50 protein-coding genes and 1 other RNA gene (2 of these 51 cut by a window edge) are annotated in these 57,671 nt (G+C 38.6%); 14 read left to right on the top strand and 37 right to left on the bottom strand.

All coding sequences use genetic code 11. The annotated features are described in order from the left end of the window. The 4 genes in view from nspC to SKC37_RS03990 are tightly spaced (at most 51 nt apart) and all read right to left on the bottom strand, a layout consistent with a single transcriptional unit that may run on beyond the window. A protein-coding gene (gene nspC, locus SKC37_RS03975) for a carboxynorspermidine decarboxylase (protein WP_377980210.1) crosses the window boundary here: on the bottom strand, positions 1 to 710 show its 5' portion. It extends 460 nt beyond the left edge of the window; the window shows 710 of its 1,170 coding nt (coding positions 1–710); the start codon lies at positions 708 to 710; its stop codon lies beyond the left edge, outside the window. Further along, entirely contained in the window at positions 673 to 1,887 is a 1,215-nt protein-coding gene (locus SKC37_RS03980; protein WP_377980211.1) for a saccharopine dehydrogenase family protein, read from the bottom strand. Before SKC37_RS03980 ends, nspC begins: the two co-directional genes overlap by 38 nt. 51 nt (positions 1,888 to 1,938) lie before the next feature. Continuing rightward, on the bottom strand, positions 1,939 to 2,427 hold the full coding sequence (locus SKC37_RS03985; RefSeq protein ID WP_377980212.1) for a C40 family peptidase: 489 nt from the start codon (positions 2,425 to 2,427) through the stop codon (positions 1,939 to 1,941). After that, positions 2,420 to 5,743 (bottom strand): UvrD-helicase domain-containing protein, encoded by a 3,324-nt coding sequence (locus SKC37_RS03990; protein ID WP_377980213.1) that lies wholly within the window; start codon positions 5,741 to 5,743, stop codon positions 2,420 to 2,422. Before SKC37_RS03990 ends, SKC37_RS03985 begins: the two co-directional genes overlap by 8 nt. 103 nt (positions 5,744 to 5,846) lie before the next feature. Here SKC37_RS03990 and SKC37_RS03995 point away from each other — a divergent pair, with 103 nt between their 5' ends. From SKC37_RS03995 to SKC37_RS04010, 4 genes are read left to right on the top strand one after another with little or no spacing between them, the layout of a single operon-like run. Next, positions 5,847 to 7,496, top strand: a complete 1,650-nt coding sequence (locus SKC37_RS03995) for a CTP synthase (RefSeq protein WP_377980505.1) — start codon at positions 5,847 to 5,849, stop codon at positions 7,494 to 7,496. A gap of 6 nt (positions 7,497 to 7,502) precedes the next feature. Next, entirely contained in the window at positions 7,503 to 9,296 is a 1,794-nt protein-coding gene (gene yidC, locus SKC37_RS04000) for a membrane protein insertase YidC (protein WP_377980214.1), read from the top strand. Position 9,297: 1 nt separating this feature from the next. After that, complete coding sequence (gene hemL, locus SKC37_RS04005) at positions 9,298 to 10,581, top strand: glutamate-1-semialdehyde 2,1-aminomutase (protein WP_377980215.1); 1,284 nt, start codon at positions 9,298 to 9,300, stop codon at positions 10,579 to 10,581. Continuing rightward, entirely contained in the window at positions 10,523 to 11,566 is a 1,044-nt protein-coding gene (locus tag SKC37_RS04010) for a glycosyltransferase family 2 protein (RefSeq protein ID WP_377980216.1), read from the top strand. The genes hemL and SKC37_RS04010 overlap by 59 nt, the downstream gene beginning before the upstream one ends. Here SKC37_RS04010 and rfaD read toward each other — a convergent pair. Next, positions 11,547 to 12,512 carry an ADP-glyceromanno-heptose 6-epimerase gene (rfaD, locus tag SKC37_RS04015; RefSeq protein ID WP_377980217.1) on the bottom strand — a complete coding sequence of 322 codons (966 nt, stop codon included), beginning with the start codon at positions 12,510 to 12,512 and terminating at the stop codon, positions 11,547 to 11,549. The genes SKC37_RS04010 and rfaD overlap by 20 nt on opposite strands. 116 nt (positions 12,513 to 12,628) lie before the next feature. On the opposite strand from rfaD, the gene SKC37_RS04020 reads away from it, so the two are divergent. Then, positions 12,629 to 13,048, top strand: a complete 420-nt coding sequence (locus SKC37_RS04020; RefSeq protein ID WP_377980218.1) for a 6-pyruvoyl trahydropterin synthase family protein — start codon at positions 12,629 to 12,631, stop codon at positions 13,046 to 13,048. A gap of 2 nt (positions 13,049 to 13,050) precedes the next feature. Further along, the gene (gene lpxB / locus SKC37_RS04025; protein WP_377980219.1) at positions 13,051 to 14,133 is read left to right on the top strand and encodes a lipid-A-disaccharide synthase; all 1,083 of its coding nucleotides are present in this window, start codon (positions 13,051 to 13,053) and stop codon (positions 14,131 to 14,133) included. On the opposite strand, the gene SKC37_RS04030 is transcribed toward lpxB, so the two are convergent. The 8 genes from SKC37_RS04030 to SKC37_RS04065 form a co-directional block, all read right to left on the bottom strand. Continuing rightward, positions 14,109 to 14,681 carry a 1-acyl-sn-glycerol-3-phosphate acyltransferase gene (locus tag SKC37_RS04030; RefSeq protein ID WP_377980220.1) on the bottom strand — a complete coding sequence of 191 codons (573 nt, stop codon included), beginning with the start codon at positions 14,679 to 14,681 and terminating at the stop codon, positions 14,109 to 14,111. The genes lpxB and SKC37_RS04030 overlap by 25 nt on opposite strands. Beyond that, positions 14,671 to 15,303, bottom strand: coding sequence for an HAD family hydrolase (locus SKC37_RS04035; RefSeq protein WP_377980221.1), 633 nt, complete (start codon positions 15,301 to 15,303; stop codon positions 14,671 to 14,673). The genes SKC37_RS04030 and SKC37_RS04035 overlap by 11 nt, the downstream gene beginning before the upstream one ends. Position 15,304: 1 nt before the next feature. After that, positions 15,305 to 16,261 (bottom strand): acetyl-CoA carboxylase carboxyltransferase subunit alpha, encoded by a 957-nt coding sequence (locus tag SKC37_RS04040; RefSeq protein ID WP_223130712.1) that lies wholly within the window; start codon positions 16,259 to 16,261, stop codon positions 15,305 to 15,307. Positions 16,262 to 16,290: 29 nt separating this feature from the next. Beyond that, positions 16,291 to 17,715: an MBL fold metallo-hydrolase RNA specificity domain-containing protein gene (locus SKC37_RS04045; protein WP_377980222.1), complete on the bottom strand. Its 1,425-nt coding sequence runs from the start codon at positions 17,713 to 17,715 to the stop codon at positions 16,291 to 16,293. Positions 17,716 to 17,783: 68 nt separating this feature from the next. After that, positions 17,784 to 18,818 (bottom strand): DUF6807 domain-containing protein, encoded by a 1,035-nt coding sequence (locus SKC37_RS04050; protein ID WP_377980223.1) that lies wholly within the window; start codon positions 18,816 to 18,818, stop codon positions 17,784 to 17,786. Between the two features lie 69 nt (positions 18,819 to 18,887). Then, positions 18,888 to 20,561, bottom strand: coding sequence for a RagB/SusD family nutrient uptake outer membrane protein (locus SKC37_RS04055; protein ID WP_377980224.1), 1,674 nt, complete (start codon positions 20,559 to 20,561; stop codon positions 18,888 to 18,890). 11 nt (positions 20,562 to 20,572) lie between these two features. After that, positions 20,573 to 23,560, bottom strand: a complete 2,988-nt coding sequence (locus SKC37_RS04060) for a SusC/RagA family TonB-linked outer membrane protein (RefSeq protein WP_377980506.1) — start codon at positions 23,558 to 23,560, stop codon at positions 20,573 to 20,575. A gap of 271 nt (positions 23,561 to 23,831) precedes the next feature. Next, positions 23,832 to 24,401, bottom strand: coding sequence for an RNA polymerase sigma factor (locus SKC37_RS04065; protein ID WP_377980225.1), 570 nt, complete (start codon positions 24,399 to 24,401; stop codon positions 23,832 to 23,834). A 241-nt stretch (positions 24,402 to 24,642) separates the two neighbouring features. Here SKC37_RS04065 and SKC37_RS04070 point away from each other — a divergent pair, with 241 nt between their 5' ends. Next, positions 24,643 to 26,040, top strand: a complete 1,398-nt coding sequence (locus tag SKC37_RS04070) for an APC family permease (RefSeq protein WP_377980226.1) — start codon at positions 24,643 to 24,645, stop codon at positions 26,038 to 26,040. Here the strand turns inward: SKC37_RS04070 and SKC37_RS04075 are convergent. From SKC37_RS04075 to SKC37_RS04120, 10 genes are all read right to left on the bottom strand, one after another. Continuing rightward, positions 26,028 to 26,930 (bottom strand): alpha/beta hydrolase, encoded by a 903-nt coding sequence (locus SKC37_RS04075; RefSeq protein ID WP_377980227.1) that lies wholly within the window; start codon positions 26,928 to 26,930, stop codon positions 26,028 to 26,030. The two genes, SKC37_RS04070 and SKC37_RS04075, sit on opposite strands and share 13 nt — an antisense overlap. Then, entirely contained in the window at positions 26,927 to 27,841 is a 915-nt protein-coding gene (locus SKC37_RS04080) for an EamA family transporter (RefSeq protein ID WP_377980228.1), read from the bottom strand. The genes SKC37_RS04075 and SKC37_RS04080 overlap by 4 nt, the downstream gene beginning before the upstream one ends. A gap of 1 nt (position 27,842) precedes the next feature. Beyond that, positions 27,843 to 28,517: a tRNA (guanosine(37)-N1)-methyltransferase TrmD gene (trmD, locus tag SKC37_RS04085; protein WP_377980229.1), complete on the bottom strand. Its 675-nt coding sequence runs from the start codon at positions 28,515 to 28,517 to the stop codon at positions 27,843 to 27,845. Beyond that, complete coding sequence (rimM, locus tag SKC37_RS04090; RefSeq protein ID WP_130896766.1) at positions 28,507 to 29,043, bottom strand: ribosome maturation factor RimM; 537 nt, start codon at positions 29,041 to 29,043, stop codon at positions 28,507 to 28,509. The genes trmD and rimM overlap by 11 nt, the downstream gene beginning before the upstream one ends. Positions 29,044 to 29,107: 64 nt before the next feature. After that, a complete protein-coding gene (locus SKC37_RS04095) occupies positions 29,108 to 29,806 on the bottom strand; it encodes a 30S ribosomal protein S16 (protein WP_377980230.1) in 699 nt (232 codons plus the stop codon). A gap of 90 nt (positions 29,807 to 29,896) precedes the next feature. Then, an RNA gene (gene rnpB / locus SKC37_RS04100) (RNase P RNA component class A) lies at positions 29,897 to 30,251 on the bottom strand. Between the two features lie 21 nt (positions 30,252 to 30,272). Beyond that, the gene (locus SKC37_RS04105) at positions 30,273 to 31,529 is read right to left on the bottom strand and encodes a DUF4403 family protein (protein ID WP_377980231.1); all 1,257 of its coding nucleotides are present in this window, start codon (positions 31,527 to 31,529) and stop codon (positions 30,273 to 30,275) included. Between the two features lie 60 nt (positions 31,530 to 31,589). Further along, positions 31,590 to 32,336 (bottom strand): 3-oxoacyl-[acyl-carrier-protein] reductase, encoded by a 747-nt coding sequence (gene fabG, locus SKC37_RS04110; RefSeq protein ID WP_377980232.1) that lies wholly within the window; start codon positions 32,334 to 32,336, stop codon positions 31,590 to 31,592. A gap of 1 nt (position 32,337) precedes the next feature. Next, positions 32,338 to 34,911 carry an ATP-dependent Clp protease ATP-binding subunit gene (locus tag SKC37_RS04115; RefSeq protein ID WP_377980233.1) on the bottom strand — a complete coding sequence of 858 codons (2,574 nt, stop codon included), beginning with the start codon at positions 34,909 to 34,911 and terminating at the stop codon, positions 32,338 to 32,340. Positions 34,912 to 34,975: 64 nt separating this feature from the next. Beyond that, on the bottom strand, positions 34,976 to 35,572 hold the full coding sequence (locus SKC37_RS04120; RefSeq protein WP_377980234.1) for a WbqC family protein: 597 nt from the start codon (positions 35,570 to 35,572) through the stop codon (positions 34,976 to 34,978). A gap of 51 nt (positions 35,573 to 35,623) precedes the next feature. On the opposite strand from SKC37_RS04120, the gene SKC37_RS04125 reads away from it, so the two are divergent. Continuing rightward, a complete protein-coding gene (locus SKC37_RS04125) occupies positions 35,624 to 36,508 on the top strand; it encodes a lysophospholipid acyltransferase family protein (RefSeq protein ID WP_377980235.1) in 885 nt (294 codons plus the stop codon). Here the strand turns inward: SKC37_RS04125 and SKC37_RS04130 are convergent. From SKC37_RS04130 to SKC37_RS04150, 5 genes are read right to left on the bottom strand one after another with little or no spacing between them, the layout of a single operon-like run. Further along, positions 36,505 to 37,128 carry an L-threonylcarbamoyladenylate synthase gene (locus tag SKC37_RS04130; protein ID WP_377980236.1) on the bottom strand — a complete coding sequence of 208 codons (624 nt, stop codon included), beginning with the start codon at positions 37,126 to 37,128 and terminating at the stop codon, positions 36,505 to 36,507. The genes SKC37_RS04125 and SKC37_RS04130 overlap by 4 nt on opposite strands. A 5-nt stretch (positions 37,129 to 37,133) precedes the next feature. Continuing rightward, positions 37,134 to 38,048, bottom strand: a complete 915-nt coding sequence (locus tag SKC37_RS04135; protein ID WP_377980237.1) for a YihY/virulence factor BrkB family protein — start codon at positions 38,046 to 38,048, stop codon at positions 37,134 to 37,136. Further along, positions 38,041 to 38,454 (bottom strand): acyl-CoA thioesterase, encoded by a 414-nt coding sequence (locus SKC37_RS04140; RefSeq protein ID WP_377980238.1) that lies wholly within the window; start codon positions 38,452 to 38,454, stop codon positions 38,041 to 38,043. Before SKC37_RS04140 ends, SKC37_RS04135 begins: the two co-directional genes overlap by 8 nt. Before the next feature lie 2 nt (positions 38,455 to 38,456). Next, positions 38,457 to 39,491 carry an endolytic transglycosylase MltG gene (gene mltG / locus SKC37_RS04145; RefSeq protein ID WP_377980239.1) on the bottom strand — a complete coding sequence of 345 codons (1,035 nt, stop codon included), beginning with the start codon at positions 39,489 to 39,491 and terminating at the stop codon, positions 38,457 to 38,459. Between the two features lies 1 nt (position 39,492). Next, positions 39,493 to 40,572, bottom strand: coding sequence for an Ldh family oxidoreductase (locus SKC37_RS04150; protein ID WP_377980240.1), 1,080 nt, complete (start codon positions 40,570 to 40,572; stop codon positions 39,493 to 39,495). 89 nt (positions 40,573 to 40,661) lie between these two features. On the opposite strand from SKC37_RS04150, the gene SKC37_RS04155 reads away from it, so the two are divergent. Genes SKC37_RS04155 through SKC37_RS04165 form a run of 3 tightly spaced genes read left to right on the top strand, consistent with a single transcriptional unit; the run spans position 40,662 to position 45,319 of the window. Next, the gene (locus SKC37_RS04155; RefSeq protein WP_377980241.1) at positions 40,662 to 42,221 is read left to right on the top strand and encodes an FMN-binding glutamate synthase family protein; all 1,560 of its coding nucleotides are present in this window, start codon (positions 40,662 to 40,664) and stop codon (positions 42,219 to 42,221) included. Position 42,222: 1 nt separating this feature from the next. Next, the gene (locus tag SKC37_RS04160) at positions 42,223 to 44,088 is read left to right on the top strand and encodes an ABC-F family ATP-binding cassette domain-containing protein (RefSeq protein WP_377980242.1); all 1,866 of its coding nucleotides are present in this window, start codon (positions 42,223 to 42,225) and stop codon (positions 44,086 to 44,088) included. A 4-nt stretch (positions 44,089 to 44,092) separates the two neighbouring features. After that, positions 44,093 to 45,319 (top strand): type IX secretion system plug protein, encoded by a 1,227-nt coding sequence (locus tag SKC37_RS04165; RefSeq protein ID WP_377980243.1) that lies wholly within the window; start codon positions 44,093 to 44,095, stop codon positions 45,317 to 45,319. Positions 45,320 to 45,379: 60 nt separating this feature from the next. Here SKC37_RS04165 and ychF read toward each other — a convergent pair whose 3' ends face one another. Then, the gene (ychF, locus tag SKC37_RS04170) at positions 45,380 to 46,483 is read right to left on the bottom strand and encodes a redox-regulated ATPase YchF (RefSeq protein ID WP_377980244.1); all 1,104 of its coding nucleotides are present in this window, start codon (positions 46,481 to 46,483) and stop codon (positions 45,380 to 45,382) included. A gap of 90 nt (positions 46,484 to 46,573) precedes the next feature. After that, entirely contained in the window at positions 46,574 to 46,891 is a 318-nt protein-coding gene (locus SKC37_RS04175; RefSeq protein ID WP_130896782.1) for a DUF3276 family protein, read from the bottom strand. Between the two features lie 152 nt (positions 46,892 to 47,043). Between SKC37_RS04175 and SKC37_RS04180 the strand changes: the two genes are divergently transcribed. Beyond that, positions 47,044 to 47,562, top strand: a complete 519-nt coding sequence (locus SKC37_RS04180) for a septal ring lytic transglycosylase RlpA family protein (protein ID WP_377980245.1) — start codon at positions 47,044 to 47,046, stop codon at positions 47,560 to 47,562. A 2-nt stretch (positions 47,563 to 47,564) separates the two neighbouring features. Here SKC37_RS04180 and SKC37_RS04185 read toward each other — a convergent pair whose 3' ends face one another. Continuing rightward, on the bottom strand, positions 47,565 to 48,953 hold the full coding sequence (locus SKC37_RS04185; RefSeq protein WP_377980246.1) for a DUF4369 domain-containing protein: 1,389 nt from the start codon (positions 48,951 to 48,953) through the stop codon (positions 47,565 to 47,567). 40 nt (positions 48,954 to 48,993) lie between these two features. Here SKC37_RS04185 and SKC37_RS04190 point away from each other — a divergent pair, with 40 nt between their 5' ends. Further along, positions 48,994 to 49,740 (top strand): YdcF family protein, encoded by a 747-nt coding sequence (locus SKC37_RS04190; protein WP_377980247.1) that lies wholly within the window; start codon positions 48,994 to 48,996, stop codon positions 49,738 to 49,740. Here the strand turns inward: SKC37_RS04190 and pfkA are convergent. After that, positions 49,737 to 50,711 (bottom strand): 6-phosphofructokinase, encoded by a 975-nt coding sequence (pfkA, locus tag SKC37_RS04195; protein ID WP_377980248.1) that lies wholly within the window; start codon positions 50,709 to 50,711, stop codon positions 49,737 to 49,739. The two genes, SKC37_RS04190 and pfkA, sit on opposite strands and share 4 nt — an antisense overlap. Before the next feature lie 136 nt (positions 50,712 to 50,847). On the opposite strand from pfkA, the gene SKC37_RS04200 reads away from it, so the two are divergent. After that, positions 50,848 to 51,912, top strand: a complete 1,065-nt coding sequence (locus SKC37_RS04200; RefSeq protein WP_377980249.1) for a M42 family metallopeptidase — start codon at positions 50,848 to 50,850, stop codon at positions 51,910 to 51,912. Positions 51,913 to 52,054: 142 nt separating this feature from the next. Here SKC37_RS04200 and SKC37_RS04205 read toward each other — a convergent pair whose 3' ends face one another. The 5 genes from SKC37_RS04205 to leuC all read right to left on the bottom strand — a co-directional run. Next, positions 52,055 to 54,151, bottom strand: coding sequence for a S9 family peptidase (locus tag SKC37_RS04205; protein ID WP_377980250.1), 2,097 nt, complete (start codon positions 54,149 to 54,151; stop codon positions 52,055 to 52,057). A gap of 72 nt (positions 54,152 to 54,223) precedes the next feature. Beyond that, a complete protein-coding gene (leuB, locus tag SKC37_RS04210) occupies positions 54,224 to 55,297 on the bottom strand; it encodes a 3-isopropylmalate dehydrogenase (protein WP_377980251.1) in 1,074 nt (357 codons plus the stop codon). An 11-nt stretch (positions 55,298 to 55,308) separates the two neighbouring features. Beyond that, on the bottom strand, positions 55,309 to 56,802 hold the full coding sequence (locus SKC37_RS04215; RefSeq protein ID WP_377980252.1) for an alpha-isopropylmalate synthase regulatory domain-containing protein: 1,494 nt from the start codon (positions 56,800 to 56,802) through the stop codon (positions 55,309 to 55,311). 25 nt (positions 56,803 to 56,827) lie between these two features. Beyond that, a complete protein-coding gene (gene leuD, locus SKC37_RS04220) occupies positions 56,828 to 57,418 on the bottom strand; it encodes a 3-isopropylmalate dehydratase small subunit (protein WP_377980253.1) in 591 nt (196 codons plus the stop codon). A 21-nt stretch (positions 57,419 to 57,439) separates the two neighbouring features. Further along, on the bottom strand, positions 57,440 to 57,671 hold the 3' end of the coding sequence (gene leuC, locus SKC37_RS04225) for a 3-isopropylmalate dehydratase large subunit (RefSeq protein ID WP_377980254.1). The gene runs 1,172 nt beyond the window's last position; only the last 232 of its 1,404 coding nucleotides appear in the window; the start codon falls outside the window, past its right edge; its stop codon occupies positions 57,440 to 57,442.

The following is a 57,671-nucleotide window of genomic DNA, read 5'->3' on the forward strand; positions in this document are numbered from 1 at the left end:
ATCCCTTTTAATAATCCGATTAAATGATTGACATCGTAATCAGCTCGTGTAATCAAGTGTCCTCCTCCTAAATTTAACCATTTCAAAGAAGGTAATAAATCACCAAATTTCTCTTCAATTACCGCTAAAGTACGTTCTAATACAAATGAATCATTCTCACACAAAGTATGTGAATGTAATCCATCAATACCTGCCGGCAAATCCCCTAGATCAGAACGACGAATACCTAAACGTGAACCAGCCACACAGGGATTATACATATCTGTTTCTACTTCTGCATACTCTGGATTAATACGTAATCCACAAGAAATACCTGCAGCATGGGCCCTATCTTTATATTGATGATACTGATTCAGGGAATTAAAGGTAATATGGCCTGCATAAGAGGAGAGTTCTTTCCATTCTGCTTCTAAATAAGCTGGAGAATACACGTGAGGCTTCATTCCCATTTCCTCAAAAGCTAGACGAGCCTCATGCAAAGAACTCGCTGTAGCACCTGCTAAATATTGTTTTATTAATGGAAATTCATGGTAAAATGAAAACCCTTTTAATGCACAAATAATCTCAATACCAGCCTCCTGTTGAACTCGTTTCAAAAGATCTAGATTTGAAATCAACAAATTTTCCTCCAATACGTAACAAGGAGATGGAATCGAAGGATAATAAGTCATGTTAATATTCGTGAGGTAAAGTGATGTTATGTTGCTCATCCCATGGTAAACCATGAATGTTCAATAATTCCATAAATGGATCTGGGTTGAATTCTTCCACATTAAATACACCTGGAGCAAACCAAGAACCATCAATCATTAATGAAGCACCAATCATGGCTGGAACTCCTGTAGTATAACTAACCCCTTGTGCCTGTACTTCTTTGTAACAGTCTGCATGATGGCAGTTGTTCCAAACATAGTAGGTAGCATCCTTTCCATCTTTGATACCTTTGATTTGGCAACCGATAGAAGTTTGACCTGAATAATTTTCACCTAAGGTTCCTGGCTCCGGTAAAACTGCCTTAAGGAATTCCAAAGGGACGATATCCATTCCATTGAACTTAATAGGCGCAATAGAAGTCATTCCTACATTTTGAAGTACCTCTAAGTGCGTTAAATAAGCTTGTCCAAACGTCATCCAGAAACGAGCACGTTTCAACGTAGGAAAATTCTTTGTTAAAGACTCTAATTCTTCGTGGTAAAGAACATAAGATTCTTTCGGTCCTATGTTCGGGTAATCGATAGGCTTGTGAATAGACATCGGTTCAATCTCAATCCATTCCCCATTTTCCCAGTATTTACCTTTCTGCGTAATCTCGCGAATATTTATCTCCGGGTTAAAATTAGTAGCGAAAGCTTTTCCATGATCACCAGCATTACAATCAATGATATCCAAATAATGCATCTCATCGAAATAGTGCTTATTAGCATAAGCTGTGTAAACACCCGTAACACCTGGATCAAATCCACAACCTAATAAGGCCATTAAGCCTGCTTTCTTAAATTTCTCTTGGTAGGCCCATTGCCACGAATATTCGAACTTCGCAACATCTTTCGGTTCGTAATTCGCTGTATCTAAATAGTGAACACCAGCCTCAAGACAAGCATCCATAATCGTTAGATCTTGGTATGGTAAAGCCACATTGATAACTAAAAATGGCTTTTCTTCTTTGAACAAAGCCACCAATTCCGGTACATTATCTGCATCCACCTGACGTGTTTTCACGGCAGTTGGTAAACCGATCGCAGCACACTCAGCGGCAATGGCATCACATTTTGATAAAGTACGAGAAGCTAGAACTATCTCAGAAAAGGAAGCAGGATTCATCGCGCATTTCTTCACGACTACATTACCCACACCACCAGCACCAATAATTACAATTTTTTTAGACATAGCATTTTAAAAAGAAATGCAAAAATAGAACATCAATGGCTAAAAACCATATTAATTTTTAAATGGCCGTATAATTTTAACGATTCGATTTAGCCAATATTTTTGATTCAACTTGTCCTCTCTGACACCATATGTAGTGCTTGCATGAATAAAGGTAATGTCAGGATGATCTTTGGTCACTAAACCGACATGACTAATTAGACCGACTTTGCCCGTGGCGAAAAATACCCAATCCCCTATTTTAAGTTCATTAATGGAAATTTCTTCACCAAAATTAGCCTGATCTGCAGATACCCTAGGGATATTGACCTCATTTTTCAAATAAACAGTATATAATAGTCCTGAACAATCCATTCCCTTTTTGTCCATACCACCGAATTTATAGGGAACACCTTTTAGATTTTGTGCATCCTTAATGATAGATTTAATTTCTGCATGGCTATAAAAGGTACTAGGAGACCGATGAAAAATGCGCTTGACAAAAGAACAGGAATCTAAAAGAAGAAGAAGTACGCCGAACAGTAGAATACGTTTATACATAAACCAACTCTTTAGATTCTACATAAATTAATACCCCTTGACATACTTTGTGCCCCATAGAGACTAATGTTTGTTTGTATTTATTAATTTGATCATGATGGCTAGGAGTAGGCTTACCTGTTTTAAAATCAATCACCTGTAGGGCATCCCCTACTTTATTAACCCGATCAGGCCGAACAATACTTCCGTCAGGGCACAATAAATCTACTTCTTTAAAGGCCAATAAATCTTTATTAAAAAAAGTCTGAACCTCTTTCTCCTCGAGCAAGGCATCAACCGAAGAAACATCTAAGAATGTCTTAGATCGTATCGATGGCCAAGCCTCTATATCTGGAAGTTGAGCTAATAAATTATGTAATTGATTACCTATTTCTCTCTTTTTTGAAGCGGCTGTATATAAATCAGTAGGAGATGAATTGACACGTAAGGCTATTTTTGGTTGGTCATTATGTAAATGAATCTGTACATTTTTTATGGTATTTACATCCGCTTCATGTTCCAATTTAGGAATAAGTGCACTTGTTTCAAACGTATAATAAGCGGTATTCCAAGCGATTCCTGACTGAAGAAATTCAGGTAAATCTTCCTTAATACCCGATTCTAAAGCAAATTCATAGACTAATTTTCCTACAGAGTTATCGTAGGAGCTAATCGTCTTATTATGCATTTCTATTGTAGGAACAGATAATAACAAATGAAGCACTTGCTTAGGTCTAGTGGTGGCTACGTACAGCATATTTAATGCGTCCAAGAATATCGTTTCCTTTTCTCGTTGAACTTGTTCCGACAAAGTAGAAAATGCGGCTGGTTCAGAAGCGTTTACTCGTCCATATATGTGATTTAACCTATCCGAATTTTCAATTTCCAAATCCGTTAATTCCAACTCACTTAAATCATACCAAATTCTTTCATTATCTGCCGCGATGGTCCAATTAACAAAAGGTACGATGACCACTGGGTATTCTAAACCTTTGGATTTATGAATGCTCGAAATCGTTACTGCGTTTTCAGTTGATGCACTTGAAATGCAATAGGAATTACGGTTTTGATTAAAATGAGCTAAAAAATGACTCACTACCTTATCTTTCGTAAGGACATAGTCATTCAAGATATCCAAAAATTTCCAGAGGTATTCCTGGCCACTCGAATGATTTAATAGATCAAAGGCTGAAACTAATTCATATATCCACTTCAATAAATCAGAGAATACAGGGATAGAAAATCCTTTAGCAGAGAAATAACTGACAGCCTTTTCGTAAGCCCTAGTAGAATTTTGGTGATTTATAAAATCTAAATCTTCTTGACTAACCATCACTCCTTTAATCTCTCCAAATTGATATATCAATTCGTACAAAAACAAATTTTCATCCTCGTCGTCCTGCAAAGCCAAAAAAGACAATAAGAATCCGACTACCGGTGAATAATGTACTAAAAGAGAATCTGAGGAAATAACAGGCACACCTATTTCCTTTAAACGCAAAGCAATATACCGTGCATATTTGTTCTTCCGAGTTAATATGGCGATATCTCGTAATCTAAATCCTAGATTTACATTATGTTGAATAAGTTTATGAACTTGCTCAAACATGAATTCGTTCTCCGGTTCCGTAAATCCATACTTTTCCTCCGACTTTTCATAGACTATCAAATCCACATGACCGGTAAAATCAGTGGATGAGACTTTGGGATTTTGAGTTAAATTCGTTCCATATAATGGGGTAATAAGCGAGCATATATCAATTAGACTTTCTTGTCTGGTTAACGATTGATAAAAAGCATTATTGAATTCAACAATTTCCTTAGCACTTCGGTAATTATCACCTAGTGCTTTAGGGTTAATTTGATGTAATAAATACTCAAAACGCTGCTCATCGAGTGAATCTTCCTCAAACTGCGAGGAAACCAAAGAATAGTCTTGTGTAGCCAACGAAGCAATTAAACTAACTTCTCCACCTCTAAATTTATAAATAGATTGTTTTGCATCCCCCACCAAAAGACTTCGCTTACCTACGGAAGTCGCATTTTCTAACAAGGGCATAAAATTCTTCCATTGTAAAATGGAGGTGTCTTGAAATTCGTCAATAAAAATGTGAAAGTAACGATCACCCAATTTCTCATAAATAAAAGGTATGGGATCATTGGAGATCACATCATACACCCGTTTAGCAAACTCAGAAATAGGAATTGCTAAGTTCTCTTGCTGATACAACTGCATTTCGCGTTGTATCAGATTTAACAAGGCCATTTTCTTCAAATCTTTTAACACCCAATTCAGGAAATTATATCGAGTAAGATAGAGCGATTGCAATGCCAAAAATTGCTGACCTAGATGCGATAGTTCACCCGCATGGGTGTTAATGCTTTCCTTTATTGCTTTAGGTGCCTTAGCAGAAGTCCAAGAATCTGTATTCACTGCCGTGTGTAAATACTTATAGGCGTCGTCTCCAATACTGTTTTTACTTAAAAATTTTCGCATAATCCCCACAGGACCATTTGAGCCTTGAAAATAATGACCATCTTCCACCCCAATCTGAGCAATAACATCCAAAAAACGTTGAGCGCTAAGTTTCATCTCTTGAACCATCCCCTCCATAGATGCTTTCAATTGAATCTCTAACTGCTGAAAATCTACAAGTCCAAATTTTGACAAATGAGGTTCTACTGCTAAATATTTCTCCTCTAAAGAAATTTTTAAAAATTCATATAAACTTTCTCGCAGGCGATTCCAACTTCTACCCTCTGCTATTTCTTTATTCGCGAAACTAAGAATCAATTCATTTAATTCAGGATTGCCCAAGCCGTTCACCTTTTCTAATAATTGATTAATTAGCTCATTTATTAATCCTTTAGAATCTAGCAACACTTCAAAATGACTAGGCAATTTCAATTCTTCAATGAAAGACGAACTTAATCTTTGAACGAATGAATCAATGGTCATAACAGAAAACAAACCATAATCCTGTAAAATTTGCTGAAGTGTGGTGGCTGCTCTACTTGCTAATTCCTCCTTACTCAACTGAATCTGATCCATAGCTAATTCAGATTGAATTTTGTCTAGTATGGCAAGGACTTTTGGTTGTTCTGAACGAGGGGTATGTGAGAAAGTGGGATAATCTGACATCCCCGCTAAAAAATGCAAAATTCTTTGGCGCATTTCTTCCGCCGCTTTGATCGTAAAAGTTACGGCCAAAATTCGACGAAAATAACCTTTCGATTCCACCTCTGAGAGCGCCATCTTGATATACTCAATGGTCAAGGTATAAGTTTTACCTGATCCGGCCGAGGCTGAATAGAGGGTAATTTGTTGAGGTTTCATCGAAAATCTATTAAGAATGCAAGATAAAATAAAAATAGGATTAATTCGGTATGCTTTTAATTCACTATCTTTGTTTCCCGTAACCAAATCAACAATTCTATCAATGTCTGGTAAAGGGAATCCCAAGAAATCCAAGTTCATTTTTGTTACGGGTGGTGTAACAAGCTCGTTAGGAAAAGGCATCATTGCCTCTTCCTTAGCGAAGCTACTTCAAGCGCGTGGTCTAACCTGTACAATCCAAAAGTTTGACCCTTATATCAACATCGATCCAGGTACCCTGAATCCATACGAACACGGCGAATGCTATGTAACAAATGATGGTGCAGAAACGGATCTTGACTTAGGCCACTATGAGCGTTTTTTAAATACGCCCACTAGCCAAGCAAATAATATCACTACAGGTCGTATTTACCATAATGTGATTACCAAAGAGCGTCGTGGTGATTACCTAGGAAAAACAGTTCAAGTCGTTCCTCACATAACGGATGAAATTAAGCGCAATATTATGCTCTTAGGCGAATCAGGGAAATTTGATATCGTTATTACGGAGATTGGTGGTTGCGTAGGCGATATCGAATCATTACCATTCATTGAGGCAGCACGTCAATTAAAATGGGATTTAGGAGAGAAGAACACCTTGTTTATTCACTTGACCTTAATTCCTTATTTAGCGTCTGCTGGAGAATTAAAAACCAAGCCCACACAACATAGCGTAAAGCAATTATCGGAATCTGGTATTCAACCCGATATCTTAGTTTGCCGTACAGAACATCCACTTCCTCAAGAAATGAAGAAGAAAATTGGTTTATTCTGTAACGTTTCTGAGGCCGATGTTATCGAGGCGCGTGATGCGTCCACCATCTATGAGGTTCCTTTATTAATGAAAGAAGAGCGTTTAGATAGCCGCGTTTTATATAAGTTGGATATCTACAACGACAAGGAATCTAATTTGAAGAACTGGACTACTTTCCTTTCCAAATTACAAAATCCCAAGTTCGAGATCAATATCGGCCTAATTGGAAAATACGTTGAATTAAAAGATTCCTATAAATCCATTGCGGAAGCCTTTATTCACGCCGGAGCAGCAAATGACATCAAAGTAAACTTGAATTGGATTTCTTCTGAAACAATGGATACGGAAGATGTATCAGAAGCATTAGCTGGTTTAGATGGAATTCTAGTAGCTCCTGGTTTTGGAGAACGTGGTATTCAAGGTAAAATCAATGCAGTAAAGTATGCCCGTGAAAACAAAATTCCTTTCTTAGGTATTTGTCTAGGGATGCAATGTGCGGTTATTGAGTTTGCTCGTAATGTAATGGGCTTACCAGAGGCACATTCATTTGAAATGAACCCAGAAAGTCCTGATCCGGTTATCAATTTAATGCTAGAACAAAAAGACATTTCTGAAAAAGGCGGTACGATGCGTTTAGGCGCCTATCCTTGTAAGATTGAAAAAGGTACTTTGGCCTATAAAATCTACGGAAAAACTTCCATTCAAGAGCGTCATAGACATCGCTATGAATTCAATAATGATTACTTAGATCAATTCCACAAAGCTGGATTAATTACTTCTGGTATCAATCCGGATTCAAATTTGGTAGAGATTGTAGAAATTGAAAACCATCCATTCTTTGTGGGTGTTCAATTCCACCCAGAATATAAATCGACGGTTGAAAGTCCGTCTCCCCTATTTGTTCAATTTGTTAAGGCAGCTCATCAACACGCTGTCCCATTCATCAAAAATTCAAAATAAGAAATCATGGATAGAAATTCCATCACGGGTATTGTATTAATTATGGGTATGCTACTAGGCTACCAATATTTCTTTGCCCCTAAAGAAATTCCAGCTGTAAAATCAAAAGCAGTTACTCAAAAAGCAATAGCTGTAGCACCTAAAGATTCAGCTAAAGTTGTAGCCATCGATTCTACAGCTAAAAAGGAACAGATTTTCACTTTAGAGAACAAGGATATCATCGTTAAGGTATCTTCTAAAGGTGCTAAACTAGTTTCAGTTCAATTAAAGAACTACAAGAGCTATGCAAATTTTAATGTAGGAAAGTCGGACGGTTTATACTTGTATAATGCTGAATCAGATGAATTCAGTGTTGAATTACCTACTGCTGCAGGCAAGGTGAAAGTGTCAAATCTAGATTTTGCTGGAGTTCAATCAGGTAATAAAGTTAGCTTCACAGCTGCTTTAGCTAACGGACAAGCCATTTCTTCTAGCTATGTATTACCTGAAACTGGTTTCCTAGTAGACTACCAATTAGATGCCCAATCGGTTGCTTTAACCGGAGGCGATTATTTCATCCATTGGAAAGAACAAGTTCATCAAACAGAGAAAGATATTACAGAAGAGCGTAAAGCTACGATCAATTATTTATTGACAGAAGATGAGGAATTCGATTACCTATCTGAGAATCCTAGTTCTGTAACGAATGAGAATTTAGATCAGAGCACAAAATGGATTAGCTTCAAAAAGAAATATTTCCTTTCAGGTTTAATTCCTAAAGGTTTTGCATTTAAATCTGCATCTTTAACAGCTACGCCTAATTTGACAGATTCTGTCAATATTAAAACATTAGATGCTCAGATCATTGCTTCAGCTCAAGATTTATCCGCGGGTAAATCTAATTTCACATTTTACTTTGGACCAAACGATTATGCGATCGTTAATAAGGTAGAAGCACCTAATTTTGGCAAAAACGTGAAGTTAAGTTATGATTTTCTTTTGCCTATCACGAAGTATATCTTTGTTCCACTTTTTGGTTTCTTAGAAAGTTTATTCACGAATTACGGTTTATTGATAATTGTCTTAGTATTGATTATTAAGACGGCTTTATTACCGTTAACTTATAAATCATACGTTTCCATGGCTAAGACACGTATCTTAGCCCCTGAAATTGCCGCTATCAAAGAGAAGATTGGTGATGATGCGGCACGCGTTCAGCAAGAAACGATGAAATTATACGGCGAGGTGGGTGTGAATCCATTAAGTGGCTGTATTCCGGTATTAGCGACGATGCCAGTATTAATGGCGGTATTCATGTTATTCCCTAACTTAATTAACCTACGCCAAGAATCATTCTTATGGGCAAACGATTTATCAACGTATGACTCGTTTATCAACCTACCGTTTAGCATTCCATTCTATGGTAATCACGTTAGTTTATTCTGTTTATTAATGACCGTTTCTCAATTAGCTTATGGTTATTATAATAACCAAATCACACCAGATCAGCCAGGACAACCTATTAACATGAAAATGATGGCCTATGTAACGCCAGTTATCTTCATGTTTGTCATGAACTCATTCCCTGCAGGTTTAAGTTTCTATTATTTCGTATCGAACTTAGTGACGATTGGTCAGCAATTAGCCATTCGTAAATTTGTCAATGAAGATAAGATCAAAGCCTTATTAGATGAAAACCGCAAAAAGATTGCAGCGGGTGGTGGTCCTAAAAAGTCTAAATTTTCTCAATATCTTCAAACACAATTGAAGACCATGGAGGAACAACAAAAAGCAACAGGAAAGAATCCGAAGAAGAAATAAAATGAATACATTAAGCACAGCCTATTTTGAGAAAGCAAAAGAATTAATTCCAGGTGGAGTTAACTCACCTGTACGTGCGTTCAAATCTGTAGGAGGAAATCCTGTGTTTATTAATTCTGCTAAAGGTGCCTATCTGCACGATGTAGATGGTAACTCCTATATTGATCTAATTGGTTCTTGGGGACCTATGCTCTTCGGACAAGCACATCCAGTAATTGAAGAGGCTGTTCGTGGAGCCTTAAGCAATGGATTTTCATTCGGCGCTCCTACCTATAACGAGGTATTAATCGCAGAGAAAATCATTTCGATGATTCCATCGGTAGAAAAGGTTCGGTTAGTAAATTCTGGGACTGAAGCTACCATGGCCGCCATTCGCTTAGCAAGAGCTTATACAAAACGAGATAAGATTATTAAAATGGAGGGCTGCTATCACGGTCATGGGGATTCTTTCCTCATTGCAGCTGGTTCTGGTGTAGCTACTTTAGGGACCCCGGATAGTCCCGGAGTAACGGTTTCTACGGCAAGAGATACTTTGACTGCCGTTTACAATGATCTAGAAAGTGTAGAGAATCTTTTCAAAGCAAACCCGACCGAAGTTGCAGCCGTCATCATTGAACCTGTTGTAGGTAACATGGGGTTAGTCATACCAAAGAGTGGTTACTTAGAAAGCGTACAAAATCTGTGCAAGCAATATGGAGCACTTCTTATTTTCGATGAAGTGATGACTGGATTCCGTTTGTCACCTGCAGGTTACCAAGGATTGGCTGGAATTCAACCCGATTTAACCACTCTCGGTAAAATTATTGGGGGAGGCTTACCCGTAGGTGCCTATGGCGGCAAATCAGAGATTATGGATATGATTGCTCCAGCTGGGCCAGTTTATCAAGCAGGAACACTTTCAGGGAATCCTTTGGCCACTACAGCAGGTTTAGCTATGTTAAATCTGATTACAGAAAATCCGGGTGTTTATGCCACACTTGAACAACGTGGATTAGCATTAAAAGAGGCGCTAAGTTCTGATTTGAAGTCTTTGGGGCTTAATTATACCATTAACCAGATCGGCTCCATGTTTACTTTGTTCTTCACAGACAAAGCAGTAAACAATTTTAGTGATGCTAAAACATCAGATACGGCTTTATTTGGCAAATATTTTAAAGGTATGCTGGACAAAGGTATTTACTTACCCCCATCCCAATACGAATCTTGGTTCTTATCAGCTGCTCTAGGTGATTCAGAATACGATCAAATTATTTCAGCCAGCAAAGCAACGCTTCGTTCCTTATAAGATGAAAACGCCGGCCTATAGCCTGATTATTCCCGTTTATAACCGTCCACAAGAATTGGATGAATTATTAGCCTGTATTCAAAAACAGGACTTTACCGATTTCGAGGTAGTGGTAATAGAGGATGGATCTACGGTAGACGCATCCTCTATCATAGCTAAATACAAGGATCATTTCTCGTTAGCCTATTTTGTCAAAGAAAATGGCGGACAGGGTTTCGCTAGAAACTATGCGTTTGAGCGTGCCAAAGGAGAATATTTCATCATTCTCGATTCAGACGCACTTTTAGAACCTAGTTATTTAGCGGAAGTAGACAAGGCCGTTAAATCAGAAGGATTAGATCTATTTGGAGGACCTGACCAGGATCACCCCAGCTTCTCTCCTATTCAAAAAGCCATTAGCTATTCTATGACCTCATTTTTTACGACAGGAGGTATAAGAGGCAAAGAGAAAAACATAGGAGGCCAATTTCATCCCCGTAGTTTTAATATGGGAATCTCCAGAAAAGTATATGAAGCAACCGGAGGTTTTAAAATTACCCGGATGGGCGAAGACATCGAATTTAGTATTCGTTGTATCTCCTTAGGATTTAAGTCAGGTCTAATTCCCAAAGCGTTTATTTACCACAAACGCAGAACAGACTTCAGGCAATTCTATAAGCAATTGCATTTCTTTGGACGAGCTAGGATTAATATCAGCCGTTTCTTTCCTAAAGAATTAAAAGCGGTACACTTCTTTCCGTTCTTATTTTTCAGCTACTATGTTCTTACCAGTTTAGCGCTGATATTTTACCCCATTATAGGCCTCCTTTTTTTATCAGGTATTTTAGCCTACAGTTTACTTATTTTTCTAGCTGCCTTAATCAGCACAAAACATATAGGGATAGCTTTTCTATCAATCTTTGCAGCCAATATTCAATTATTTGCGTACGGCAAGGGATTTGCAGAAGAGGGCCTCAGAAAAATAATTAATAATAGCGCTGCTTAACCAAGTAGTTTTGCACGTAGTCTTCTACACCTGCCTCTAAACTCGTAAACTCCTTTGTATAACCAATAGAGCGTAATTTAGCCATATTCGCTTCTGTAAAATACTGGTATTTATCCCGAATATCTGCTGGAGTATCGATGTAATTAACGTTTGGCTCTAATCCCAAGGCTGCGAAAGTTGCTTTACCTAAATCATTAAATGCTCTAGCTTTTCCTGTACCTAAATTATAGATTCCTGAGTTCTTTCGATGTTCCATTAAAAATACACATACATCGATTAAGTCTTTCACATAAATAAAATCCCGCATCTGTTCCCCATCTTTAAAATCATCCCGATGGGATTTGAATAATTTAAGAGTTCCGTTGGTTTGAATTTGGCGAAAAGCATGCCAAATAACCGATGCCATACGCCCTTTATGGTATTCATTAGGACCATACACATTAAAAAACTTCAAACCTGCAAAGAAGAATGGCTTCTTCTCCTGCTCTAAAGCCCAGATATCGAAGTCGTTCTTTGAATCTCCATAGGGATTCAATGGCTTTAAAGACGAAAGTAAGGATTCATTATCATCATAGCCTAATTCACCTAAACCATAGGTAGCAGCAGAACTAGCATAAACCAAAGGAATTTGAAAGCGCACACAAGCCTGCCAAACTTTCTTAGAATAATCTAAATTGAGTTCATCAAAGATTTTTGTATCAAATTCAGTGGTATCTGTTCTTGCTCCAATGTGAAAAAAGAACTCGACTTCCCGATTATTTTTCTCCAACCATACAAATAAATCTTTGCGATCCACCCGTTCCATAATGGCTTTTCCCTCTAAATTTCGATTCTTTTCAGAATTCGAAAAATCATCCACCGCAATAATGTAACGAAACTTTAATTCATTTAACTTTTGAATTAAACAACTTCCAATAAAGCCTGCGGCGCCAGTAACTATGATCATAAGGATAGCATTTATACTACAAATTTACACAGATTCCCGTAAGGTTTATTAACTTTGTGCAATTATTGGAACTCTGCTATTGTTTTCCCAGAGTCCCTCCACAAAAACTGAAAACAATGGTATACGTCATTCGTAAAGAACATTTCAACGCAGCGCATCGTTTATTCAATCCCGCTTGGACAGAAGAGAAAAATCAAGAGGTATTCGGACCTTGTGCTAATAATAATTGGCATGGACACAATTTTGAACTAATTGTAACTGTCAAAGGTAAACCTCATCCAGACACCGGATTTGTATATGATCTTAAACAATTAGGAGATCTAATAAAGTCTGAAATTATTGATAAGGTAGATCATAAAAACCTTAATTTAGACGTAGATTTTATGCTAGGCAAATTAGCCAGCTGTGAAGTTTTAGTCATGGAATTTTGGAAAATTTTAGCGCCCAAAATTGCTGCAACTTCATCATCAGCCACTTTACATAAAATTCATTTAATCGAAACGAATAAAAATTCCGTAGAATACTTCGGAGAATAAGAATGAAATACTTCATCCTAGCAGGAGAAAAATCAGGCGATCTGCATGGATCTAATCTTATCCAAGAATTAAAATTACTTGATAAGGATGCTGATATTCAAGCCTGGGGAGGGGATTCAATGGCAGCCCAGGGAGCTGATATCCTAATACACCATAATCAATTAGCCATTATGGGCATTTTAGGAGTTATTCAAAACATTCAACGACTTAAAGGTTTATTCAAAACCTTTGGAGAACAAATAGACGCTTTTCAACCAGACGCCATCATCTTTATTGATTATGGTGGATTTAATTTAAAAGCCGCAAAGATTGCGAAGCAAAAGGGATTTCAAACACATTTTTACATCGCACCTAAAGTGTGGGCTTGGAATAAAGGCAGAGTAGAAGAAATAAAAAAATGGATTGACCATCTGTATGTCATATTTCCATTTGAATTGAATTTGTTTAAAGAGGCTGGAATTCACACGACATATGTTGGAAATCCACTTCAAGATGCTATTCATAGTTTTGTACCCAATGAACAATTTGACTTAAAGGAAAAAAAATACGTTGCCTTATTAGCAGGGAGCCGCAAGCAAGAAATCAAAACGGCCTTGCCCCTATTCAACCAATTGGCGAAAGCTAATCCAGACTTAACTTTTGTGATTGCGGGAATATCAGATTGGAAAGAACTCTATCAAACCAATATTCAGGTTCTCTTCGATCAAACCTATGATGTGGTTCAACAGGCCGAAATGGCAATAGTCACTTCAGGAACTGCTACATTAGAAACGGCTCTGCTAGATACACCACAAATCGTGGTTTATAAGACTGATTGGATATTTTATTCTTTGGCAAAAATAGTTATTCAAATAAAATACATTTCACTCGTCAACATTATCTTAGACAAGCTCGCGGTACCTGAACTAATACAAGGAAAGTTCTCCTTAGATCATATGACGGCAGGAATGAGAGATATATTGACCAAAGGTAAAACCTACCACCAGCAAAAAGACGATTACATAACATTACGTAAAATAGTCGGTAATGCAGGTGCTTCTAAAAAAACAGCTGAACTACTCTATTCTGCAGCTTCCGCTAAATAATTCTTGATCCAAGATTTCTGTACACCGGGTATCGTTTGGTAGTAACGAGCGATGTCTAGTTTATCTTTTTGAAAATCACCTGTCGTGTAATAAGGTTCTCTTATTTTAATCTCCTTATTAACAAAGTCGAAACCAATCATAATTAAAGGCACTTTGGCCCCATGAGCGATATAATAAAAACCTGTTTTCAACTCCTGAACATCTTTACGCGTTCCCTCTGGTGCTAAAACCGCATAAAAAGATTCTTTAGAATTATATATATCCACTATTGAATCGACAAGATTAGACTTTGTACCACGATTCACTGGATACCCTCCTAACCAAGAAAATATACCTCCGAAAGGTCCATCAAAAAGTTCTTTTTTCCCCCAGAATAAAATAGGAATCCGAAGTAATGAACGTGCTCCTAAACCCACAATAAAATCTTTCCAAGTCGCGTGAGGGCAAACAATAACCAATGCCTTCTTTAAATCACGCGGTACCTCGCCCACTAATTTCCAACCAGCTAACTTAAATAATACATCAAAAATGGGACTACTAACTAACATAGGTATCTAAAATATCTTGAATTTGTAAAAAGTTACGCGTTGGATCAATCAAGTAGGATTGAATACCTATATTTTTCGCTGAATTAATATTAGCGACATTATCGTCAAAAAACAAAACTTCGCGAGGCGTTAAACCTTGCTCAGATAGCACTTTCCAATAAATAGCGGGATCAGGCTTCACTAAACCCATTTCGAAAGAATAGTAGACCTGATGAAAAAGACTGAATAGATTTTGTCCCTCAGGACCTAAAGCGACTTTCGTAAATCGATTAGCGTGTATGGCACTGGTATTGCTTAAAAGAACTAAGTGAAAATGAGATTTAAGTGAAGCTATCCACTCGTATACTCCCGTGTGAAAATCTAATAATAAAGCAGAGAAAGCGTTATCGAAGTCAACATCAGATATCGTTAAATCAAGACGTTCTCGCAGAAAATCCCGAAATTCTGCATCATTTTGCTTACCAGCTTCATAGGGAACCCATAACTGATGTTCCATGATGGCAGAAGCTATTTCTGACGAACTTAAGGAAGAAAAAGCTGAAAATGCCTCATATGTCAAAGACAAATCGATGGGTAATAAGACATTACCTAAATCAAATATGATCGCTTTAGGAGCAGCCATCTTATTCAATCACCTCTCCCATCGCTCCAAACTTATCAATACGCTGTGAAATACGCGTAGCAGGGTCTAAAGCTGATAGAATAGCTAATTCCTTTTTAAGAACTTCTTTCAAGGTCATAGCAGCTTCTTCTGGATTAAGATGTGCCCCACCTAAAGGCTCAGGAATGATACCATCAATTAATTTATTCGCTAACATATCGTTAGCTGTTAATTTCAAAGCTTCAGCCGCTTGTTCTTTATAATTCCAACTTCTCCATAAAATAGAGGAACAAGATTCCGGAGAAATAACAGAATACCAGGTATTTTCCATCATTAAGACGCGATCACCCACAGCGATACCTAAGGCACCACCAGAGGCTCCTTCACCAATAATAACGCAAATAACCGGTACTTTAAGCATAAACATATCCCGAATATTACGTGCGATTGCTTCACCTTGACCTCTTTCCTCCGCTTCTAAACCAGGAAAGGCACCCGGTGTATCTATAAGGCATACAATAGGCTTATTAAACTTCTCCGCCATTTTCATTAAACGAAGCGCTTTTCTATATCCTTCAGGATTAGGCATTCCAAAATTACGGAACTGACGTTCTTTCGTATTACGTCCTTTTTGTTGTCCAATAAACATCACAGACATCTCCCCATCTATCGTTCCAAAACCACCTACCATGGCTTTATCATCTCCTACATTACGATCACCGTGAATTTCAATAAATTCCTCACATAAATGCTCGATGTAATCAAATGTGTAGGGACGATCTGGATGACGTGAAAGTTGAACACGCTGCCAGCGCGTCAAATTCGAAAATGTTTCCTTTTTCAATTCTAAAATCTTATCAGTCAAAGATGCCACAGCAGCTGTCACATCGACATTATTCTCTAAAGCAAGCTTGCGCATTTCAATCAGTTTATCTTCTAATTCAGCGATCGGCTTTTCAAATTCCAATAATGTTTTCATAAGGCGTAAATTTTAATACAAAAATAAAATTAAAGCTCGAAAGTGTCCTCCTTTTGAGGCAAAATAACGTCACTAAATCCTAATCCATTCAGGATTGACGCAAATTCAACCATACTTTCCTCCTCACCATGTGAGAGAAATACCTTTTTAAGTTTGGACGGTTTCTGTTGTTTCACAAAATCTAGTAATCCCGTTTGATCAGCGTGACCTGAGAATACATCTATTTTACGAATCTGTGCATTTACTTTATACTCACGATCTTTAACAACTATCATATCCGTTCCAGCTAATAGCTGACGACCTAAAGTACCTTCAGCGGTATAACCAATCAAGAGAATCGTAGCGTATGTATTTGATATATTATCTGCAATGTGTTGCTCCACACGGCCACCAGAAATCATACCAGATGACGAGATAATGATACAAGGTTCGCGGTAGTCCTTAATGGCTCTACTTTCTTTCTCCGTTTGTAAAAAAATTAAATTATCCACATCAAAAAGTTCGTCATTCTCTTTATGGAATTCACGCGCCTCAGGATTTAGATAAGATAAGTATTTGGAATAAATTTTTGTAGAACTACGTCCCATCGGACTATCTGTAAATACACGAACCGCTGGAAAATTCCGTTCTTCTATTAATTTATTCAACGTATATAATACCGCTTGCGTTCTACCTACAGAGAACGCTGGTATCACTAAACGACCTGGACGATCGATACACGTTTCTTTAATGACACGTCCCAAAGCGTCCATCGGACTTTCTTTATCTTCATGAATCCGATTTCCATAGGTCGTTTCACAGACTAGATAATCAACTTCTGGAAAAGGCTGGGGATCTATATGTAAAGGGTAATTTGCACGACCAATATCACCGCTAAATCCAATCGTCTTTGTTTCGCCCTTTTCAGTGACAGAGATCAATACATGAGCCGCTCCTAATAAGTGTCCAGCTGGAACAAAAGTGATTTCTAAACCTGGGAAAACAACAAATTTGCGATTGAATTGTAACGTCACAAAGTTGTCTAACGCATTCTCTACATCTTTCTGCAGATAGAGATCCCCTTTACGAAGTAAGCGATCCATTTGCTTATGCTTCTTCCGGCTCTCCCCTTGCGCTGCTTTTAAACGACGCAAGTGTAAACTGGCTGAATCCATCAATAATAACTCAGCTAAATCAGCCGTGGGAGGTGTACATAGAATTTGGCCCTCATATCCCTCTCGGTATAACATAGGAATGTTACCTGAGTGATCAATGTGCGCATGCGTCAGAATGACTAAATTAACTAGAGAAGCATCGAAAGAGAAAAAAGACTTTTGCTCAACCGGCTCATCGAAGTCGATTTTTCGCTCCATGTCCGTTCCACAATCGATTAATATTTGATAGCCATCTTCCAATTGCAACAAGAACATACTTCCCGTTACTTGTCTGGCGGCTCCTAAAAAGGATAATTGCATAGAATAAAGAAAATAGGGGCTACAAGAGCCCCCTTTACCTTACAAAAATAAGAGTATTTTCTTAAAAATTACTTCACTGTAGCGAATTCCGCTTGAATTTTGTCTAATTCCTCTTTCGTATTTAATCGATCAGAAATTAACGTTCGGTATCTAAACGTGACAGATTCACCTTTTTTCAAAGTTAAATTACGTTCATCCTTTCCATTACTGAATACCTTAGCCCCTAAAGGATTCACCGCAAATAAGCCATAACCACGTGCATGCCAATAACTTGGGTAAGACACATTAGACGGATGATCGAAAATGGTAACTGATATTTGATGATTATCCAACTCTCCTTGCAGATTCATCCATTTAGCACGCGTACTCCAAACAGCCTCTCCTTTCACTCCCTCAGAGCTCCAATAATCGCCATTTACTCCCGTATTATCCATTACTGGAACCTTTGTCTCTACACCGTGCGCATCCGTGAATACATCCGGTTTATTGGAAGGAATTTCTAATTGACGTGCAACGCGAATGGCGAACATACCATCTTTCACATCTTTAAATAAAACTTGGTCAGCAACAGCAGTTAAAGTAGTTATACGATCTACTGTCCTTGAATCAGCCGTACCCGAAAAAACATAGGTAGTCTTTTCTTGCAATACCTTTTGGCCTTTACCATCATTGTCTATCCAATCTGCTGATACGACTAAGGTACCTGACTTCGCATCTTGTTTTACAATAGAGGAATGAACGATAGTTCCCATCTTATGATTCTGTAATGAGGCAATGATGTTAGTAGAATTGTTCCAATAGTCAAAACCATTCACATCCTCATAATTCAACCACATTCCTACATGGTGCGGATGATCTACTCGTTCTCCAGCTCGTGGAGCCATCGGATATCCACGCGTAATCGTTGTACCTTGGGCCGAAATTAACGGAAACAAAACTGCTTTCTTTAAAACATCCTGACCAGGAAAGAAATAGGAAGTAAATGGTTTCCCTCCTACTAAAACATCAATAGAAGTCTTACCATTCTTGAAAGAAACAGGAAGATTTTGAGCAAGGGTTGCAAAACTGCAAAGACCTAAAAACAAAGTGAATATCTTTTTCATAGTGCTTATTAAATAAAATTCCGAAGGCCAGACGACCTTCGGAATCTAAATTAAGAAATCAAATCAATCTTAGTAACCTGAATTTTGAGGGAAACCTCCATTTTCAGATAAGTCAACTTGCTTTTGTGGAATAGGACGTACATAGTGGATATCCTTAACACCTACAGCACCGTCTGTGTTGTAAAGCTTAACGCGCTCTACTAAGTTATTCCAACGCTTTAAGTCCATCCAACGTGTTTGCTCACCAGCAAGTTCACGAGCACGCTCTTCCATGATTAAGTCCATATCAACTGAAGTAACTTTCATCGCATCTTCTTTACCCTTAGCAGCTGCACGAACACGAACCATATTGATAGCTGCTACCGATTCAGCTTGCTTGCCTAATTTGAATTGAGCTTCTGCTAACATCAAATAAGTATCCGCTAATCGATGAACGAAATAATCACGAGAACCATTTTCGTACGTCATATCTGGGCGAAGTGGATCGAAGAATTTCTGTAATGTAGGGAACAAAGCAAAGTTGTACAAACTAGGAACCAAAACTTGGTATTTCTTAGAAGCACGCTCAGCAAGAGACATTTCATACCCTGGGATAAAGATAGCTGTATCACCTGCTTTATAAGTTAAAGTTGCTTTAGAAGCATCAAAACTTGTATTGATAGGTGTAGCAGATGGTTTATTAGATAACCAAGTATCTTTAAACGTTTTCTTGTAACGTGTATCGTTAACGCGATCAGCAAATACCGTATTTAACAAATATGGAGTAGGCTTCAAACGCTTGAATGGACGACCATTCACAACGTCACGTTGCATACCAGGTTGTGTATCATACTGCATACCAAAGTATAAGTGAAGCTTATTTCCTTGGTTATCCACAAAACCATTTGTTAATGGATCTGAAGTATATTGAACCGCAAAAATTACTTCATTATTTACTTGATTAGCTTGATCAAATACAGAAGCAAAATCAGGTAATAAAGCAAAACCATAGTTAGCAATTACCGTATTACATAAAGTAGCCGCATTTGCATAATCCGTAGACTCTGCAAATTTAGATGATGCACGAGTCAAGTATACTTTTGCTAACAAATTCTCTGCAGCCGGCTTAGTCGCACGACCATAATCTCCAGCCGCTTTAACAGCAGGTAAGACTGCAATAGCATCCTTTAAATCCGTCTCAATTTGCTTGTAAACAGCTTGCTCAGTAGCACGTGTTGCTGTTTTAGTAGGCCCAGTCGTTTCCTTTAAACGTAAATCTAATGGACCGAACTGTTGTACTAAAATAAAGTAATAGTGCGCACGCAAGTATTTCATTTCTGCCACACGTGTCGCTTTAACCGCATCTGTGATACCAGTTACAGCTGGAGCACGATCAATAACCGCATTGATTGTATTAATCCCTTTGTAGGTCTCATCCCATAATTGAGCTAAGATATCTACTGAAGAAGTTAATTGTGAATCATAAAAGTGAAAACCTTTGTATGATCCATCCGCGCCAGCACTATAAATATCAGTACCATACTCAGACATGGTTAAACCACGTTCTGTAGCATAGAATGAACGAAGTGGAGTATAAGCTGCATTTGTTGCTGCTACGAATCCTGGAGTCGTAGCAATGTAATCGTTACTGATAGAAGAAACCACTGTCTCTTTCAGTAGATCACTACATGAGGCAGTACCCAACATAATCGCTGAAGCAATACCTACTATTTTTAATGAATTTTTGATATATAAACTTTTCATTATTTCAGGGATTAAAATTTAATATTTAAACCGAACGTAGAAACAGAGGTAGCCGGAGTTACGTTGTTTTCTACGTTTCCATTAGATGTTTCTGGATCCACACCATTTTCTTTAGAACGGTAGTTCGAGAAGATAAATGGTTGTTGAATACTAGCATATAAACGTAAAGAAGACAAACCTAATTTCTGAGCTGTTTTAGCTGGGAATGTATATCCTACGTTAATATTACGCACCTTGATAAATGAACCATCATAGTACATAATCGCTGTATTGTATGCTGGGAACTCTTGGTTAAAGTTCGGACGCGGATATCTTGCACCTGGATTATTAGGAGTCCAGTAATCCACCTTGATTTGGTTATAACGACCTTGTAGGTAGTTAGAATTTTGGTGGAATTTAGATACAATCATCTGACCTTGACGTGTAAAGATGAAGAATGATAAATCGAATCCTTTATAAGAGAAACGGTTTGTAATACCACCTGTCCATGAAGGAACATCAGAACCTAATAACACACGGTCATCAGCTGTAATTTTGCCGTCATTATTGGCATCTTTTACTTTAATTTGACCTACTGTAAATCCTTTAGCTTTCGCTTCAGCAGCTTCAGCTGTTTGCCAGATACCAGCATATTCATAATCAAAATAAGAGTTCAATGGCTTACCGATAAACCAACGGTTACCTACGTCATCCTTTGCTCCATTATAAAGGGATACAATCTCCTCTTGATTTTTATAGAATACGAAATCCGTGCTCCATTTGAAACCATTCGCTGCATCGATGTTATTCGTCGTTAATGAAAGTTCAATACCACGGTTCATCGTCTCTCCTACGTTACGAGTAACGGCAGCGAAACCTGTTGAAGTAGGCAATTGATCAGACAATAATAAATCGGTTGTGTTTGTTTGGTAGTATTCAGCAGAACCAGAAACGCGACCTCGCCATACTGAGAAGTCAACCCCTACGTTTTGTGAAGTAGATGTTTCCCACTTCAAATCCGCATTACCGATGGTATTAGGACGGTATCCGTAAGCAGCTGTGTTATTCCAAGCATAAGAAGTACGACCCTCTAAACCTACTGTTTGGTATGGCGAAAGGCCTTGGTTACCTACTTGCGCATAAGAAGCACGAACTTTTAATTCATCTAACCAAGTTAAATCTTTCATAAAGTTCTCTTGGTGAACATTCCAACCTAAAGCCACACCTGGGAAGTTACCCCATTTTGAATTTTGACCAAAACGAGATGAACCGTCACGACGCGCAGTAACTGTTAATAAGTACTTGCCTTTGTAATCGTAGTTAATACGAGCCATGTAAGAAGCAATTGTCCATTGGATCAAGTTAGAACCTACACCTTGAATAGAAGACGCATTACCTACATTATAAAACTGTTGAGTCTCCACAGGAACCCCTAACACACTTTGCGTATACTGCTCAAAGTTATCACGTTGCATAGACTGCAATAAAGTAACCCCTAAATTGTGATCCTTGAATTGTTTGTTATACGTTAAGATATTTTCAATCGTATAATTGAAACCTTGACGGTTATCCGTAGTCGCCGTAGGATTACCTCCTTTAATATTATTCGTTAATGCACCATAGAAACGACCATTACGAGAAATCGTAAAGTCAGGTCCAAAGTTTACACGGTATTTCAAACCTTCAGCTAATTGTAACTCAGCATAAATACTATTGAACATACGGTATTTTTTTGTCTCATCGATTACAGCACCTGGAACGATCTCATTCAAAGGGTTTGTTAATAAGGCATCATCCGTTTGTTGGAAAATTAAGTTACCACTATCATCGTATGCTTTCGCTAACGGATTTTGTGACATTAAGAAACCATATGGATTGATGTTAGCTCCATTAGTTACTGCATACATTAAATAAGAAGATGCACCCACTTTTAAACGCTTGTTCACTTGGTGATCAACACTTGCTCTGAATGAGTAACGTGTAAAATCTAATCCTTGAATAATACCGTTATCATTAAAATATCCAGCATTAATCGAAAACTGAGTCTTTTCATTACCACCTTGAACACCAATCGCATGGTTTTGCTGCATTCCTTTTCTCACCATCATATCTTGGTAATCAAGTGAACGACCTTTTGCGATACCATCTAATTCAATAGGAGTAAATAATTTAGAATCAGCAAAAGCATCCATAACTCCAGTAGGAACTATATTTCCATTCGCATCCTTGTAAGTACCAATTGTGCGACGTGATTCACGCTTCATTTCAGCGTATTCAGCACCTGTAAATAATTTAATCTTATCTAAAGACTGAGTCACCCCTACATAAGAATCGTAAGAGATAACTGTCTTACCATCCTTAGATCCACGCTTCGTAGTAATCAAAACAACACCGTTCGCACCACGAGCACCGTAAATAGCTGTTGCTGTTGCATCTTTAAGGATTTCCATTGAAGCCACATCATTCGGGTTCATATCTTCATAACCTCCTGAAAGAGGAATACCATCTACTACGTATAATGGATCATTACCCGCATTAAATGAACGACGACCACGAATTAATACCCGTGGCACCGTACCTGGCTTAGAACCTGATTGTGCTACGTCCACCCCAGCCACACGACCTTGCATCGCTTGACCTAAGTTCGTAATAGGCATCTCTGTGATTTGCTTAGCCGTTACAGACGAAATCGCACCCGTTAATTGGCTTTTCTTTTGTGTACCATAACCTACTACTACTACTTCTTGCAATGATTTAGTATCAGCACTTAATGCCACATTAATTTGTGATTTAGTTCCTACTGAAACTTCTTGTGAATTTGTTCCAACAGCTGAAAACACTAAAACAGCTGAATTACCAACTGTAATTTTGTAATTTCCATCCATATCTGTCGAAGTTCCTTTGGAAGTACCTTTAACAGCAACACTAGCTCCAGGAATACCAGAACCATCATCGGATGACGTTACTTTACCTGAGACCGTCCGATCTTGGGCAAAAATTTGAATACTCAATAACAGCATTATACCGCTAAGGAGCACCTTGGAAAGTAATTTTTTTCTCATAGGTTAATTGAAATTAAGTTGTTTGCAAAGTCATTTGGATCCTTTCCCACAAGGCTTTGCATTCTTGTTGGGATAGTCTTAAGGGTTTAATCGGGTACTTATTTACTATTTTTAATCTCTTTATCCAGCTCATTCTTTTCGATAACATTTCAATCTTAATTAAGATTTATATCCCGAAAAGCACAATAGTTATGAGATTTACTCAAATATATCTTACAATTATTCAATATTAACAGGCATAGGCTCTAACAGTCATTTGTTCTTTCATCACCCTTAAAGCACCAAAAATCAAATTATAAACAGATTGTGGATTGATGTTCATCTTTTCAGAAATTTGGTCCGTATCCAAATTTTCAAAATATTTCAAAGTGATCGCCTCTCTTTGACGCTTACTTAACTTGTTCAGACTCTGATACATCGAAGCGTATGAAATCCTCTCTTCTTCTACCATCACTAATTGACGCTCAGCTGAGGGTATATCTTCCATAAATTGATATTTATAGGCTTCATGGTGATTAAGGTTTTTCAATTGCGTTTCTAATTGACGTACAATTTTACGTTTAATGGAAGCCATCAGATAGAACTTAACACTTGTCGTAGGACCTAAACTGGCATGATTTTTCCAAATCTCTACGAATAAATCATGTAAACAGTCTTTGATTAAATCCTTATCGCTCGTGATACCCATACAATAAGTATATAAAGGTTGAACGAAATGAGAATACAGGACGGTAAATGCCTCTTGACTCCCAGCTCTAAACTGATCCCAAACTTCTACTTCATTAATGGACTTCTTCATATGACCGGTCTAAAATTGTACAATAGTTATATGTATTATCATTTGACATATACTACTCAGGGAATATAGACCATAATTGTATAAAAAATCAAAGAAAATATTTAATTTTTTTCCGTAAACGTTTACGGAAACGTTTACAATTGAAAAAAGTTCAAAAGACAGCAAACAAATCAGAGATTTTAATCGTTTCTTTGGATTTCTGATTAAAATCAGGAATTGTATTTAATCAATAAACACCTCTATGAATAAAAAATTAAACACCTTAGATGCCTCGATGTTAGTAATGGGATCGATGATCGGTTCGGGTATCTTCTTAGTTAGTTCTGAAGTAGCGAGATCTGTGGGCTCCCCTATTTATTGGATTGGGACGTGGCTATTAACTGCTTTTTTAACGATTACTGGCGCTTATGCCTACGGTAAATTAAGTTCTGTATTCCCTAAGACAGGTGGTCAATATATCTATTTAAAGGAGTCTTATAATTCCTTAATTGGCTTCCTCTTCGGCTGGACAACTTTCTTAGTGATTCAAACAGGTACTATCGCAGCAGTTGCAGTTGCCTTCGCTCGCTATGCTGGCTTTATTTTTCCTGGTATCCTAAACGATACACCATTAGTAGGTGACTATATAACAACACAGCAAATTTTAGCGGCTGCACTAATCGCACTTCTAACCTACATTAACAGTCGAGGTGTACAGTTTGCGTCCTTAGTTCAAAATATCTTTACCATTACCAAAATTGGAGCTATTATAATCCTCGTCATTATAGGTTTATATGTGGGCGTACAAAATGATTGGATTCACTTTGAAGGATTCTTTGCTGAGCCATTCACCGTTGATGCTACGACTACTACATCACACTCTATTGGAGGATGGGAATTAGCTTCACTGTTCGGAGTAGCCATGATCGGACCTCTGTTCTCTTCATCGGCTTGGAATAATGTCACTTTTGCGAGTGCTGATTTTGAGGATCCGAAGAAGACGATTGCCAAAGGCTTAGTATATGGTTCTGCGCTCGTATGCTTATTGTATTTACTCACTAATATGGCTTATTTGAGTATTTTGCCTTTACAAGGGGAAATAGATGGAATCAATAGTTATGCTCGTGGCATCATGTTTGCTACACAAGATCGCTTGGGAGCTGCTGCGTTAGAGACCGTATTAGGCGGGATCGGTGCCTTAGTGATGGCCGTATTTATAATGATTTCTACTTTTGGCTGTAATAACGGAATCATTTTAGCGGGGGGACGTTTATTCCAAGCGATGGCGAATGACCGTTTATTCTTTAAGAAAGCCGCTGAAACGAATGACAAAGATGTGCCAGTTTACTCATTAGGTATCCAAGGCCTTTGGGCTATTCTTTTGTGTTTCTCAGGATCTTATGGGACGCTATTAGACTTTACTGTATTTGCGATCTTGATATTCTACTTCTTAACGGTAGCGTCCGTTTTCAAAACAAGAATCATGCAAAATGAATTACCTCTTTTACAAAAGGTACTTTTCAGCGGCTATCTACTTTTATTAATAGGAATCGCTGGAAACCTGTTATGGGTAAAAACACTCTCCTCTTCCATTGGGTTAGGAATCGTGCTATTAGGTATTCCATTTTACTTTGTCATGAAGAAAACTCAGAGCAATTGATTTGCTTTCATCCAAGTAATTAAACGATCGAACCACAAGTCCCCACTTGTGGTTTTATTGTTTAGTCCAAAACCGTGACCACCTTTTGCGTAAACATGCAAATCAACGGGAACTTTATTCGCCGTTAATTTCTCTGCATAAAGTAACGAGTTTTTCAAAGAGACTGCGTTGTCATCTGCCGCATGTACTAAAAATGCTTTAGGAGTTTGAGCTGTTATTTGTTCTTCATTAGAGAAAAGTGCTAAATCTGCTTCACTAGGATTCTTTCCTAAAAGATTTTGGGAAGATCCACCGTGTCCAAAAGAACGCACAGAAATTACGGGATATAATAAGATCGAAAAATCAGGTCTAAGGTTGGCACCAGCATGTAAACCCGTGTAATCTTTAGCAAAGTGCGTAGATGCCGTAGCAGCTAAGTGCCCTCCGGCTGAGAAACCCATGATACCTACTTTGGCAGCATCAACATTCCATTTATCGGCATTCGCACGAACTAAAGCAATCGCTGATTGAGCATCTTGCAACGGCGCATACTTTTTCTCCACATGTGCAGAATCAGTAGGCAAACGATAATATAACACCAAAGCTGAAACACCAATCTCATTGAACTTAGCAGCAATGTCATATCCCTCGTGAGACGAGGCTAATATACGGTATCCTCCACCAGGACAAATCACCACGCAACTTGTCGGTTTAGTAGAACCTGCCACTGGAAAGAATCGATAGGTAGGAATAGTCACATCTGAAATGCGCTCAATTCCATCTGCACCTTTCGTGGCTTTTTGTTTATTCGCTACGGGCTTTGAATTGGGAATTCCAGCAGGATATAGAGGTAGAAAATCTTGTGCCATGATGGGTGAGGCAAAAAGAAGAAAGAGGACTAATTTTTTCATTTAGATGAGGTCTTTTCAGTAGTAATTAACAAGACAGCGGATAAAATCAAGCTACTTGCAAACAACAATATACTACTTAAAGACTCACCAAGAATAATATTACCCAAAAACAAAGCAATAATTGGATTCACATACGTGTAAGTGGAAACCAATGTGGCATCTAGAGCCTTGGACAAATAACCAAATAATCCAAAACCAACCATCGAACCAATGAGTGCTAAATAGGTAAATACATATATTGCTTTCAATGGCAATTCTGAAATAACTACGGATTGTGCATCACCTCGAAATAATGCTATGCCTAGTAATATAAGACCACCAGTAGTCATTTGAATCCCGCAAACCTGCGTAAAGTGATACGTATTCGCCTTCATAAACTGAATGTAGAAGACACCTAAATTCCACGCAACTACTGCTATTAACAGAAAGCCCATACCTCGGTAAAAGTCAATTTCCTTTCCCGGAATTGCTAAATTCTTTTGAGACGCTAATAGGATGATTCCCAAAAAACCAATTAAGGTACCTAATAGTTTACGATTAGTGGGTTTTCGACCTGAAATCCAAAAGAAAATAATCAATAAAAGTGGTCCTACTGCCATAAAAACAGAAGACAAGCCAGAGGGAATACTTTGGCCCGCTAAGGCCATAAAACCATTCCCTAAGGTAATTAACAAAACACCGGCTAAAAGATGTACTTTCCAATGCTGAAACGATATTTTTTGCCAATGTCCTCCTAGTATTGACCACACTAAAAAGAGTAATCCAGCGACTAAATTTCGGGAAAAAGAGATGACTAAAGGGGGTAAAAACTCCAATAGGATTCGAACACTCAGAAAGGTGCTCCCCCAAATAAGGTATAGGCCTCCAAGCGCTAACATCGTCACCAGCGAAATGGATTCCTTTTTGTTCATCTTAATCTAATAAATCAGGTCTTCTAGTCTGCGTACGCAAAACAGCTTGCTCGTGACGCCACTCTTCAATCTTCTTTTCATGACCTGACAACAATACCTCAGGCACATCCATCCCATCAAAACTTGCGGGACGCGTATACACAGGAGGTGCTAGTAAGCCATCCTGAAATGAATCTGTTAAGGCTGAACTCTCGTCCCCTATTGCTCCTGGAATCAAACGAATGATGGCATCAGCCGTAACGGCAGCCGCTAATTCTCCACCAGAAAGAACATAATCACCAATCGAAATCTCTTTTGTCACATACTTCTCCCGTATACGTTCGTCGATTCCTTTATAGTGTCCACAGATAAATAAAAGATTTTCACCAAGGCTCAATTGATTCACTAAGCCTTGTTTTAAAACGATGCCATCAGGACTAAAATAGATAATTTCATCATATTCCCGTTCCGACTTCAAGAATTCAATGCATTTTGACAAAGGTTCCACGGCTATCACCATACCTGCCCCACCGCCAAATGGATAATCATCCACTTGCTTGTGCTTCTTCTCAGAAAAGTCATGTAAATCATGAAATACCACCTCAACAAGCCCAGCCTTTGCGGCGCGCGCACAGATAGAATGCTCAAAAAAGCTATTCATTAAAGCTGGAACTACTGAAATGATATCAATCCGCATCTTCTTGAGTATAAACTTCTAATAAACCATCCGGCAAAATACTGTGTACAATTTGGTTTTTCTTATCCACTTTCGGGATAATCGCATCGATTAAAGGAATCAGCACCTCGTGGCTTTGGTAAATCATCACCACCACATCTTGCGCCCCTGTACTGTAAATCTCCTTCACCGTACCTAAGTCTCCTAAATTTTTATCTACTACCTGATAACCGATTACCTCATGGTAATAAAACTGATCATCTTTTAATTTAGGCAAAGCTGAAAGGGGTAAAAATACCTTTAAGCCTACTAAATCCTTCGTAGCGTCTAGAGAATTAATCCCCTCTAAGGTGATTAAATTCAAATTATCTCGAATTTGGATATCCTCCACAAAGTACGGGACCATCTCGTTTCCTTGCTGTAAAAAGATCGCATCTAGATCCTCATACTCATAAGGATCATCTACATCTAAATAAAGGTGAAACGCACCTTTTAAACCATGCGGTTTAGAAAGGGTTCCTAATTCGAAATATTCAGTCTTTGCCATAGGTACAAAAAAAAATCATACAAACTTGAGAACAAATTTGTATGATTCTACATGAAATCAAAAATTATTCAGCTGCTGGAGCCTCTTCTGCTGCTTCTTCAGCTGCAGGAGTTTCTTCTGCTGCTACTTCTACTGGCGCTGCTTCTACTGCAGGAGCCTCTTCTGCTACTACTTCTTCAACTGCTGGCGCTTCTTCAACAGCTGCAGGAGCCTCAGCTACTACTTCGTCAACTTCTACACCTGTAGCTTCCTCTTCCGCTTCGTTGATAGCTTCTACTACGCTAGCCACTAAAGCTTCTTCAGCTACTTTGTTTTTTGCAGCAATATTTTCAGCACGAGCGCTAGATACTTTAGCTTCAGCTTCTAAACGAGCCGCTTTAGACTTCGCTTTAGACTGTTGTAAAGTAGTCGCTTTCGTTTGAATAGATACTTCTTTCTCTGCTTTCCAAGCCTCGAACTTCGCATCTGCTTGTTCTTGTGTGATAGCACCTTTGTTCACACCTACTTGTAAGTGCTTCGCATACATAATTCCTTTGTGAGAAAGAATTGCACGAACTGTGTCAGTTGGTTGAGCACCGTTCAATACCCATTGGATTGCTTGTTTCTCGTTTAAAACGACAGTTGCTGGGTTGGTGTTAGGATTGTATGTTCCGATTTTTTCTACAAAACGTCCGTCACGTGGTGCACGAGCATCCGCAACTACTACATCGAACATTGCTAACTTTTTGCGTCCGCGACGCGCTAATCTGATTTTAACAGCCATTAGATATGGGTTTGTGAGGGATCTCGTCCCCCGGGTTTATAAATAGTCTGCAAAATTAAACTATTTTGCATTCATTTCAAACAAAGAAATAGAGAAAATAAACCGATAAGCCGAATTCTGTCAATGGTTACCCACCGTCCTATCATTTATCTTCGATAAACATCACTGTTTACCTGTAGCAATCTACCCACTAGCATCGGACGAGCCACCCTTTTGCCTTGCGGCAGCTAGCCTATTTGATCTTGCAACGCGTGAGGTTTACCTAAGCCTGTTTTGTCACCAAACCAGCGGTGGGCTCTTACCCCACCTTTTCACCCTTACCCGAAGGCGGTAATTTTCTGTGGCACTTGCTGTTGAATCCGAAGATCCCCCTTCCAGTTAAGAAGCACGCCGCTCTATGTTGTTCGGACTTTCCTCTTTAAAAAGCGATAGGATAGTCTATTTTCTCTGATGCAAAGGTAGGATTTTATTTGGCCAAAGACCAATTCCCCTCAAAAGCACCTTCAAATAACACAGAGCTACTATCGAAATAGATCTTTTGAAAACGAACGCGTCCGTTTTTGGCTAGAGTAATCGAACTAGGAAGACGATTAAGAATTTGCTTCGATTGAAAACGGAAAGCCGCCGCCTGTGACTGCAATTTCTTTTGAATGCGCCCTTTAAATAAAGAAGCGGGAAAAGATAAACCTTGAAGTTGCGTTTCCCTTACTTGAATACCAATAGAATTGTCGGGATAAATGACCAAATCAAAGCCCAACGTAAGTAGTGAAGATTTCCCTTTGAATTCAGCTAATTGAAAACCAAATCCCTCTTTTAAAAAAGTAAAACTTCCTGCACCTTTTAGAGAAGCATTAGTAGACTTTAATAAATCCATCAATTCAGAACCAGTCAACTGAAATTGAAATGGAAGAATGGGTTTAACTACACCAGGCAAATCTTTTATTGGAATAAAAGTGGGTATTGCTTTGTTTAGACCTGTAACAACTTTCAATCCTCCTGAAAACCTCAGTTGCCCTTTAACACTGGTCTGATCAAAACTAATATCTCGTAAATCCAATGCCGACGAAACCGCCGGAACAATCTGGTAACCCGTAGACGACTCAGGTATAAAAGTCTGCAATGCAAAGGGTTTCATTACGGTGCTCTTGATCGAATTATTCAATTGCTCTTGCATTTGAGCTAAAATCATCGCTTTCTTTTGATTCATGAGTTGATCCACCACACCCGAAACGTTTACCGGGAAACCCATCACTTTAACCGATGGTTTTTGGATCCACTGGTAGTCATAGGCTACTTCTTTCACCTGCAAGGAGTTAATGCTCGCTAGATTCCATTTCAATTGCACTTTCATCGCTAAATCACCCGAAACAGTACCAGCAGATATACCGGCAAGTTCCGGTTTCGCCACCATCCTAACTGGCAAAGATAAACTAATGTGATCCTTTTGAATGGCTTGCAATTGAATCGGTCCTAACAATCTCACATCTATGGGGAAATCAATAGAAGAAGCACCAGAAGAATTTTGATACAGCATAGAACCAGCCCTCAATTGACTCAAAGCAAATAAACTATCGTAAGAAATCGAGAAGTCCAACGTAGTCAAACCCGATTTAATAGTTGGAAAATGATCCACATAAACCGACTTTTCAGCAATCTTCGCAGGAACAATAGTCTTAGCACAAGAGGAGATAAAGCCTAGAAGAAATAAAAGATATATTCTCATAAAAAAAGAAGCCTCAATCTTTAACGAAAAGACTGAGGCCGTTTGTGTTTGAAATCTAAACTAGGTTAATAATCCACCGTTTACTGAAATAACTTGACCCGTTACGTAAGACGACATATCAGAACCTAAGAACAAACAAACATCCGCTACTTCAGTAGCCTGTCCTCCCCTTTTCATTGGGATGGATTTTGTCCATTCTTCAATAGCGGCCTCATTTAATTCCTCTGTCATCTCCGTTTCAATAAAACCAGGAGCAATGGCATTACAACGAATATTACGAGAACCTAGTTCAAGTGCCACCGATTTTGTAAAACCGATAATACCCGCTTTAGAAGCTGCGTAATTCGATTGACCTGCATTTCCTTTGATTCCGACAATCGAAGTCATATTTATAATAGAGCCAGATTTAGCTTTCATCATCGGCTTAGTAACCGCTTTCGTTAGATTGAAAATAGATTTCAAATTCACACGAATTACTTCATCCCATTGGTCTTCTGACATACGCATTAACAAACCATCACGCGTAATTCCAGCATTATTAATCAATATATCAATCGTTCCAAAATCAGCTAATACGTCTTCGACTAATTTCTCTGATTCTGTATACGAAGAAGCATCTGAACGATAACCTTTGGCTGTAATACCAAAAGCAGCTAATTCTTGTTCTAATGCATGACCCTTCTCAACGGAAGATAAATAAGTGAAAGCAACGTTAGCGCCAGCTTTGGCAAAAGTTGTCGCAATAGCCCGACCGATACCGCGAGAGGCACCTGTCACTAAAACGACCTTGTTTTGTACTAATGACATATTATTTTTTTTGTTTGGTTAATTCTTTTCTTGTTTTTCTGGCCAAAGTCAAGGCATCTGCCCCCTCTTCAAAATCAGCCACAATATATTCACCTTCCGCTAAGGCACCTTTCAATATCTCTTCCGCTAAGGCATCTTCTAAGTATTTCTGAATGGCACGATTTAACGGTCTTGCCCCATACTGTGGATCATAACCCTTATCAGCCATAAAGTCTTTCGCTTTCTCCGTTAATTCCACTTCGAAACCAAGGTTCGCTAAACGCGTTTTCAACTTCGTTAACATCAAATCAATGATTTGGTGGATGGCAGGACGCTCTAATGAGTTAAATACGATGATATCATCTAGACGATTAATAAACTCAGGTGCGAAAGCCTTTTTCAACGCATTTTGAATGGTTGTCTTCGCATATTCATCCAAATTATCCACTTTAGACTTCGTAGAGAATCCGATACCTGAACCGAAATCCTTTAAATCACGTGCCCCTATATTCGAAGTCATAATGATAATCGTATTTCTGAAATCAACACGACGACCTAGGCCATCTGTTAAAATACCATCATCTAATACTTGCAACAATAGGTTAAACACATCTGGATGAGCCTTTTCGATTTCATCTAATAAAACGACCGCATAAGGCTTACGGCGAATCTTTTCTGTTAATTGACCACCTTCTTCATAACCTACGTAGCCCGGAGGCGCTCCCACTAAACGAGATACACTGAATTTCTCCATGTACTCACTCATATCGATACGCACTAAAGCATCTTCTTTATCGAATAAATAGGTCGCAAGGACTTTGGCCATCTCCGTCTTTCCTACCCCCGTAGGGCCTAAGAAAATGAATGACCCAATCGGCTTCTTTGGATCTTTTAATCCTACGCGCGTACGCTGAATGGCTTTTACCAATTTCTTAATCGCATCGGGCTGACCAATTACTTGCTGAGAAAGTTGTTCTTCCATCTGCAGTAATTTCTCGCCTTCTTTTGCTGCTACACGATTCACTGGAATCCCTGTCATCTGAGCAATTACCTCAGCGACATTCTCTTCTGTAACCGTAAATTTCTGCTTCTTCGAATCCTCTTCCCAAGCAGCTTTCGACTGCTCCAATTGATCGATTAATTTCTTCTCCCGATCACGCAATTGAGCCGCTTCCTCGTATTTCTGAGACTTCACCACTTGGTTTTTCTCTTTCTTTACGATTTCGATTTGGCCTTCTAAGGCAACGATATCTTCTGGTACATTAATATTCGAAATGTGCACTCGCGCACCTACTTCGTCTAACACATCAATTGCTTTATCTGGCAAGAAACGATCTGAAATATAGCGATCTGATAATTTAACCGCAGAAATGATGGATTCATCCGTATACATCACATGGTGGTGATCCTCGTATTTATCTTTGATATTGTGTAAGATTTCAATAGTCTCCTCTACCGTCGTGGCATCTACCATCACCGTCTGGAATCGACGAGCTAAAGCTCCATCCTTTTCAATATACTGACGGTATTCATCCAGGGTAGTTGCACCGATAACTTGTATATCTCCACGAGCTAAAGCAGGCTTAAACATATTCGAAGCATCCAATGAACCCGAAGCTCCACCAGCACCTACAATCGTATGCAATTCATCAATAAATAAGATCACATCCGTAGACTTCTCTAATTCATTCATCACAGCTTTCATACGCTCCTCAAACTGACCACGGTATTTCGTGCCCGCCACTAAGGAAGCGATATCAAGGGTTACAACACGTTTGCCAAAAAGCACACGCGATACTTTCTTCTGCACAATACGCAAGGCCAAACCTTCCGCAATCGCTGTTTTACCCACACCGGGTTCACCGATTAAAATAGGGTTATTCTTCTTGCGACGTGATAAAATCTGTGCTACTCGTTCAATTTCTTTTTCGCGACCTACAATTGGGTCTAATTTGCCGTTCTCAGCCACCTTAGTCAAATCACGACCAAAGTTATCTAATACAGGGGTTTTACTTTTTTCACCTGGTTTTGAACCAGTGGTATTACCTGCACTTGCTCCCCCAGTAGAGCCCGATCCTGCGCTATATAAGCGTGAGTCATCGTCATTATCATCAGTATCAGAACTAGCTTTGGGATTTGATCCTTGTCCATTCCCTGATTGGAATTCAGCCATTTCTTTGATTAAATCATAATAGACTTGATACTTTTCCAAAATCTGAGTGGCCACATTATCCTCATCACGTAAAACTGCCATTAATAAATGATCTGTTTCAACGATGTTTGTCTTAAAGTATTTAGCCTCCAAATAAGTCAAACGCAATACTTTTTCAGCTTGCTTCGTAAATGGAATATTCAACATATTTTCCCGGTCAAAAGAGGAACGGGTCGTAGAAGCAGTCGAATGTTCGATACTTTGGCGTAATGAATCCATAGATACACCTGAACGCACTAATAAATCAACCCCAGGGCCCTGTCCATCTCGAATCATACCTAGCATCAAATGCTCAGTTCCGATATAATCGTGTCCTAAGCGTAATGCTTCCTCTCTCGCTAACGAGATTACTTCTTTCACCTTATTCGAAAATTTAGCCTCCATATCGTTCTATTTATATCTGACAATTAAGTGCTTCAACCCGTAAAACACCTAAATTGTTCCTTATTTATTTCAAAAAAGTCAAAGACTCTTTCCCGTGATTCATTAATAAATCTAAAATTGACAAATTAGGAACAAATTCACTACCAAAACATTGGCGATATGCTCTATTCTCATAGAATGACCGCTCTTTCCAATCTTTCTTCGCACTGATCTGCTCATATCTACTTATACCACTAAAAACCCCGAATTCTTGTGTCTTGTCATAAACAAGAGGCTCATCCAAAATCCGGTATACAAAACTCAATAGATCAATATTTAAATCTACTAAAAAAAACCTCTTTTTTGCAAAGATTTGACTTAAATATGGCTCAAAATATTCGTAATATGGACTGTTACCATAAGCGGCCTGAATAGCACCCTGGTGTTGCTTCACCCAATTTTGAGCATAATCAATCTTTGTATCTTTCGTTTTTGTTTTCTCTCCCGAAACGTGTATCACAGGCACAGTCAAACGTTCTACGCCGTTAGCCCCTAAAATGAGACAGCGATTCCGGTAAGTCTGTTTGGGGAAATTTTCTTCCACCTCAAAGAGTAAAGACGGATTCTGTAGTAGAACCGACATATATTCTAGACTTGGCAAATAATGAGTCTCAATGTGCATTCCCAAAAATAAATCGGATATTTGTAAAACGTAAATACAAAGATAATAAGAATGAAAGTGTCTCCCCTGTTTCTGTACAAACTAATTGGAAGATTACCTTTACCGGTACTGTATGGTTTCGCCTCTTTCTGTACATTTTTATTTTATTACTTGATCCCCTACCGTAAGAAAGTCATTCAAGGGAATATGAAAAATTCGTTTCCAACCCTTTCCGAAAAAGAATTGGGTAAACTTACCTATCGATTTTACGGCTATCTAACAGATCAATTAGTCGAATTTTTTAAAGGGGTATCTATTACCAAAGATGAAATGTTAGAACGCTTCGAAATTAAAAATGAAGATGTGGTGACCGATTTTATCAAAAAAGGCATCCCTGTTATTTTAGTGGCAGGTCACCAAGGGAATTGGGAATGGGCCATCCATCGATTAGCCCTTAGCAAAAATCCACATGACGTAATCTATCAAAAACTGAACAACCCCACCTTTAATGAATTCACCAAGCAGGTGCGATCACGGTTTGGACACGTGGTTTTGTTGGAGAAAAGGGAGTCGGTATTGTTAACCCGAGAAAGAAAGGATATTCCACGTGTTATTTGTTTAGCGGCTGATCAGGCACCTCAGAAACCTGAAAGCGCCTATTGGACGACATTTTTACAGCAAGACACTGCGTTTTTTACTGGGATGGAACGGTTTGCTAGAGACTATCAATATCCCGTTGTATTTGCAGAATTAATTCGCAAGAAGAGAGGTAAATATACCATGACGTATGAATTATTGGCCAATGCACCCTTTGATGAATTAGCCTCTGGAGAGATCATTGAACGATTTGCCAGGCGATTAGAAAAATCGATTGTAGCTTATCCTGAACAATATTTATGGTCCCATAGAAGATGGAAGCACACAAAGCCCGATAAATTAAACCTGAAGTGGTCTTAATTAAAGTCACTGCAATCACCTGCGCCCTCTCGAATAATATCAACTGAATCGTCTGTGATTTCCACGACGCTAGATGGAATATGTCCTCCAAATCCACCATCAAGAATCAAGTCTACCGCATGACCCCATTGATCTAAAATCAAACTAGGATCCGTATACTCTTCTACTTCTAAATGATCATGTGGCAAAGATGTTGTTAACAAAGGTGCCCCTAAAACCTCCACAATGGAAAGAATTGGTTCATAATCAGGTATCCGAATACCCACAGTTTTCTTACCTTGCACTAAAATAGAGGGTACTTTAGCGCTTGCTGGCAAAACAAATGTGAATGCGCCAGGCAAGTATCTTTTCAGCGTTTTAAAGGCGAAGTCCGAAACTTTGGCATAATTCGCGATCGAACTCAAATCTGCACAAATAAAAGAGAACCTATTTTTCGAGGCCTGAATTCCTTTAATTTCACAAATGCGATTGACCGCTTTCGTCGAATTAATATGACACCCTAAGGCGTACATCGTATCCGTCTTATAGATAATAACCGCATCTTTATCCAATGCTTTGACAATCAGCTCTATAGTTGCTTGACTGTTGTTCTTATCGTATAATCTGATTATTTCTGCCATGGTCCTTATTCAAAAAAATAATCTGTTTCAGACTCTTCCTGTTCTTCTTTGACCTGATCAATACTGGCGTTTATTTCAAAACCTACTAATAAGATTAGGGCAATTAAATACAACCAAACCATTAAAGCAATCAACGATCCAATCGACCCATATACCTTATTATAACCAGCAAAATTCACTAAATAATAAGAGAATAAATTAGTAACTAAAATAGTCAAAATTGAGGCCGTGATTGATCCTGCATTAAAAAACTTCCAGCGTTTTGTAATAGCTGGAGCATAATAATAGATAATGGAAATGGTCAAAAAGAAAATAGAAAACAGTAAAAAATAGGTTAAAATATTTAGCATATAGAAATTAAAATCGTAATCTATTAAGCCTTTGCCATTCAAATACCCTATCACTAGTTTACCTACTATAAACACTGAAAAAGCAGTTATTAGTACAAATGTTAATAACAAATTCAACGAAACGGCGATTAAACGCTCTTTCAAAATACCTCTATTCTCTTTTGTCCTGTAAGTCAAATTAAATGATCGAATTAAAGCCTGAATTCCACTGGTAGATGCGTAAAGAGCAAATAAGAAACCAAAGGAAAGGACACCTCCTGATTTCTTCCGAATCAAATCCAATAACAACTCAGTAAAATCTTTTTGTAAATGCTTAGGGATAGATGATTTCAAAAAATTGACCATTTTAATGTCAAAATTATCTACTGGAATATAAGCTAACAAAGAGAATAGAAAGATAATGGTGGGAAAGACCGCTAGCGTAAAATTATAGGCGACCGCGGCAGCCCTCACATCTATATCAAAATGAAATATCTTTTGATACAATATCGTCAAAATACGCGCTAGGATATAATGTTCTTCACACTCTCTCCAAAACAATTCTATCTCTCTCCAGACTTGTCTAATCATCTTTATGTTGTTTCAAAATCGCAGAAATCAACCATTCTGGTGCTTTCACCACTTTTTTAGAAGCTAAATCCATAAATACGAGGGTTGTTTTCCCCTCGTGCAGAAGAACGTCTGATTGATTATAAATTTTATATTCAAATTCAATCCGAGCAGATGGCATTTTAACCAAAGTGCAGTCTACCCGCAACAAATCATCATACAAGGCTGGAGCATGGTACTTCGAGTAGTTTTCATATACCGGTAAACCAATCCCGGCATCTTCTAACACTTTATAACTCACCCCAATACTTCGCAAGGTTTCGACTCGAGCAATCTCATAAAAACGTGCATAATTACCGTAATAGACATAGCCCATTTGGTCAGTATCAGCATAACAAACACGGTAAAATACCTGGTGTGACAGCATAATTAATGAATTTTGCGTTGATCTAAGGCTTTCTGGTAATCAGACGCATTTTGCATATGCTCTTCATAAGTGACTGCAAAAGCATGATTTTCAGAAAAATCGGCTTTAGCACAGAAATAAATGTATTTATGACGTTCTAAATTTAAAACTTTGTCAATTACATCACTTGGAACAATAGAAATTGGCCCAGGAGGTAAGCCCTTGTTTTTATAGGTATTGTATGGGGAATTAAGCGAGGTATACTTACTAGTGACACGTTTAATAGTGAAATCTTTCCATGCAAAAACTACCGTAGGATCAGCCTGCAAGGGCATATTTATCTGTAAACGATTCCAATAAACGCCAGCGACACGCGATTGTTCACTTGAATTCTTTGACTCGCCATAGACGATACTAGCAAGGATGGAAACTTCGGCAGGTGTTAAACCTAATTTTCGTGCCTTTTCCTTTCTGTCATTTGTCCAAAACTTCACATAGGCTTTGTTCATTTTAACTAAGAATTCTGGAAATGAAGTAGTCCAATTCACCTCATAGGTATTCGGAACAAAAATGGCGGGGCTTGTTTCTGCATTAAAACCCCATTGTTTCATGAATTCTGCAGAATTTAAAGCAGCATAAATAGCAGCAGAATCATAAGCCGTTTGCCGAGCAATACGACCAGCTATATCCTCCTTTAAACGAAAGTTATTAATAACTACTTTATACGCATCTTGACGACCATTTCTCAGTTTTCGTAACAATTCCCAGTTACCCATTTCACTGTGAATGATATAGCGACCCGGACGAACTTTTTCTGGATAATTCAAGACCTTCGCTAAAAACCGAAAACTCAATTGATCACGTACTAAATCATGCTTCTTTAGCGTATCCAAAACAGATTCATACGCTGACTTCTCCGGAATGAATAACTCAAACGGTTTATTTGCTTCCACATTAAAATTAGGCGTTTTAAAGACCTGCCAAACATAATAGGAAAACATAGCCGAAACTAAGCTGAATACTAAAATAAAAATCTTGATACGTTTATTCGTAACCATATTAATCTAATTTAAAATCTATGTTAAAACGAGAGGCTAAAGACTTTAAGTCTTCCACCACCGGGTTCAATAAAGGAATACCCTCGACACGACGAATCGCTTCTAATTCACGCTCTGGATCTCCAGGTATGAGAACCTGCTTTCCCTCAACCGCTTTTGCTGATCTAAAACGACGAATCCACTTATCCATATCTTTCGTAAAATCAGTTGCCGGTCTAAAGGCGTCTACTCGCATCGCACCTAAGAAATGCCCAGTTCCATTACCTACCGTTTCTCCTGCTTGCATGAAGCCAGCCGTTGCAAATGGAGGAACCCAAGGCCCAAAATTAGCACCAGATAACACTCCAGATAAAATATCAACGATAGCCCCTAAACCATATCCTTTATGTGACCCATGTTCTCTATCCCCGCCCAAAGGCAACAAAGCACCACCATTTTTGATGGCAAAAGCATCATTACAAGGATCTCCATTTAGATCTTGAACCCAGCCATCAGGCGTATCTAAACCTTTTCTCTGCAAAATCTCCAACTTACCATAAGCCACTGCAGTAGAGGCAAAATCAGCCACAAAAGCAGGTTCTTCATTCGCCGGAATAGCTACTGCAATGGGGTTAGTACCTAATAGTTTTTCCTTTGAAAAAGTAGGTGTTACTAATGGGGCTGCGTGAGTCATCGCCCACCCTATCATTTGAGAAGGCAAAGCTTTCATCGCATGATATCCAGCAATGCCAAAGTGATTCGAGTTCTGCACGGCTACCCACCCAGTTCCAGCGATAGCAGCTTTTTCACAAGCTATTTCCATCGCTCTAGGAGCCACAATCAATCCTAATCCACGATCCCCGTCTAAAGTGGCCGTGGAGGGTGTCTCATGCAAAACTTTTATTTGAGGTTTGGTGTTTAATCTTCCATTATCAAATAGTCGAACATAACCTGCCAAACGAGCCACACCATGAGAATCAATTCCACGCGCATCTGCTGACACTAAAACATCTGATGCTAAAAGAGCATCTTCCTCACTGCAACCCATTGCCGTAAAAACGGAGGCTACATATTTTTTTAATAAATGATAATCTGCCTGCATAGTCAAAACTAAACCACAAAGATAATTAGAACTATTGGTAATAATATTGCCAAAATGAACCTAAATTTGAACCATTAATCATCAACCCTATGAACATTATAACATCCGCCTATTTTTGGATTTCACTCCTTATCATCCTTATTGTTATTCGAGACGTTTTTATTCAAAAAAGCCACACCATTACCCACAATTTTCCTATAGTCGGTCACATTAGATATTGGTTAGAGCGAATTGGTCCTGAATTAAGGCAATACATTGTGGCAAACAATCGCGAAGAATTGCCTTTTAATCGACAAGAACGTTCTTGGATTTATGCTTCATCAAAGAATGAAAATAATTTACAAGGTTTTGGCACAGATCAAGACTTTAGTTCCCCTGGGTATATATTTATCAAAAATGCCATGATGGGATTTAATCCAGCAAAAAACCATTTATACCATCAAAATCCTGGCGTTTTACCAGCCGCCAAAGTTATCGGTTTATACCATAATAGAGCCAAACCATTTCGTCCCTATTCCATTGTAAATATCTCTGGAATGTCTTTTGGATCTTTATCAGCCAAAGCAGTCGAATCTCTAAACAAAGGTGCGCTATTAGCCGGATGTTATCATAATACAGGTGAAGGGTCCTTATCACCCTACCACCAAAATGGCGCTGATGTGATGTTAAATATCGGTACAGCCTATTTCGGGGTGAGAGAATTAGATGGACGTTTTTCGATGGAAAAGTTGAAGCAAAAGGTCGAAGAAAATCCTTGCATAAAAGCCATCGAACTTAAACTATCTCAAGGGGCAAAGCCAGGTAAGGGTGGAATGCTACCTAAATCAAAAATTAATAAAGAAATTGCAGAAATACGCCACATTCCACTAGGTCAAGACGCGATGTCCCCAGCTTTTCATTCCGAGTTCTCCACCGTCCCCGAGATGGTTGAATTTATCGAATCAATGGCAAATGAGACAGGATTGCCAGTAGGTGTTAAATCCGCCATCGGTAAATTAGAGCAATGGGAAGAGTTAGCTTCTTATATGGAGAAACACGGCAAAGGACCTGATTTCATCACCATAGATGGCGGTGAGGGTGGAACTGGAGCCGCTCCACATGCATTTGCTGACCATGTTTCCATGCCATTTACTTTTGCATTTGCCAAGGTTTACCAAATATTCCAACGTCATAACTTAACCGATAAAATCTTTTTTATAGCCTCCGGAAAATTAGGTTTCCCTGAGAAAGCTTTGATGGCCTTTGCAATGGGAGCGGATAGTATACATATCGCTCGTGAGGCCATGATGTCAATTGGCTGTATTCAAGCTCAAAAATGTCATACGAACCACTGCCCTACCGGAATTGCCACTTCAAATAAGTGGTTACAGGCTGGTATCGATGTTACATTAAAAAGTGAACGTTATTACCGTTACCATTATACCCTCGTAAAAGAAATCGCTGAAATTGCGCACGCCTGCGGGTATGAACACCCCACTCAAATGACCATGGACGATATCGAATGGTCAATGGGCGATAATAACCGTACGATGGCTCTTTCTAAGGCTTTGGGGTATACAAAAACAGAAACAACGTATGCCGGCTTAGAAGAATTAGTCAAATGTCCGCATTTAGGTGGTCTAAATGCTAGAAAACGGCTATCTTTGTAACATGTTATCAATATCGAATTTAAACTTCTATTTCGGAAGTCGCGCCTTATATGAAGGAGCAAGTTTACACATCAAGCCTAAGACTAAAATCGGTTTAATCGGTGCGAATGGTACCGGTAAATCTACTTTATTACGCCTTATATCCGGTGAATACACCCCAGATGGAGGGACTATTTCCAAATCTGGGGATTGCACCATTGGCTTCTTGAATCAAGATTTATTGTCTTACCAGACAGACGATAGCATCTTAAATGTGGCTATGCAGGCTTTTGAAAAGCAATTAGAACTACAAAAAGATATTGACAAGGTACTTCATAAGATGGAAACAAATTATGAAGACAAAGACATTGATGTTTTAGCTAAACTTCAAGAAGATTTCGAGCGTTTGGACGGTTATACCATCCAATCCCGTACCGAAGAAATCTTAGAGGGTCTTGGTTTTAGTACGAGTGATTTAGATCGCCCATTAAAATTATTTTCAGGGGGATGGCGTATGCGCGTCATGTTAGCCAAGTTATTGTTGCAGAAACCTGCCTTACTCCTACTCGATGAGCCAACCAACCACTTGGACCTACCGTCCATTGAATGGGTAGAAAAATACATTCACGATTACGAGGGATCCATTGTTGTGGTTTCTCACGACCGATACTTCTTAGATCGCACTATTGATAATATTGCCGAAGTTTCAGGTGCTAAAATCACGCTATATCCGGGTAATTATTCTTTCTACATGGAAGAAAAAGCACTTCGAAATGAGATCCAAAAAGGAGCTTTTGAGAACCAACAATCTCAAATTCGCCAGACAGAACGTTTTATTGAACGATTTAAGGCTAAAGCGTCCAAAGCAAGACAAGTACAATCGCGCGTTAAGGCGTTAGACAAAATCGATATCATCGATGACGTAATTGATGAAAAAGCAAAAGTGAATTTTAAATTCAACTTTGGAACGGAGCCAGGTCGATTTATTTTGTTCTTAGAACATATCTCTAAAGCATTTGGGGAGAAAGTTATCTTAAAAAACACCTCTGCTACCATAAACAGGGGAGATAAAATTGCCTTAATCGGAGCAAACGGAAAAGGTAAATCGACTCTTCTTCGAATCATTTCAGGTACAGAACAAATTGAGGGAGAAAGACGCACTGGGCATAATGTCATTGAATCATTCTTTGCTCAACATCAATTAGAGAGTTTGACCGTTGAAAACACCTTAATTGATGAATTGAAAGGCACAGGGACTACGAAAACCGAAATGGAATTACGTTCTGTATTAGGTTGTTTCTTGTTCTCGGGAGAGGAAGTATTCAAAAAGATTAAGGTCCTTTCTGGAGGAGAGAAATCACGTGTAGCTTTGGCCAAAGTATTGATCTCTGAAGCTAACTTCTTATTACTCGATGAGCCCACCAATCACTTGGATATGCAATCGGTCAACATTTTGATTCAGGCATTGCAACAATACGAAGGAACGTATGTAGTCGTATCCCACGACCGCTATTTCGTTAGTAATATCGCAAACAAGATTTGGTACATAGAAGACCACGAAATCAAAGAATACCCTGGTTCATTTGATGAATACGAGACTTGGATGGCTACCAGAGAAACGGCTAAACCTGCTGCGGTCAAAACAGCTGTAAAAGCAAAACCCGAGTTAGCTCCAGTCGAAGCAAAGGCACCCAATCAAGCGAAGCAAATTGAAAAGCTAGAGGCTGAGATCATGGAAATCGAAAATAGAATCGCTGCTATTGAAACCCAAATGGTTGATTTAGCCAATCAAGCTGATTATGCCGGATTAAAGCAATTGGAAAATTCGTTAGCCACAGAAAAAGCAAATTTAGCGGCAACCACCACATCTTGGGAAGCATTAATCTAATGAAATGAAGACCTATATCTCGCTTTTGCTATTTCTAGGTCTTCCTTTTTCTATCTTTTCTCAGATAGCCTCTAGAATTCACCATTCTAACATTCATACGGCTTTTGTTCAAACATCGGATAAATACATTCATCCGAATGTTGTTCTACATCTAGGCTCTTCCACAGAGGCTACGTTACAATTTGATGACCTAAGCTTATCTTACCCGTCTTATTATTTTAGAATCATTCATTGTCAATCAGATTGGAAACCATCACCACTATCTGATATCGAGTATCTTGCTGACTTTAATGATATTCCTTTACGAAATCCTGAATCTTCTTTAGGGACTAAAGTCCCCTATTTACATTATTCAGTACCTATTCCATCCCTAAAAGTAAGCGGGAATTACATAGCGATGGTTTACAACAAGCGAAACAAAAAAGATACAATGCTTTGTGTCCGATTCTCCGTAGCAGAACAGCTGGTCAAAGTACAAACGTCTGTATCATTTGCCAAAACCAATTCCTTACGAACCAGCCACCAAAGTGTCGATTTCAAATTAACTATACCGCCTATCTTAAATTTTTCAGGGGATGATCAAATGAATATTCAAATTCGTCAAAATCATTCTTCTGAAAATCTGCTTAAAAAGCTCCCTAACGGACAATTCAATCCACAAGAGAATAGTTTATCATTCCCATTCTTTGACCAAGAAAATGCTTTTCCGGGCTCAAACGAATTTAGACTTATCGATCTGCGTAGTTCGCAACAGAAACTTTCATTTGTAGACCACATTCTTACAGATGAGAAAATAAACCGTATCACGGCACAAATCGAGCAAGCCCAAGGTTTGTATTCTTACGTTCAACGAAATGATCTAAACGGCGCTTATGTCATAGAATCCTACGAAAACCGGGAAAATTCCTTACAAGCGGATTATGTACAATGTACCTTTCAATTAAAGCCTCAGGATTCATTTCAAGAGGCGTATGTAGTGGGTGGGTTTACTGATTTCAAATCCACCATACCTTTAATATTAAACACCAATACCGGTTTATTGGAAGCAACTGAAATGTTAAAACAAGGTATTTATAATTACCAATTTAAATGCAAAAATCCCTCCAATACCATATTAGAGGGAAATTATGCTCAAACCGAAAACCTGTACGAGGTCCTTATTTATTATCAAAAACCGGGCACAAGGTACGACTCGCTAGTGGGGTATTCGTCAGTTGTCAGTGGACAGTAAATAGTGGACAGTGGGCAGTCGCTAGTCCGGAGGCAATGAGTCCGAAGGTTACAGAGAATTCTAGACGTTAAAACGGAAGTGCATAATGTCTCCATCTTGCACCACATATTCTTTACCCTCTACACTTAATTTACCTGCTTCTTTGCAACCAGCTTCCGTCTTATAAGCTACATAATCTGCTAACTTAATGACCTCTGCACGGATGAAGCCACGTTCAAAATCTGTGTGAATGACACCGGCTGCTGCAGGTGCTTTCCAACCCTTTTGAATTGTCCAAGCGCGCACTTCTTGCACACCAGCCGTGAAATAGGTAATCAGGTTTAATAAATGATAGGAACTACGAATCAATTTATCTAAACCAGATTCCTTTAAACCATATTCTTCTAGGAACATAGCGCGATCATCTAAATCCTCCATTTCAGCAATCTGCGCTTCTAAAGCTGCACAAACTACGACCACTTCCGCATTCTCTGGGGCTACATTCGCTTTTAATTCATCTACATATTGATTACCACCCGCAGCAATAGAAGCTTCATCTACGTTTGCAACATAAATAACTGGCTTGTCGGTTAATAAATATAAATCACCGATCGCTGTTTGGCGAAGTTCATCATCCATAACCACCGTACGAGCTGATTTACCTTCCTCTAAGGTGGCTTTAAATTGTTGCAATGCGGCTAATTCCGCCTTAGCTTTTGCATCCCCTGCTTTAGCCGCGCGTTCTGTTTTAGAGATCTTTTTATCGACAGAATCCAAATCCTTAATCTGTAATTCAAGATCAATAATTTCTTTATCACTTACAGGATTTACACGACCCTCCACGTGAACGATATTTTCATCCTCAAAACAACGAACCACATGAATAATTGCGTCTACTTCTCGGATATTAGCTAAAAATTTATTTCCCAAACCAGCTCCAGTCGAAGCTCCTTTTACTAAACCAGCAATATCTGTAAATTCTATAACCGTAGGTAAAATGCGGTTTGGATTTACTAATTCAGCTAATACGTTCAAACGATTATCCGGTACTGTCACAATCCCCACATTGGGCTCAATTGTACAAAACGGATAATTTGCCGCTTCTGCCTTATTAGAAGAAATAGCACTAAACAAAGTTGATTTACCTACATTAGGTAATCCGACAATTCCACAAGTTAATCCCATAGTAATTTTTAAAATGAAAGCACAAAAGTACGGTTAAAAATCAAAAAGCCCCTGATTTCTCAGAGGCTTTTTCGAATATTTCAAAGATAATTATTCCCATTTCAACTCACTGTTACCAAACTCATCTTCATCCCGATTAAAAGATGAAAAATCAACATCTGGCATCAACTCAGTCTTCACATGATTGACCGCCTCATTTAAACCCTCGATAAATTTGTCAAAATCCTCTTTGTATAAAAACATCTTGTGTTTCTCATACACAAATCCATCTTCTTTTTGGTGTCTACGGCTTTCAGTTATAGTAATGTAATAATCTTGTGAGCGTGTCGACTTTACATCAAAAAAATACGTTCTCTTTCCTGCCCGAATGCGTTTAGAAAATAATTCCTCTCTATCTCTTTCTTCCACTGGTATTAAAATTATGGTTTGACAATGTGTAAATCTACTATTTATTCTCACACACTCAAAAAAAATCCAAAGAATTAAGTAAGCTACAAAGTTGCTCTCATTTTTAAAAACCAATATAAACTGCCATCTTTACCCCGGCCAAACCAATTATAATGATAAAAATACTATCAATAATACTATTGATCTTTGCCAGTTTACCACTAAATACATTTTCACAAGACTTAGGGGATGAAAAGGTGGGTATTGCCTCCTATTATGCTACCTTTTTTTATGGTAGAAAAACTTCCAGTGGAGAAAGATTAAATAAAACTGATTTAACAGCTGCACATCGAAAATTCCCCTTTAACACCTTAGTCGAAGTCACTAATCTAGGAAATAGAAAAGCGGTTATAGTTAGAATAAATGATAGAGGGCCCTATAGCAAAGGTCGAATAATTGACTTATCTCATGCTGCCGCAAAACAAATTGGATTAACTAAGGCGGGTTTAGCACGTGTCAATATAAAAGTAGTCGGATTTGAAAATGAATTAATGCTAATCCCCTATCAAAAATTATCCTTAGAAAGCACGCCAAAATTCAGCCGAAACTTCTATCAAAAATCACGTCTAAAATACAAGACACACTACAAAATAAAGAAAAATGTCAAGCACAAAAAGTATATTAAACACTAATGTTATTTGCGTCTGGTTTCTAAATACTGAATAAAATCCTTTAAATTCTCCACAGGAATACGCTTCCCAACAATCTTCTTTTGTTGATCTAATACATAGACGACAGGCGTTGAATAGACATCAAATGTATTTCTAAAATCAGTATAGTATTCTTCTTTGCCTGTTTTGGGATTTAAATGAATATCAATTCCATTCACCCAAGAACTAAAATTAAATTCAGTAATAAATTTTTTCCAGGCATCCTTGTCCCTAACAATAGAACAAGCTACAACCCCCACATTTTTGGCTTTAAAATAGTCGGTTAAGGCCACTAACTTGGGTGCTTCCTGTTTGCAATGACTGCAATCTGGATCATAAACAAATACAACAGTATATTTATGAGTCAACGAATTAAAATTTATTTCTTTACCTGCGACATCTGTTAAATGCATTTTAGGAAAAGGTTTACCCAGCAGTAAAGGCTTTATAATATCAATTCGTTCTTTCATTCGCCTAACCGTACTGGTATCCCACAGTGCAGGCTCACCGATATAGTATTTCTCAGCTAAATGCACAAAAGCTCCATCGGTTCCTAAAATAGGATTGTTTTCATACGTGCTGGCAATTTTATATATGATATAGCGACGTACATCGGTATCTGTAGCTTTGGCCAAAATCAAATCCGATTCTCTCGCTATCGAATCAGTATCCTGAACCACTAAATCTTTAAAGAAACGCTCTAATTTTCGCTGCAAAAAAGGAGTACGGACCATTCGTTCATCTGTTAAATCCATGCCATCAAAAAAATGTTTTTTAAAGTATTGGTACTGATACATTTGCATTTTAGTCGTATCTGATTTGGACTTCAAAACACCTGAATAAGTCGGTATTTCAGGATCAAAAGAGGATTCAATTAATTTCGATACAAATAAGGACGCATTCGCCTTTTTCCATTGCTGCTGAAATTGTTGCACCTCCCGCTGTAAAGGTATTCTAGCATCTAACGAAAGGGATGGCTGATTTATCTGAGTATACAATTCATTCATCTTGCGCTGAAAGGTATAGAATGCCGTATTTTCATCCGAATTTTGAAATACAATAGACTTTAAAATATCAGTAGTGTCCAAGCTAAAAGAAAAATTAGCTTCCTCCATCACCACATCAATATATTTGGATTTCAAAAATGAAATAAGGTATAAACCTTTAGGTAAAGATGCTGAACCTTGGAAATTAAACTCCCCCTCCTCATTCGCTATCACGGTATCTTTAATGACCTGCTGATTATAGCCAAAATAATGCGCTAAATAGACCTCTGATTTAGATAAGCCTTTAATTCTCCCCTTTATATCATACTGCGCAAAGCTGTTAGTGACAAATAAGAAAATAAAGAGAATAGAACTGACTACTTTCATAACTTTAGGATAAATTTGTGAGTACGCATCCAAATTTACAATGTTTTTTATCCTTTCTAAAATCCTAGACTTCTTACTTCAACCACTATGTTGGATTTTTGTCTTATTAGGTTTTGCCTATTTTAGTCGATATACAAAACAATTAATCATCATCACCTTTAGCTTACTCCTATTGATGAGCAACGGTTGGTTTGTAAACCAATGTTATTTAGCTTATGAAAGTCCACAAGTTAAATTAACCCAAAACTACCAATGGTGCGTCATCTTAGGAGGCGGAATGATGCGGGCTGGGGATGGATATCGAACCGGGGAAACAGCCGATCGCTTTATTCAGCCTCTTTTATTATACAAAAAAGGTATCGTCAAAAAACTCCTTATCACAGGCGGCAATGTCAATATCAAAGGCCTAAAAATCGATGCAACGCAGGAAAGCAAAAAAGTTAAACAAGTATTAATAGCTATGGGCGTGAAAGAAGAGGATATTTTTTTAGAAGAAAAGGCGAGAAATACGCATGAAAATGCGGTCAACACGAAGAAAATGCTCCAACCCTATTTAACAGAAAGGATAGTACTAGTAACCTCAGCGATGCATATGCCTAGGGCGAAAGCTTGTTATCTTAAAGAGGGATTTCTCGTGGATGATTTCCCAGCTGATATAAAGAAAAAGGATACCTATTCGGGTATCCTTGATCGTATTATTCCTGAAGAACGAAACCTAACAAAACTCGCTGAATTGATTCGAGAAATCGCGGGATTCATTATTTATAAATCGATGGGATTTGCCTAAGATGACAAAATCTCTACCATGCGAATTAAATCCTCAGAGACAGGCTTCTTCTTAGTGATGGTATCATGAAACGGCGTATAAATCAATTGATTATTAACTACCCCCGCCATCACATTTTTCTCTCCCCGCAAAAGACCCTCTAAAGCACCTAAGCCAAGTCTACTAGCCAAAATACGGTCATACGCTGTAGGAATTCCTCCACGCTGAATATGGCCTAAAGTGGTTACGCGAATATCTAAATTCTCGTCCATTTTATCTTTAATATTTTTAGCCACTATCTGCGCGTTTCCTTCTTCATCTCCTTCTGCCACAATAACAATGGAAGATGATTTTTTCTTGTCAAATCCTTTTTGAAGAATCGCCGCAATTTCATCTACCGAAGTCAAATTTTCTGGAATCATCACTGATTCTGCTCCACCAGCAATGGCACATTGAATAGCAATATAACCTGAATCACGCCCCATTACTTCGATAAAAAAGACACGATCATGTGAATCTGCCGTATCCCGAATTTTATCCACTGCATCTAGGGCAGTATTCACTGCCGTATCAAATCCAATCGTATAATCGGTACCATATAAATCATTATCAATCGTACCAGGGGCACCTACCGTAGGTATTTTATATTCATTATAGAAAATTTCAGCACCAGTGAATGTACCATTTCCACCTATAGCCACTAAGCCCTCTATACCTAATTCTTGTAATTTATCGTAAGCCTTTTTTCGACCCTCTGCCGTCATGAACTCCTTAGAGCGAGCAGACTTTAAAATAGTTCCTCCACGTTGTATTATATTACTTACGGATTGAGAATTTAAAGGAATGATATCTCCTTTAATCATTCCATTATAGCCTCTAACAATTCCATACACCTCCACACCGTGGTAGGCAGCCCCTCTTACAATGGCACGAATGCAAGCATTCATTCCGGGCGCATCCCCTCCTGACGTAAATACAGCTATTTTCTTCATCTCTAGTATTTATAATTTCTTAGACCTATTAATCTATCAAAAATACAATCTTTCTCTCTTTTTACCTCAAAATTTGACATTAAAAATGCAATAAAAACGTAAATTTGAGACTTAGACAATTAAAATTAGATCACACATGAACGCAAACGAATTTTTATACTCCTATTTAAATAATGCTTCGCCTACCGGCTTTGAGGCTAGTGGACAAAAAATTTGGCTAGATTATATTCAACCCTTTATAGATGAAAAAATTATAGATACCTATGGTACAGCTGTAGGTGTCATCAATCCAGGTCAGCCTTACAAAGTGGTCATTGAAGCTCATGCGGATGAAATCTCTTGGTTTGTGAACTATATCGATGATAACGGTTATTTATTTCTACGCAGAAATGGAGGGTCAGATGCTTTAATTGCTCCCTCTATGAGAGCCAATATTCATACCAAGGATAAGGTCGTCAAAGGTATTTTTGGGTGGCCAGCCATACACGTAAGAGACATTGCCAAAGACAAGGCTCCTAGTATCTCAGATATATTTATCGACTGTGGTGCTTCCAATAAGAAAGAAGTGGAGGAAATGGGTATTCACGTAGGGACGGTTGTTACTTTCGAGGATGGTTTAATGGAATTGAATGGCAAATATTTAGTGGGACGTGCCTTGGACAACAGAATCGGCGGTTATATGATTGCTGAAGTAGCTAGAAGACTGAAAGAGAATAACATTACCCTACCCTACACGTTGTATGTGGTTAATTCTGTTCAAGAGGAAATTGGATTACGTGGAGCTGAAATGATCGTTCGCAGATTGAAGCCAGATTTGGCATTCATTACTGATGTGACTCATGATACTCAGTCACCAATGTACAATAAAAAAACACAAGGCGATATGGCTTGTGGAAAAGGCCCCGTTATCTGTTATGGACCAGCCGTTCAAAACAATGTCCGTGATTTTATCATCGAAATAGCGGAAGAAAATAAGATTGATTTCCAAAGACAAGCGGTATCTCGCTCTACCGGAACTGATACTGATTCATTTGCTTATGCCACAGAGGGCGTTGCATCCGCTTTAATTAGTTTACCATTGAAATACATGCATACAACAGTGGAAACTATTGCTAAAGACGATATGAATGCGGTAATCGATTTAATCTATCAGTGTTTATTGAAAGTAAAAGGAAATGAGGATTGGAGGTATTTTAATTAGTCGATAGTCGGCAGTTGACAGTCGGCAATGGACAGAATTTAGTAAATTATAGAGTAAAGAGTAGTGATGTTTAATATCTCTACTCTTTTTTTGCTACTTGCAACTGCCTTCTGCCAACTGTCAACTGCCCACTGGTTTCTGACTACTGTATTTTCAAATACCTCGCAAAGAACTCATACGTCCTCAACATTTGATCAAGGCGTTGGCGGTTATTACCTGAACGTGTTAATTCGTGTGTTCCACCTGGATGACGCACATATTCAACGTCACGACCTAATACCTTTAGACTTTTGTAGAGCATTTCACTTTGAATCACTCCTGTACGCAAATCATTCTCACCGTGGAAAATTAACAGCGGGGTTTTGATATTTTGTACATACGTATAAGGCGATTCGCGGTCTAAAATTGCTTTCGTTGTTTTTTCCCAAGGATAACCTCCAAAATAATTAGGCACTAAACGCCAGGCATTTCCTTCACCCATAAAAGTAGATAACTCATAAACGCCACGTTGTGCACACGCTACTTTGAAACGATTCGTATGACTTACAATCCAAGAAACAAGGTAGCCCGCGTATGAACCACCTGTGACGGCAAGTTGAGTGGTATCTGCCCAACCCTCCGCAATAGTTAAATCTAACGCTTTCATTACATCAGCAGTTGGTCCTGCACCCCAATCTTTCACATTAGCCGCCAAAAAATCTGAACCATAGCCACCAGAGCCGCGAGGGTTTGCATAGACTACACCCATTCCTTTGGCTGCATAATACTGAAATTCATGCCACATGCTTGCTTCTCCGGTGCCCCACATCGCAGAGGGTCCGCCATGAATTTCTAACACTACAGGATATTTCTTACCTGATTCGTAATCCGTAGGTTTCATTACCCAATAATCTACTTTATAGCCTTTCGCATTTGTAAAGGCATGTTTAGTAGGTCGAACTATATTTTTAGAAGCCAACCAACCTGTATTCAATGAAGTATATGTGCGAACAGAATCAGCAGACTGTTGGTATATTTCTGAGGGGTTTTCAATCCCTGTTTTGGCATACACAAAACCTGAATTAGTCACATCAAATCCTAAAACACCTGAGTTGTTGTCTGTTAATTGCTTAACCTGTTTAGTAGATAAATCAAAAACGAAAAGAGGCGCACCACCTTGATTTTGAGCTGTAAAATACAGCTTGCTCTCATCTGAAGACCATTTAACCTGCGTAACCACGCGATCAATAAGAACCTTAACAATCTGAGATGGATTCGTCAACGAAATTATTTGTAAGGTGGCATTTTGCACTCCTGTTGATTTAGCTTCTTGGAAGACCAACCATTTTTCAGATGGAGATAAGGCCAAATTGGACATTTTATATCCCGCTTTTTGGTAAATCACCTTTGACCCAAAACCAATATATGAATCCAGGACTTTATCAGGATGAGCCAATGAATCAGCTGGCACTATTGCGTAGATACCATTTGAAGCGAATTCCACATCTGACCAACGCTGGAATGGGTTGTTTAATAAAACAGGCTTACCCGTCAAACTAGTTTTAAAATAAGCTGGCAAAGGCAACTCAGAAGTGGTAGTACTCTCTTCTTGGAAATTTAAGCGATTGATGACTTTAGCCTTCTTATCTACTTCATTCTGAGCTAGGTAAGCTCTCACTTCGTCTAAGTTGCCGTTTGGATTTGCTTTTGATTTCTTAGCTACACCTAAAAGCATGGGCTTCTCCAAAGTCCAAGAGGGTAACAAACCTTTCTTATTATAGACCGAATCCACCAGGAACTCCTTCGCGGTAAATGAAGATTGGAAATAGATGTCCTGACCTGAAGAAGACCAAACCGGATTGGAAACGGCTAAAGGTAAATTTGTCATCGCCTGTGGCTCCCCTCCTGCTAAATCCAACACATATACCTGAGATTTAGCACCCATATCACGTGTAAAAGCTATTTTACTCCCATCCGGACTCCAGGTCGGTGATGAAATCGAATTCTTTCCGGAGGTTAATGCACGTGATTCACCCGATTGCAAATTACCCAAATACAAATGAGTCTGGTAGACAAAATCGTTCTTCTTTTCAGGATCATCTACAATGGAAGTGACGGTATAGATAAATTGATTTCCTTTCGGAGAAACTAAAGGCTTTCCAGCTGTCTTAATTTTAAGTAAATCGGTGACTTGAATTTTTTCCTTAGGGCTTTGGGCTACTAAAGAAAATGAAAGAAGTACGAATAATAGGTGTTTCATAGATGAAATGTCTAGGTATAAAAAATGCTCAGCATCGCAGGACACTGAGCATAAAAATACGAGTTAATTCGATTAAATCAATTTCAAGATTTCCTCTCCGATCGCATCGGTTCCTAAAATCATCGATTTATCTGTCGTCGCATCAGCGATATCACCTGTACGGAAACCTTTCTTTAATACTTGGTCAACAGCGTTAATAACTACTTCTGACTCCGCTTTCATTCCAAAAGAAATGTCTAACAAAAGAGCGGCAGATAAAACGGACGCCATTGGATTCGCTAAACCTTTACCTGTGATATCGTGTGCAGAACCGTGAATAGGCTCGTAAACACCCGTTCCATCACCAATAGAAGCTGAGGCTAACATGCCCATCGAACCAGCGATTTGAGACGCCTCATCCGTTAAGATATCGCCGAATAAATTCGCTGTAACTACTACGTCAAAACGCTTCGGATCTTTGATCAATAACATAGCCGTTGCGTCTACGAATTGGTATTCCACCGTTACATCAGGGTATTCCAAAGCTAACTTTTGGATGACTTCACGCCATAAACGTGACGACTCTAATACGTTTGCTTTATCGACTGAAACTAAATGCTTTTTACGTGTACGGGCAGCTTCAAAAGCCTTTCGACCGATACGCTCTACTTCGTAACGGCTGTATTCCGCCACGTCATACGCTGTATCACCATTGTTCTTACGACCTTTTTCACCAAAATAAATATCTCCTGTTAATTCACGGAAGAACAAAATGTCCGCTCCTTTTAAAATCTCCGGCTTAATGCTAGACGCACTTAATAATTCATCAAATAACTTGATCGGACGAAGATTCGCGTATAGACCTAATTCCTTACGCATTTTTAACAATCCTTGCTCAGGACGAACTTTTGCTGATGGATCATTATCGTATTTCGGGTGACCTACCGCTCCAAAAAGTACTGCATCAGACGCTTTCATCTTCTCCAACGTTTCGGCTGGCAATGGATCGCCTGTCGCTTCAATCGCCACGTGACCAATTAATGCTTCGTCATAGGTAAAATCATGACCGAACTTTGTCGCAATTTTCTCTAATACTTTCTTTCCTACTTCGGTTACTTCTTGACCTATTCCATCACCTGGAACAATTAAAATATGCTTCTTCGCCATTATTATTTTTATTATATCAAATTCAACATTTTCTGAGTGGCCTTGATCGCTGAAACCGTTTGGTCAGAATCTAAACCTCTCGTAATTAATTCTTTACCTCCATCAGACCACGTAATAATCGTCTCACAAAGCGCATCTGAATCCCCTCCAGGTGGAATGCGTACCGCATAATCCTTCAATACAGGGAGAATTTTACCATGCTTCTCGAAGATAATGCCTAGAGCCTTCATAAAAGCATCATATTGGCCATCTCCTTGTGCATGCTCCTCAAATACATCACCATCAATTGAAATCTTCAAAGTAACGGATGGACGTAAATCTTTCGAATGAGTCAAGACATAGTTCAAAACCTGAACACGCTCTTCAATCGTATTGCTATCTAACACATCAGATATGATGTAAGGGAGATCATTTTGAGTGACTACCTCCTTGCGGTCGCCTAATTCAATGATTCGCTGCGTAACAATCTTTAAATCTTGATCGGACAACTGAATGCCTAAAGCAGCTAAATTATTCTCAATATTCGCTTTACCCGAAGTCTTTCCCAAAGCGTATTTACGCTCACGGCCAAAACGCTCCGGCATCAAATCATTATGGTATAGATTGTTCTTTTTGTCTCCATCCGCGTGAATACCGGCAGTTTGTGTGAAGACATTCTCTCCTACCACTGGCTTATTAACTGGAATACGGAAACCAGAAAAAGTTTCTACTAACTTACTAACTCGGTATAAAGACTTTTCGCAAACAGACGTTTTTACATCCGTTTGGTAATCATTCAAAACCGCGATAACACTAGCTAATGGTGCATTTCCAGCACGTTCACCCATTCCATTCACCGTTAAATGCAAACCGTGAACGCCGCAACGTACTGCTTCTAAGGCATTTGCTGTTCCTAAATCGTAATCGTTGTGTGCGTGAAAATCAAAATGAGTTTTCGGATACTTTGCAATTAACTGCTTAATGAAATCCGATACTTCGTATGGAGTTAAAATCCCTAAGGTATCTGGGAGTAAAACGCGATCCACTGGTTGTGTAGTAAGAAAATCTAAGTATTGAAACACATAGTTTGAACTGTTACGCATTCCATTACTCCAATCCTCTAGATATACATTCACCGATAAGCCTTTCGACTTAGCTAAGGTGATGGTATCTGCTATTTCCTTAAAATGTTGCTCTGGCGTCTTCTTCAGCTGATGTTGCAAATGATTCAAAGAACCTTTGGTCAATAAATTCATCACCTTAGCTCCTGCGTCTAACATCCACTGAACGGAGGTTCCTCCATCAACGAAAGTTAATACCTCCACTTTATCTAGAAATCCGTTAGCAGCGGCCCAAGACGTAATCTTCTTCACAGCCTGAAATTCGCCTTCTGAAACACGCGCTGACGCAATCTCAATACGATCTACCTTTAATTCGGTCAAAAGTAATTGAGCTATGGTTAACTTTTCTGAGGCTGAAAACGATACTCCGCTGGTTTGTTCCCCATCGCGAAGGGTCGTATCCATTATTTCTATGTGGCGTTTCAAAAGATTAGCGGTTTTCGGCAAACGTACTGATCTCCGACTTCATCGCTTGTAAATAATCGATGTCATCGAATCCATTCAATAAATTATTCTTTTTGTACCCATTGATGGCGAACTTTTCAGACGCGCCAGTCGCTACAATCGTAATCGTTTGCTCAGGTAAACTAACCTCTAATTCCGCTTTCGGATCAGCCTCTATTGCGGTGAAAATTTGATGTAAAAATTCCGGGCTCACTTGAACTGGTAAAACACCAACGTTAATTGCATTTCCACGGAAGATATCAGCAAAGAAAGAAGAAACCACACAACGGAAGCCATAATCGTAGATCGCCCAAGCAGCGTGTTCACGTGAAGAACCAGAACCAAAATTCTTTCCTCCTACTAAAATCTTACCTGAATAAGTCGGGTTATTTAATACGAAATCTACCTTAGGAGCATCGTTTTTATCATAACGCCAGTCCCTAAATAAATTATCTCCAAAACCTTTACGCTCTGTAGCCTTTAAGAAACGAGCAGGGATGATTTGATCCGTATCCACATTCTCAATCGGAAGTGGTACTGCAGAACTTTTTAATATGTTAAAACTATCGTAAGCCATATTGCTTTTATTTAATCGATCTTATAAAAATTCTCTAGGGTCTGTTACAACACCTGTGATTGCAGCCGCGGCAGCGACTAAAGGACTCGCTAATAAAGTACGAGAACCCGGTCCTTGACGACCTTCGAAGTTACGATTAGACGTACTCACCGCATATTTACCAGCTGGAATCTTGTCGTCATTCATAGCTAAACACGCAGAACATCCTGGCTGACGTAAAGCAAAACCAGCTTCTGTCAAAATATCGTAAATA

This window comes from Aquirufa esocilacus (assembly GCF_042715595.1).
Classification (GTDB): Bacteria; Bacteroidota; Bacteroidia; order Cytophagales; family Spirosomataceae; genus Aquirufa; species Aquirufa esocilacus.

Coding starts and splice junctions, on each gene's coding strand:
- SKC37_RS03980 (WP_377980211.1), bottom strand. CDS start 1,887: ATGTCTAAAAAAATTGTAATTATTGGTGCTGGTGGTGTGGGTAATGTA.
- SKC37_RS03985 (WP_377980212.1), bottom strand. CDS start 2,427: ATGTATAAACGTATTCTACTGTTCGGCGTACTTCTTCTTCTTTTAGAT.
- SKC37_RS03990 (WP_377980213.1), bottom strand. CDS start 5,743: ATGAAACCTCAACAAATTACCCTCTATTCAGCCTCGGCCGGATCAGGT.
- SKC37_RS03995 (WP_377980505.1), top strand. CDS start 5,847: ATGTCTGGTAAAGGGAATCCCAAGAAATCCAAGTTCATTTTTGTTACG.
- yidC (WP_377980214.1), top strand. CDS start 7,503: ATGGATAGAAATTCCATCACGGGTATTGTATTAATTATGGGTATGCTA.
- hemL (WP_377980215.1), top strand. CDS start 9,298: ATGAATACATTAAGCACAGCCTATTTTGAGAAAGCAAAAGAATTAATT.
- rfaD (WP_377980217.1), bottom strand. CDS start 12,512: ATGATCATAGTTACTGGCGCCGCAGGCTTTATTGGAAGTTGTTTAATT.
- SKC37_RS04020 (WP_377980218.1), top strand. CDS start 12,629: ATGGTATACGTCATTCGTAAAGAACATTTCAACGCAGCGCATCGTTTA.
- lpxB (WP_377980219.1), top strand. CDS start 13,051: ATGAAATACTTCATCCTAGCAGGAGAAAAATCAGGCGATCTGCATGGA.
- SKC37_RS04030 (WP_377980220.1), bottom strand. CDS start 14,681: ATGTTAGTTAGTAGTCCCATTTTTGATGTATTATTTAAGTTAGCTGGT.
- SKC37_RS04035 (WP_377980221.1), bottom strand. CDS start 15,303: ATGGCTGCTCCTAAAGCGATCATATTTGATTTAGGTAATGTCTTATTA.
- SKC37_RS04040 (WP_223130712.1), bottom strand. CDS start 16,261: ATGAAAACATTATTGGAATTTGAAAAGCCGATCGCTGAATTAGAAGAT.
- SKC37_RS04045 (WP_377980222.1), bottom strand. CDS start 17,715: ATGCAATTATCCTTTTTAGGAGCCGCCAGACAAGTAACGGGAAGTATG.
- SKC37_RS04050 (WP_377980223.1), bottom strand. CDS start 18,818: ATGAAAAAGATATTCACTTTGTTTTTAGGTCTTTGCAGTTTTGCAACC.
- SKC37_RS04055 (WP_377980224.1), bottom strand. CDS start 20,561: ATGAAAAGTTTATATATCAAAAATTCATTAAAAATAGTAGGTATTGCT.
- SKC37_RS04060 (WP_377980506.1), bottom strand. CDS start 23,560: ATGCTGTTATTGAGTATTCAAATTTTTGCCCAAGATCGGACGGTCTCA.
- SKC37_RS04065 (WP_377980225.1), bottom strand. CDS start 24,401: ATGAAGAAGTCCATTAATGAAGTAGAAGTTTGGGATCAGTTTAGAGCT.
- SKC37_RS04070 (WP_377980226.1), top strand. CDS start 24,643: ATGAATAAAAAATTAAACACCTTAGATGCCTCGATGTTAGTAATGGGA.
- SKC37_RS04075 (WP_377980227.1), bottom strand. CDS start 26,930: ATGAAAAAATTAGTCCTCTTTCTTCTTTTTGCCTCACCCATCATGGCA.
- SKC37_RS04080 (WP_377980228.1), bottom strand. CDS start 27,841: ATGAACAAAAAGGAATCCATTTCGCTGGTGACGATGTTAGCGCTTGGA.
- trmD (WP_377980229.1), bottom strand. CDS start 28,517: ATGCGGATTGATATCATTTCAGTAGTTCCAGCTTTAATGAATAGCTTT.
- rimM (WP_130896766.1), bottom strand. CDS start 29,043: ATGGCAAAGACTGAATATTTCGAATTAGGAACCCTTTCTAAACCGCAT.
- SKC37_RS04095 (WP_377980230.1), bottom strand. CDS start 29,806: ATGGCTGTTAAAATCAGATTAGCGCGTCGCGGACGCAAAAAGTTAGCA.
- SKC37_RS04105 (WP_377980231.1), bottom strand. CDS start 31,529: ATGAGAATATATCTTTTATTTCTTCTAGGCTTTATCTCCTCTTGTGCT.
- fabG (WP_377980232.1), bottom strand. CDS start 32,336: ATGTCATTAGTACAAAACAAGGTCGTTTTAGTGACAGGTGCCTCTCGC.
- SKC37_RS04115 (WP_377980233.1), bottom strand. CDS start 34,911: ATGGAGGCTAAATTTTCGAATAAGGTGAAAGAAGTAATCTCGTTAGCG.
- SKC37_RS04120 (WP_377980234.1), bottom strand. CDS start 35,572: ATGCACATTGAGACTCATTATTTGCCAAGTCTAGAATATATGTCGGTT.
- SKC37_RS04125 (WP_377980235.1), top strand. CDS start 35,624: ATGAAAGTGTCTCCCCTGTTTCTGTACAAACTAATTGGAAGATTACCT.
- SKC37_RS04130 (WP_377980236.1), bottom strand. CDS start 37,128: ATGGCAGAAATAATCAGATTATACGATAAGAACAACAGTCAAGCAACT.
- SKC37_RS04135 (WP_377980237.1), bottom strand. CDS start 38,048: ATGATTAGACAAGTCTGGAGAGAGATAGAATTGTTTTGGAGAGAGTGT.
- SKC37_RS04140 (WP_377980238.1), bottom strand. CDS start 38,454: ATGCTGTCACACCAGGTATTTTACCGTGTTTGTTATGCTGATACTGAC.
- mltG (WP_377980239.1), bottom strand. CDS start 39,491: ATGGTTACGAATAAACGTATCAAGATTTTTATTTTAGTATTCAGCTTA.
- SKC37_RS04150 (WP_377980240.1), bottom strand. CDS start 40,572: ATGCAGGCAGATTATCATTTATTAAAAAAATATGTAGCCTCCGTTTTT.
- SKC37_RS04155 (WP_377980241.1), top strand. CDS start 40,662: ATGAACATTATAACATCCGCCTATTTTTGGATTTCACTCCTTATCATC.
- SKC37_RS04160 (WP_377980242.1), top strand. CDS start 42,223: ATGTTATCAATATCGAATTTAAACTTCTATTTCGGAAGTCGCGCCTTA.
- SKC37_RS04165 (WP_377980243.1), top strand. CDS start 44,093: ATGAAGACCTATATCTCGCTTTTGCTATTTCTAGGTCTTCCTTTTTCT.
- ychF (WP_377980244.1), bottom strand. CDS start 46,483: ATGGGATTAACTTGTGGAATTGTCGGATTACCTAATGTAGGTAAATCA.
- SKC37_RS04180 (WP_377980245.1), top strand. CDS start 47,044: ATGATAAAAATACTATCAATAATACTATTGATCTTTGCCAGTTTACCA.
- SKC37_RS04185 (WP_377980246.1), bottom strand. CDS start 48,953: ATGAAAGTAGTCAGTTCTATTCTCTTTATTTTCTTATTTGTCACTAAC.
- SKC37_RS04190 (WP_377980247.1), top strand. CDS start 48,994: ATGTTTTTTATCCTTTCTAAAATCCTAGACTTCTTACTTCAACCACTA.
- pfkA (WP_377980248.1), bottom strand. CDS start 50,711: ATGAAGAAAATAGCTGTATTTACGTCAGGAGGGGATGCGCCCGGAATG.
- SKC37_RS04200 (WP_377980249.1), top strand. CDS start 50,848: ATGAACGCAAACGAATTTTTATACTCCTATTTAAATAATGCTTCGCCT.
- SKC37_RS04205 (WP_377980250.1), bottom strand. CDS start 54,151: ATGAAACACCTATTATTCGTACTTCTTTCATTTTCTTTAGTAGCCCAA.
- leuB (WP_377980251.1), bottom strand. CDS start 55,297: ATGGCGAAGAAGCATATTTTAATTGTTCCAGGTGATGGAATAGGTCAA.
- SKC37_RS04215 (WP_377980252.1), bottom strand. CDS start 56,802: ATGGATACGACCCTTCGCGATGGGGAACAAACCAGCGGAGTATCGTTT.
- leuD (WP_377980253.1), bottom strand. CDS start 57,418: ATGGCTTACGATAGTTTTAACATATTAAAAAGTTCTGCAGTACCACTT.